Annotated in this window: 60 protein-coding genes and 1 tRNA gene (2 of these 61 only partly in view); 33 read left to right on the top strand and 28 right to left on the bottom strand. The window is 63.2% G+C overall.

Annotated features, from left to right (window positions below; genetic code table 11):
- Positions 1-192, top strand: partial view of a sensor histidine kinase gene (locus tag NKI85_RS16600; RefSeq protein WP_352525734.1) — the 3' end only. The gene continues 888 nt to the left of window position 1, outside the view; only the last 192 of its 1080 coding nucleotides appear in the window; its start codon lies off the left edge, out of view; its stop codon occupies positions 190-192.
- 48 nt (positions 193-240) lie between these two features.
- Here NKI85_RS16600 and NKI85_RS16595 read toward each other — a convergent pair whose 3' ends face one another.
- Positions 241-1461 (bottom strand): acetate/propionate family kinase, encoded by a 1221-nt coding sequence (locus NKI85_RS16595; protein ID WP_352525735.1) that lies wholly within the window; start codon positions 1459-1461, stop codon positions 241-243.
- A complete protein-coding gene (locus NKI85_RS16590) occupies positions 1419-3830 on the bottom strand; it encodes a phosphoketolase family protein (protein WP_352525737.1) in 2412 nt (803 codons plus the stop codon). The genes NKI85_RS16595 and NKI85_RS16590 overlap by 43 nt, the downstream gene beginning before the upstream one ends.
- A 302-nt stretch (positions 3831-4132) precedes the next feature.
- Between NKI85_RS16590 and NKI85_RS16585 the strand changes: the two genes are divergently transcribed.
- Both NKI85_RS16585 and NKI85_RS16580 read left to right on the top strand, forming a co-directional pair.
- On the top strand, positions 4133-6133 hold the full coding sequence (locus tag NKI85_RS16585) for a protein-L-isoaspartate(D-aspartate) O-methyltransferase (protein ID WP_352525739.1): 2001 nt from the start codon (positions 4133-4135) through the stop codon (positions 6131-6133).
- Positions 6134-6179: 46 nt separating this feature from the next.
- Positions 6180-6425 (top strand): hypothetical protein, encoded by a 246-nt coding sequence (locus NKI85_RS16580; RefSeq protein WP_352525741.1) that lies wholly within the window; start codon positions 6180-6182, stop codon positions 6423-6425.
- A 138-nt stretch (positions 6426-6563) separates the two neighbouring features.
- Here NKI85_RS16580 and NKI85_RS16575 read toward each other — a convergent pair whose 3' ends face one another.
- The 4 genes from NKI85_RS16575 to NKI85_RS16560 form a co-directional block, all read right to left on the bottom strand.
- Positions 6564-7043, bottom strand: coding sequence for a DUF1772 domain-containing protein (locus NKI85_RS16575; protein WP_352525742.1), 480 nt, complete (start codon positions 7041-7043; stop codon positions 6564-6566).
- Positions 7044-7119: 76 nt separating this feature from the next.
- Positions 7120-8658, bottom strand: a complete 1539-nt coding sequence (locus tag NKI85_RS16570; RefSeq protein ID WP_352525743.1) for a SpoVR family protein — start codon at positions 8656-8658, stop codon at positions 7120-7122.
- Positions 8658-9980, bottom strand: coding sequence for a YeaH/YhbH family protein (locus tag NKI85_RS16565; RefSeq protein ID WP_352525744.1), 1323 nt, complete (start codon positions 9978-9980; stop codon positions 8658-8660). Before NKI85_RS16565 ends, NKI85_RS16570 begins: the two co-directional genes overlap by 1 nt.
- Before the next feature lie 19 nt (positions 9981-9999).
- Positions 10000-11949, bottom strand: a complete 1950-nt coding sequence (locus NKI85_RS16560; RefSeq protein ID WP_352525746.1) for a PrkA family serine protein kinase — start codon at positions 11947-11949, stop codon at positions 10000-10002.
- Between the two features lie 272 nt (positions 11950-12221).
- On the opposite strand from NKI85_RS16560, the gene NKI85_RS16555 reads away from it, so the two are divergent.
- A complete protein-coding gene (locus tag NKI85_RS16555) occupies positions 12222-12383 on the top strand; it encodes a hypothetical protein (RefSeq protein ID WP_352525747.1) in 162 nt (53 codons plus the stop codon).
- 15 nt (positions 12384-12398) lie between these two features.
- Here the strand turns inward: NKI85_RS16555 and ocd are convergent, their stop codons facing one another.
- Complete coding sequence (gene ocd, locus NKI85_RS16550) at positions 12399-13466, bottom strand: ornithine cyclodeaminase (RefSeq protein ID WP_352525748.1); 1068 nt, start codon at positions 13464-13466, stop codon at positions 12399-12401.
- 3 nt (positions 13467-13469) lie between these two features.
- On the bottom strand, positions 13470-14390 hold the full coding sequence (gene rocF / locus NKI85_RS16545; protein WP_352525749.1) for an arginase: 921 nt from the start codon (positions 14388-14390) through the stop codon (positions 13470-13472).
- A gap of 129 nt (positions 14391-14519) precedes the next feature.
- Between rocF and NKI85_RS16540 the strand changes: the two genes are divergently transcribed.
- Entirely contained in the window at positions 14520-14957 is a 438-nt protein-coding gene (locus NKI85_RS16540) for an Lrp/AsnC family transcriptional regulator (RefSeq protein ID WP_352525750.1), read from the top strand.
- 109 nt (positions 14958-15066) lie between these two features.
- Complete coding sequence (locus NKI85_RS16535) at positions 15067-15390, top strand: hypothetical protein (RefSeq protein WP_352525751.1); 324 nt, start codon at positions 15067-15069, stop codon at positions 15388-15390.
- A gap of 40 nt (positions 15391-15430) precedes the next feature.
- Here the strand turns inward: NKI85_RS16535 and NKI85_RS16530 are convergent, their stop codons facing one another.
- The 3 genes from NKI85_RS16530 to NKI85_RS16520 form a co-directional block, all read right to left on the bottom strand.
- On the bottom strand, positions 15431-15646 hold the full coding sequence (locus NKI85_RS16530) for a hypothetical protein (protein ID WP_352525753.1): 216 nt from the start codon (positions 15644-15646) through the stop codon (positions 15431-15433).
- 18 nt (positions 15647-15664) lie between these two features.
- The gene (locus NKI85_RS16525; RefSeq protein WP_352525754.1) at positions 15665-16036 is read right to left on the bottom strand and encodes a SpoIIAA family protein; all 372 of its coding nucleotides are present in this window, start codon (positions 16034-16036) and stop codon (positions 15665-15667) included.
- Between the two features lie 81 nt (positions 16037-16117).
- A complete protein-coding gene (locus NKI85_RS16520) occupies positions 16118-17317 on the bottom strand; it encodes a DUF3182 family protein (RefSeq protein WP_352525755.1) in 1200 nt (399 codons plus the stop codon).
- Positions 17318-17489: 172 nt separating this feature from the next.
- On the opposite strand from NKI85_RS16520, the gene NKI85_RS16515 reads away from it, so the two are divergent.
- Positions 17490-17951 carry a YbhB/YbcL family Raf kinase inhibitor-like protein gene (locus NKI85_RS16515; protein WP_352525756.1) on the top strand — a complete coding sequence of 154 codons (462 nt, stop codon included), beginning with the start codon at positions 17490-17492 and terminating at the stop codon, positions 17949-17951.
- A gap of 101 nt (positions 17952-18052) precedes the next feature.
- Here the strand turns inward: NKI85_RS16515 and cyoD are convergent, their stop codons facing one another.
- The 4 genes from cyoD to cyoA are packed head-to-tail and all read right to left on the bottom strand — an operon-like array spanning position 18053 to position 22060.
- On the bottom strand, positions 18053-18481 hold the full coding sequence (gene cyoD / locus NKI85_RS16510) for a cytochrome o ubiquinol oxidase subunit IV (RefSeq protein WP_352525758.1): 429 nt from the start codon (positions 18479-18481) through the stop codon (positions 18053-18055).
- Entirely contained in the window at positions 18478-19131 is a 654-nt protein-coding gene (cyoC, locus tag NKI85_RS16505; protein WP_352525760.1) for a cytochrome o ubiquinol oxidase subunit III, read from the bottom strand. Before cyoC ends, cyoD begins: the two co-directional genes overlap by 4 nt.
- Positions 19128-21134 (bottom strand): cytochrome o ubiquinol oxidase subunit I, encoded by a 2007-nt coding sequence (gene cyoB, locus NKI85_RS16500; protein ID WP_352525762.1) that lies wholly within the window; start codon positions 21132-21134, stop codon positions 19128-19130. Before cyoB ends, cyoC begins: the two co-directional genes overlap by 4 nt.
- A 2-nt stretch (positions 21135-21136) precedes the next feature.
- A complete protein-coding gene (gene cyoA / locus NKI85_RS16495) occupies positions 21137-22060 on the bottom strand; it encodes a ubiquinol oxidase subunit II (protein ID WP_352525764.1) in 924 nt (307 codons plus the stop codon).
- Positions 22061-22652: 592 nt separating this feature from the next.
- On the opposite strand from cyoA, the gene NKI85_RS16490 reads away from it, so the two are divergent.
- The 11 genes from NKI85_RS16490 (at position 22653) to NKI85_RS16440 (ending at position 34838) form a co-directional block, all read left to right on the top strand.
- Positions 22653-23795: an ABC transporter substrate-binding protein gene (locus tag NKI85_RS16490; protein ID WP_352525765.1), complete on the top strand. Its 1143-nt coding sequence runs from the start codon at positions 22653-22655 to the stop codon at positions 23793-23795.
- Positions 23795-24646 (top strand): IclR family transcriptional regulator, encoded by an 852-nt coding sequence (locus NKI85_RS16485; protein WP_352525766.1) that lies wholly within the window; start codon positions 23795-23797, stop codon positions 24644-24646. The genes NKI85_RS16490 and NKI85_RS16485 overlap by 1 nt, the downstream gene beginning before the upstream one ends.
- Positions 24647-24669: 23 nt before the next feature.
- Positions 24670-25701, top strand: a complete 1032-nt coding sequence (locus NKI85_RS16480) for a sugar ABC transporter substrate-binding protein (protein WP_352525768.1) — start codon at positions 24670-24672, stop codon at positions 25699-25701.
- A gap of 137 nt (positions 25702-25838) precedes the next feature.
- Positions 25839-26822, top strand: coding sequence for an ABC transporter permease (locus NKI85_RS16475; protein ID WP_352525769.1), 984 nt, complete (start codon positions 25839-25841; stop codon positions 26820-26822).
- A complete protein-coding gene (locus tag NKI85_RS16470; protein ID WP_352525770.1) occupies positions 26812-28344 on the top strand; it encodes a sugar ABC transporter ATP-binding protein in 1533 nt (510 codons plus the stop codon). The genes NKI85_RS16475 and NKI85_RS16470 overlap by 11 nt, the downstream gene beginning before the upstream one ends.
- 63 nt (positions 28345-28407) lie before the next feature.
- Complete coding sequence (locus tag NKI85_RS16465; RefSeq protein ID WP_352525771.1) at positions 28408-29403, top strand: ABC transporter permease; 996 nt, start codon at positions 28408-28410, stop codon at positions 29401-29403.
- A 1-nt stretch (position 29404) separates the two neighbouring features.
- Positions 29405-30190, top strand: coding sequence for an SDR family NAD(P)-dependent oxidoreductase (locus tag NKI85_RS16460; RefSeq protein ID WP_352525773.1), 786 nt, complete (start codon positions 29405-29407; stop codon positions 30188-30190).
- A gap of 34 nt (positions 30191-30224) precedes the next feature.
- Positions 30225-31430: a CaiB/BaiF CoA transferase family protein gene (locus tag NKI85_RS16455; RefSeq protein ID WP_352525775.1), complete on the top strand. Its 1206-nt coding sequence runs from the start codon at positions 30225-30227 to the stop codon at positions 31428-31430.
- A 2-nt stretch (positions 31431-31432) separates the two neighbouring features.
- On the top strand, positions 31433-32218 hold the full coding sequence (locus tag NKI85_RS16450) for an enoyl-CoA hydratase/isomerase family protein (RefSeq protein ID WP_352525776.1): 786 nt from the start codon (positions 31433-31435) through the stop codon (positions 32216-32218).
- Entirely contained in the window at positions 32215-33990 is a 1776-nt protein-coding gene (locus NKI85_RS16445) for a CoA-transferase (protein WP_352776976.1), read from the top strand. Before NKI85_RS16450 ends, NKI85_RS16445 begins: the two co-directional genes overlap by 4 nt.
- Before the next feature lie 14 nt (positions 33991-34004).
- Positions 34005-34838, top strand: a complete 834-nt coding sequence (locus NKI85_RS16440) for an SMP-30/gluconolactonase/LRE family protein (RefSeq protein ID WP_352525780.1) — start codon at positions 34005-34007, stop codon at positions 34836-34838.
- A 13-nt stretch (positions 34839-34851) separates the two neighbouring features.
- Here the strand turns inward: NKI85_RS16440 and NKI85_RS16435 are convergent, their stop codons facing one another.
- Both NKI85_RS16435 and NKI85_RS16430 read right to left on the bottom strand, forming a co-directional pair.
- On the bottom strand, positions 34852-35193 hold the full coding sequence (locus NKI85_RS16435) for an antibiotic biosynthesis monooxygenase family protein (protein ID WP_352525781.1): 342 nt from the start codon (positions 35191-35193) through the stop codon (positions 34852-34854).
- 180 nt (positions 35194-35373) lie between these two features.
- Positions 35374-35847, bottom strand: coding sequence for an EF-hand domain-containing protein (locus NKI85_RS16430; protein ID WP_352776973.1), 474 nt, complete (start codon positions 35845-35847; stop codon positions 35374-35376).
- Positions 35848-36067: 220 nt separating this feature from the next.
- On the opposite strand from NKI85_RS16430, the gene NKI85_RS16425 reads away from it, so the two are divergent.
- Positions 36068-36334 carry a DUF3606 domain-containing protein gene (locus NKI85_RS16425; protein ID WP_352525785.1) on the top strand — a complete coding sequence of 89 codons (267 nt, stop codon included), beginning with the start codon at positions 36068-36070 and terminating at the stop codon, positions 36332-36334.
- Between the two features lie 33 nt (positions 36335-36367).
- Here NKI85_RS16425 and NKI85_RS16420 read toward each other — a convergent pair whose 3' ends face one another.
- Complete coding sequence (locus NKI85_RS16420) at positions 36368-36916, bottom strand: DNA-3-methyladenine glycosylase (RefSeq protein WP_352525787.1); 549 nt, start codon at positions 36914-36916, stop codon at positions 36368-36370.
- A 102-nt stretch (positions 36917-37018) separates the two neighbouring features.
- Positions 37019-37351: a hypothetical protein gene (locus NKI85_RS16415; RefSeq protein WP_502896034.1), complete on the bottom strand. Its 333-nt coding sequence runs from the start codon at positions 37349-37351 to the stop codon at positions 37019-37021.
- Positions 37352-37557: 206 nt separating this feature from the next.
- Between NKI85_RS16415 and NKI85_RS16410 the strand changes: the two genes are divergently transcribed.
- Together NKI85_RS16410 and NKI85_RS16405 are read left to right on the top strand one after the other, a co-directional pair.
- Positions 37558-38076, top strand: a complete 519-nt coding sequence (locus NKI85_RS16410; RefSeq protein ID WP_352525789.1) for a metallophosphoesterase — start codon at positions 37558-37560, stop codon at positions 38074-38076.
- A gap of 73 nt (positions 38077-38149) precedes the next feature.
- Positions 38150-38458, top strand: a complete 309-nt coding sequence (locus NKI85_RS16405; RefSeq protein ID WP_352525978.1) for a hypothetical protein — start codon at positions 38150-38152, stop codon at positions 38456-38458.
- Positions 38459-38515: 57 nt separating this feature from the next.
- Here NKI85_RS16405 and NKI85_RS16400 read toward each other — a convergent pair whose 3' ends face one another.
- From NKI85_RS16400 to NKI85_RS16390, 3 genes are all read right to left on the bottom strand, one after another.
- Positions 38516-38749 carry a hypothetical protein gene (locus NKI85_RS16400; RefSeq protein ID WP_352525791.1) on the bottom strand — a complete coding sequence of 78 codons (234 nt, stop codon included), beginning with the start codon at positions 38747-38749 and terminating at the stop codon, positions 38516-38518.
- 242 nt (positions 38750-38991) lie between these two features.
- Positions 38992-39068: transfer RNA gene (locus tag NKI85_RS16395), tRNA-Arg, on the bottom strand.
- 160 nt (positions 39069-39228) lie between these two features.
- Entirely contained in the window at positions 39229-40149 is a 921-nt protein-coding gene (locus NKI85_RS16390) for a zinc-binding dehydrogenase (RefSeq protein ID WP_352525793.1), read from the bottom strand.
- Positions 40150-40486: 337 nt separating this feature from the next.
- On the opposite strand from NKI85_RS16390, the gene NKI85_RS16385 reads away from it, so the two are divergent.
- Positions 40487-41296: an AraC family transcriptional regulator gene (locus NKI85_RS16385; RefSeq protein ID WP_352525795.1), complete on the top strand. Its 810-nt coding sequence runs from the start codon at positions 40487-40489 to the stop codon at positions 41294-41296.
- Positions 41297-41402: 106 nt separating this feature from the next.
- On the opposite strand, the gene NKI85_RS16380 is transcribed toward NKI85_RS16385, so the two are convergent.
- Positions 41403-42293: a D-alanyl-D-alanine carboxypeptidase family protein gene (locus NKI85_RS16380; protein ID WP_352525796.1), complete on the bottom strand. Its 891-nt coding sequence runs from the start codon at positions 42291-42293 to the stop codon at positions 41403-41405.
- Positions 42294-42547: 254 nt separating this feature from the next.
- Between NKI85_RS16380 and NKI85_RS16375 the strand changes: the two genes are divergently transcribed.
- The 3 genes from NKI85_RS16375 to NKI85_RS16365 all read left to right on the top strand — a co-directional run bounded on the left by NKI85_RS16375 (position 42548) and on the right by NKI85_RS16365 (position 44821).
- Positions 42548-43654, top strand: a complete 1107-nt coding sequence (locus tag NKI85_RS16375; protein WP_352525798.1) for a hypothetical protein — start codon at positions 42548-42550, stop codon at positions 43652-43654.
- Between the two features lie 76 nt (positions 43655-43730).
- Complete coding sequence (locus tag NKI85_RS16370) at positions 43731-44351, top strand: nucleoside triphosphate hydrolase (RefSeq protein ID WP_352525800.1); 621 nt, start codon at positions 43731-43733, stop codon at positions 44349-44351.
- A gap of 86 nt (positions 44352-44437) precedes the next feature.
- The gene (locus NKI85_RS16365) at positions 44438-44821 is read left to right on the top strand and encodes a hypothetical protein (protein WP_352525801.1); all 384 of its coding nucleotides are present in this window, start codon (positions 44438-44440) and stop codon (positions 44819-44821) included.
- A 15-nt stretch (positions 44822-44836) separates the two neighbouring features.
- Here NKI85_RS16365 and NKI85_RS16360 read toward each other — a convergent pair whose 3' ends face one another.
- The 3 genes from NKI85_RS16360 to NKI85_RS16350 form a co-directional block, all read right to left on the bottom strand.
- Positions 44837-45541 (bottom strand): glutathione S-transferase family protein, encoded by a 705-nt coding sequence (locus NKI85_RS16360; protein WP_352525802.1) that lies wholly within the window; start codon positions 45539-45541, stop codon positions 44837-44839.
- A gap of 127 nt (positions 45542-45668) precedes the next feature.
- On the bottom strand, positions 45669-46877 hold the full coding sequence (locus NKI85_RS16355; RefSeq protein WP_352776969.1) for a beta-ketoacyl-[acyl-carrier-protein] synthase family protein: 1209 nt from the start codon (positions 46875-46877) through the stop codon (positions 45669-45671).
- A 4-nt stretch (positions 46878-46881) separates the two neighbouring features.
- Entirely contained in the window at positions 46882-47136 is a 255-nt protein-coding gene (locus tag NKI85_RS16350) for an acyl carrier protein (RefSeq protein ID WP_006325998.1), read from the bottom strand.
- A gap of 222 nt (positions 47137-47358) precedes the next feature.
- Here NKI85_RS16350 and NKI85_RS16345 point away from each other — a divergent pair, with 222 nt between their 5' ends.
- Genes NKI85_RS16345 through NKI85_RS16325 form a run of 5 tightly spaced genes read left to right on the top strand, consistent with a single transcriptional unit; the run spans position 47359 to position 49727 of the window.
- Positions 47359-48180 (top strand): urease accessory protein UreD, encoded by an 822-nt coding sequence (locus NKI85_RS16345; RefSeq protein ID WP_502896035.1) that lies wholly within the window; start codon positions 47359-47361, stop codon positions 48178-48180.
- Between the two features lie 28 nt (positions 48181-48208).
- Positions 48209-48511 (top strand): urease subunit gamma, encoded by a 303-nt coding sequence (locus NKI85_RS16340; protein ID WP_023677011.1) that lies wholly within the window; start codon positions 48209-48211, stop codon positions 48509-48511.
- A gap of 19 nt (positions 48512-48530) precedes the next feature.
- A complete protein-coding gene (locus tag NKI85_RS16335) occupies positions 48531-48788 on the top strand; it encodes a DUF1272 domain-containing protein (RefSeq protein WP_352525809.1) in 258 nt (85 codons plus the stop codon).
- Positions 48789-48823: 35 nt separating this feature from the next.
- Positions 48824-49414: a HupE/UreJ family protein gene (locus tag NKI85_RS16330; protein WP_352525961.1), complete on the top strand. Its 591-nt coding sequence runs from the start codon at positions 48824-48826 to the stop codon at positions 49412-49414.
- A 7-nt stretch (positions 49415-49421) separates the two neighbouring features.
- Complete coding sequence (locus NKI85_RS16325; protein ID WP_352476983.1) at positions 49422-49727, top strand: urease subunit beta; 306 nt, start codon at positions 49422-49424, stop codon at positions 49725-49727.
- A gap of 50 nt (positions 49728-49777) precedes the next feature.
- Here the strand turns inward: NKI85_RS16325 and NKI85_RS16320 are convergent, their stop codons facing one another.
- Both NKI85_RS16320 and NKI85_RS16315 read right to left on the bottom strand, forming a co-directional pair.
- Positions 49778-50272 (bottom strand): hypothetical protein, encoded by a 495-nt coding sequence (locus NKI85_RS16320; protein ID WP_352474746.1) that lies wholly within the window; start codon positions 50270-50272, stop codon positions 49778-49780.
- A gap of 126 nt (positions 50273-50398) precedes the next feature.
- Positions 50399-50782: a hypothetical protein gene (locus NKI85_RS16315; RefSeq protein ID WP_352525811.1), complete on the bottom strand. Its 384-nt coding sequence runs from the start codon at positions 50780-50782 to the stop codon at positions 50399-50401.
- Positions 50783-50949: 167 nt separating this feature from the next.
- Here NKI85_RS16315 and ureC point away from each other — a divergent pair, with 167 nt between their 5' ends.
- The 3 genes in view from ureC to NKI85_RS16300 are tightly spaced (at most 56 nt apart) and all read left to right on the top strand, a layout consistent with a single transcriptional unit that may run on beyond the window.
- On the top strand, positions 50950-52662 hold the full coding sequence (gene ureC / locus NKI85_RS16310; RefSeq protein ID WP_502896036.1) for an urease subunit alpha: 1713 nt from the start codon (positions 50950-50952) through the stop codon (positions 52660-52662).
- 47 nt (positions 52663-52709) lie between these two features.
- Positions 52710-53303 carry a hypothetical protein gene (locus tag NKI85_RS16305; protein WP_352776966.1) on the top strand — a complete coding sequence of 198 codons (594 nt, stop codon included), beginning with the start codon at positions 52710-52712 and terminating at the stop codon, positions 53301-53303.
- Positions 53304-53359: 56 nt separating this feature from the next.
- A protein-coding gene (locus NKI85_RS16300; protein WP_352525814.1) for an urease accessory protein UreE crosses the window boundary here: on the top strand, positions 53360-53850 show its 5' portion. Its footprint extends 94 nt past the window's final position; the window shows 491 of its 585 coding nt (coding positions 1-491); its start codon is at positions 53360-53362; the stop codon falls past the right edge of the window.

The raw sequence follows: 53850 nt of genomic DNA, 5'->3' as shown, positions 1-53850 counted from the left end.
CGCATCGTTGTGGCCGATGACGGCATCGGCCTGCCCGAAGGCGAGACCTGGCCGAAACCCGGCAAGCTTGGAGCGTTGATCGCGCAGTCGCTGACCGAGAATGCCAAAGCCCGGTTCGAGGTGGACTCGACCCCGGGCAAAGGAACGCGGGTCACCATCGTCTTCAACAGATCGGCCGCGCTCGCGACGTAGCCGGTCGGACAGCGCCGCCGCAAACGGGATCGTTCCAGACAATGCGCATCAGCTGGGCTCCTCCATCAGCTTGCGCGTGTGAGCGGCGATCATCCCTTCTTCGTCGGTCGCCACGACGCGGACTTCGACCTTGCTGCCCGCCTGGCTTATGAGCGCGGCATGGGAACTATTGGCGACCTCGTCGACCGCCACGCCAAGCCAGCCAAGCCTGTCGCAGATTGCCTTGCGGGCCGGAGCAGAGTGCTCACCGATGCCGGCTGTGAATACCAGGCATTCGAGGCCGCCCAGCGTGTTGGCGAGGGCCGCCATCTCCCTGGCGGCGCGGAAGGCGAAAAGCTCCACCGCTTCGCGGGCCTGGCGGTCATCGCTGGCTTCCAGCGTGCGCATGTCGCCGGAAATGCCGGACACGCCCAGCAGCCCGGATTCCTCGTAGAGCATGTGCTGAAGTGCGTCGCCTCCGACGCCTTTCTCCAGCAGGAGGTACAAAAGCACGCCGGGATCGATGGCGCCGCAGCGCGTGCCCATGACCAGGCCGTCAAGCGCCGAAAAGCCCATCGTCGTATCGACGCTTCGCCCGTCGCGCATGGCACATAGGCTCGCGCCGTTGCCGAGATGGGCGACGATGGTTCTTTTCGCCGCCAGATCGGGTGACATCTGCTTGAGCCGGTCGGCGACATATTCATAGGAGAGTCCGTGAAACCCGTAGCGGTGGATGCCGTCTGCCTCATAGTGGCGCGGCAGCGCGAAACGGCTGACCATCGGCTCGATTGTCCGATGGAAGGCCGTGTCGAAGCATCCGACCTGCGGCAGGTCCGGCCGCAACGCGGCAAGCGCCCGGATCGGCGCTAGGCTGCGCGGCTGGTGCAGTGGCGCAAGCGGCGTCAGCCTATCGAGAGCCTGGATAACTGTCGACGTCAGGCGGACAGGTTCGACGAAGTCGCGTCCGCCATGGACGATGCGGTGGCCGGCGGCGATCAGTTTCCTTCCGCCAAGTTCGTTCTCGATCCATTGCAGCATCTGGCCGATGCCCATGTCGCGCGATGAGTGTGCGGCAAGTGGCCGATCGCACTGCACCGCCCCATCGCCGGCTTTCGCAGTCAGCCTTGGCGCATCGCCCAAATCCAGCGAACCGCGCGAGGCAAGATCCAGTTCGGCGGACGCTTCAAGATCGTAAAGCCCGAACTTGATGCTGGACGAGCCGGCATTCAGCGCGAGGATCGAGCGCATCAATCGCCAGCCCTCGTTGCCGTGTCTTGCGGCCAGCTCCATTTCTGGATCTCGGGCATATCCTCGCCATGCTGGCGGACATAGGCCGTGTGCTCAGCCAATTTCCCATGCAGCTCGGTGGCAAGATCCTTCGCCCGTTCGGCCAGCCCGGGCACGCGCGCGATCGCGGCAAGCGCCAGATGATAGCGGTCGAGCTGGTTGAGCACCACCATGTCGAACGGCGTCGTCGTCGTGCCTTCCTCGCGAAAGCCGTGCACATGCATGTTGTCGTGGTTGACGCGCCGGTAGGTCAGGCGGTGAATGAGATAGGGGTAGCCGTGATAGGCGAAGATGACCGGCTTGGCCCTGGTGAACAGCGCGTCGAACTTGTCGTCGGCAAAGCCATGCGGATGCTCGGAATTCGACTGCAAAATCATCAGGTCGACGACATTGACGACGCGGATCTTCAGGTCGGGAATCCGCGATCGCAGGATGTCGGCGGCAGCGAGCGTCTCCAGCGTCGGAACGTCGCCGGCGCAGGCCAGGACCACATCCGGATCCTCGTCCCTGGCAACTGTCCCGGCCCATTCCCAGATGCCCGCGCCGGCCTTGCAGTGTGCTTCCGCGGCGTCGGCGGATAGCCATTGCGGCGCCGGCTGCTTGCCGGCGACGATGACGTTGATGCGGTTGTAGGTTTTCAGGCAATGGTCGGTGATCCAGAGCAACGTGTTGGCGTCCGGCGGGAAATAGAGCCTGACCGTATCCGCCTTCTTGTTGGCCACGAAATCGGCAAAGCCCGGGTCCTGGTGGCTGAAGCCGTTGTGATCCTGCCGCCAGACATGCGAGGTCAGCAGGTAGTTGAGCGAGGCGATCGGCTTGCGCCAGGCGAGCTCGCCGGAGGTCTTCAGCCATTTGGCGTGCTGGTTGACCATGGAATCGACGATGTGGACGAACGCCTCGTAGCACGAGAACAGGCCATGGCGGCCGGTCAGCAGATAGCCCTCCAGCCAACCTTGGCAAAGATGCTCGCTGAGCACTTCCATGACGCGGCCGTCACGGGAAAGATGGACGTCGTAAGGCTCGATCCGCTCCATCCAGACACGGTCCGTAACCTCGAACACGTCGTCGAGGCGGTTGGAGGACGTCTCGTCCGGTCCCATCAGCCGGAAATTCCTGGCATCGGCGGCCAAGCGGATCACGTCGCGAAGATAGCTTCCGGCTGTCCGCGTCGCCTCTCCGACGGTGCCACCCGGACGCGGTACGTCCAGCGCCAGGCCTTTCCAATCGGGAAGCACCAGGTCTTGTTTCAGCAGGCCGCCATTGGCGTAAGGGATAGCGCCCATGCGTCGTGACCCTGTTGGCGCAAGCGCCGCGAGCTCCGGCAGGAGATGGCCGCCTTCGTCGAACAGCGTCTCCGGTTCGTAGCTGCGCATCCAGTCTTCGAGGATCTGGCGGTGCGCCCCGTCGCCACGTGCGTTCGACACCGGCACCTGGTGCGAGCGCCAGAAATCCTCCACCTTCTTGCCGTCGACCTCTTTCGGTCCGGTCCAGCCCTTTGGGCTGCGCAGCACGATCATCGGCCACAACGGGCGCTCTCCCTTCCAGCCCGCGGCTCGGGCAGGCTCCTGGATCGAGCGGATCCGGTCGAGCACGGCATCGAGCGTGCGGGCCATCTCGCGGTGCATCGTGGCAGGCTCATGGCCTTCGACAAAAAAGGTCTCGTAGCCATAGCCGAGGAACAGGCTCCGCAACGCCTCGTCTTCCATGCGGCCGAGGATCGTCGGGTTGGCGATCTTGTAGCCGTTGAGATGCAGGATCGGCAGGACGGCACCGTCGGATGCCGGGTTCAGGAACTTGTTGGAATGCCAGGCCGCGGCGAGCGGGCCGGTCTCTGCTTCGCCGTCGCCGACGACGCAGGCAACCACAAGATCGGGGTTGTCGAAGGCGGCGCCGAAGGCATGGACCAGCGCATAGCCGAGCTCTCCGCCCTCGTGGATGGAGCCGGGCGTCTCCGGAGCCGCGTGGCTCGGCACTCCGCCGGGAAACGAGAACTGTCGGAACAGCTTTCGCAAACCGTCTTCACCCCTGCCAATCTCGGGATAGATTTCGCTGTAGGTGCCCTCGAGCCAGGTGTTGGCGACCATTGCCGGGCCGCCGTGACCCGGACCGCAGATGAACAGGACATCGAGACCACGTTCACGGATGATCCGGTTCAGATGCACATAGATGAAATTGAGGCCGGGTGTCGTGCCCCAATGGCCGAGCAGCCGCGGCTTGATGTGCTCGGGCCGCAAGGGCTCGCGCAAGAGCGGATTGTCGAGCAGATAGATCTGGCCAACCGAAACGTAGTTCGCGGCGCGCCAGTAGCGGTTCATCAGATCTCCCTGGTCAAGGCCGGTTGTTTGCGCGGGAGTGCGGGCCTCGTCGTTCATGGCAATGCCTCCGGAATACCCTCGTCCGTCGTTATCTGGAGTGGCGTCGCGTCGGAGAAAGGATTTGCCTCGAAATAAGTTTGGGCGGCGCGGCCAGCGCCCGCTTGCCGATCCTACAACCTGCCTCGCAGACAAAAAGCGGGTCGGGCTTTTGGGGAACCTCGGGGCTTGCCAACGGTTAGGAAGATGCACCGCATTGCATGAATCCAAGTGGACTGCCGAGGCCCCGGGATATGGACCGGCCAAAGTGCCGTTGAGCAGCTTGGGCGATTGTGGCGGAGGCCCGTAAGAGGAGCAAAAAAATGCTCGATCTCTCCGATGCCCGCAACCAAATGGTCGACATCCACTTAAGCCGCCGTGGCATTCGCGACCGCAATGTCCTTCAGGCGATGCGCGAGGTCCCGCGCGAGGCTTTCGTCGATCCTGGTTTTGAGGAATTCGCCTATGAGGATGGGCCGCTGCCGATCGCCGAAGGTCAGACGATATCGCAGCCCTATATCGTTGCGCTCATGATCGAAATGGCGGAGATCGGAGCCGGTGACCATGTCCTCGAGGTCGGCACCGGCTCGGGCTATGCGGCTGCCGTGATGAGCCGGATCGTCGAACGCGTCTACACGATCGAGCGCCACGCCGCGTTGGCTGAAACGGCATGGCAACGGTTCAAAAAGCTTGGCTACGACAATATCGAAGTCCGCACCGGCGACGGCACCAAGGGCTGGCCCGAGGCGGCACCCTTCGATGCGATCCTGGTTGCGGCCGCCGGACCCGGCGCACCGCTCGCTCTGCAAGAACAGCTCGACGTCGCTGGCCGGCTTGTCATCCCGGTCGGCGATGAATTCGACTCGCAGCGCCTGCTCAAGGTCACCCGTACCGGCGCCGCAACCTACACCGAGGAGGATTTCGGCGGCGTGCGGTTTGTTCCGCTGATCGGCGAGCAAGGCTGGGGCGAGCCAGGCAGCGACAGCCAAATAGCGGCCGATCTTCCGCACCGGCATCAGCGCAGAAGCAGCCTGCCGCAGATGATAGCGACCGCCGCTGAACCGCTTCCGGATTTCGACGATCCGGCCTTCGGTGCGCTGTTCGACCGGTTTGCCGACCGGCGCGTCGTCTTGCTCGGCGAAGCCAGCCACGGCACGTCGGAGTTCTACCGGGCGCGCGCGGCGATCACTCGCAGGCTGATCGAAAAGCATGGCTTCACCATCATCGCGGTCGAGGCCGACTGGCCCGATGCCGCGGCGATCGACCGCTATGTCCGCCACAGGCCGCCGCGGCCCGGCGCCGATCCGCCGTTCCAGCGGTTTCCCACCTGGATGTGGCGAAACACCGACGTCGCGGTGTTCGTCGACTGGATGCGAGAGCATAATGAGCGGATCAGGATATCCTCCCGGCGGGCCGGGTTCTATGGCCTCGACATCTACAATATGGGTGGATCGATCGCGGCGGTCCTGCAATATCTCGATCGGGTCGACCCACAGGCCGCAAGGATCGCACGCGAACGCTACGGCTGCTTGACGCCGTGGCAGAACGACCCGGCCACCTATGGCCGTGTCGCACTCACCTCCGGCTACCAGAAATGCGAGAAGGCCGTGCTCGAGCAATGTCGCGAACTCCTTTCCAGAGAGCTCGACTATGCGCAGCAGGACGGCATCGACTTCCTCGACGCCACCCAGAATGCCCGTCTGGTCGCCTCCGCCGAGCGCTATTATCGCACCATGTATTATGGCGGCGCGCAATCCTGGAACCTGCGCGACACCCATATGTTCGAAACGCTGGAGCACCTACTGCAGGCCCGCAGCCCGAACGCCAAGGCGGTGGTATGGGCACATAATTCCCATATCGGTGATGCCCGCTACACCGAGATGGGGGTCATCAGAGACGAAGTGAACATCGGCCAGCTCTGCCGCCAGCGTTTTGGCGACGAGGTTGCCTTGATCGGGTTCGGCACGCATTCCGGGACGGTGGCCGCGGCCACGGACTGGGACGGTGACATGGAGGTGAAACCGGTTCGGCCTTCCCACAACGACAGCTATGAGCGGCTTTGCCATGACAGCGGCGTCTCGCCTTTCCTGCTCGATTTCGAGCGCGACGACACGCTGCGCCAACGGCTTCTGGAGCGCCGGCTGGAGCGCTTTATCGGCGTCATCTACCGGCCCGAGACCGAGCTGCACAGCCACTATGCGGATGCCTCGCTTGCCCGGCAGTTCGATGCTTTCGTCTGGTTCGATGAAACCAGTGCCGTGACGCCGCTTGGGCCGGAGCATGTTGGGACAGGCGTTCCCGAGACCTATCCTTTCGGGCTCTAGCGGATTGGACCTGGGGAAGCGGAACATAGAAAGAAGGAGGTCACCGATGGTCGGAAAAAAGACTCATGAGCAGCAATTGCGCATTATCGAAGAGCGCGAGAACACGAAAAACGCCGGCAAGGATTTCGACGCGGAAGCGGATTTGAAAAAGACCAGGCAAGAGCGCGAGGCGTTCCGGCGCGGTGCCGAGCTCAGGTCGGACCCAAAGGACATTGCCGATCCCGACGATCGCAACATCATCCGCGGCGAGCACCAGGAAAGCGCCCATAACAAGCATCGCGCCGGCCGCTGAACGACCGGATTGCTCAACGTTAAGACAGTACGGCGCCGCGTCTCGTTCCCTGATCTGAGGATGGAACGTTCGCGGCCGGAAAATTGGCGGACGAGGGCGCCGTCGCGATCCCTCGGCCCTATTCAGGATCCCTCGGCCCTATTCAGCAAAAAATGTCGCGGCGACAGCAATTGAGATGAGGCTCAGCATCGCCAAACCTGCCCTGGCGACATGCGAGGTCTCCCAGACGTTGCGCAACTCTCTCCAGTCGCCGACCTGCTTTCGAGAGAACATTGAAAAAAACGTCGCGGCTGATTTCGGCGTAGCAACGTCTTGCACCCAGAAATTGTTGACGGGATGCGTGATCAACCAATAAGTCGCATGTTCCGCCAGCAAGAAGACAAGGGCTGCCAAGGTCCACCAGAATCGGGCGCTTGGATAAGGCGTCAGGTAGAGCAGGATGGCGAGTGCGATGATGCCGCCGATCTCGGCGAACCCGCCGACCGTGAAGCCGGGATAGTAGATCGCCTGCACAGATTTGTAGGTGGCCTCCTCGAGGCGCAACTTGCCGGGCAATTCCAATGCGTGCGCAAGTGAGAGCGCCATCGTGATAGCGACCAGAAGAAGGGTGGCGATCATGAATACGCGCATGTTCTTACTCCCAGCACCCCTCGTCGTGCGCGCGTACATAGGACGATCAGTGATGCGGTAAAGGTCATTCCCCGATCTGGCTGGTCGACCGCTCGTGGAGTGCGGCGCCAGTCTGTGCGTCGACCGCGGCCATGCTGACCTCGTAGCCCCAGAGCTTGCGGATATGGCGCAGCGTGGCGTCGCGGCTGCCGCCTTCCAGCACGATGCCGTCTTTGACCTTGTGCTGCAGGCGCAGATGCCGGTCGCCGAGCAGGTCCACGTCCACCACCTGGATGTCCGGCCGGCTGGCGCCGATGTCGTAGCTATGGGCGAGCGCGGCGCGGATGCTCTCGTAGCCGCGCTCATTGTGTATCGACGCAACTTCGTAATGTGGATCGTTGGCAGCATCGGCGAGGACAAAAAACCGCCATTTCCGTATCAGGGCCGGGCTCAGATATTGGCGGATAAAGGACTCGTCGCGATGGTTGGCCCAAGCGTCCAGCAAGGTTTGGCGCCAGTCGCCATTGCCGGCGATATCGGGAAACCAGTCGCGGTCCTCGGCGGTCGGCGCGGTCGAGATGCGCTGGATGTCCTGCATCATGTCGAGGCCCAGCGCATAAGGATTGATGCCGGAAAAGCGCGGATCGTCGAAGCCCGGCTGGAAGATCACGTTCGAATGGTTGCGCAGCACTTCCAGCATCGCACCTTCGCCGATCAGGCCGCGGTCGAACAGCAGGTTCATCAGCGTGTAGTGCACGAAGGTCGCACAGCCCTCGTTCATCACCTGCGTTTGCCGCTGCGGATAGAAATATTGCGCGATGACGCGGACGATTCGGATGACCTCACGCTGCCAGGGTTCCAGAATCAGGCTGTTCTTCTCCAGGAAGTAAAGCAGGTTTTCCTCGGGCAGCTTGAGCGATTTCTTGCGCTCCGTCATGGTATCCGTCTCGCGGGCCTTGTTGCCGTCCTTCGACGGCGGCAGCGTGCGCCACAGGTCATTGTAGGAACGCGCTTCATATTCCAGGCGCTCGCGAACGCCCTCGCGCTGCCTTTCCGACGACAGCCTCGGCGGCCGGTGGTATCTGAACACGCCCTGTTCCATCAGCGCATGCGCGGCGTCGAGGATCTCTTCCACCGCATTGACGCCATGCCGCTCCTCGCAGCGGGCAATGTAGCCCTTGGCGAAGTCCAGATAGCTCAGGATGGCGCTGGCGTCCGTCCACTGCTGGAACAGATAGTTGTTCTTGAAGAAATGATTGTGGCCGAGTGCCGCGTGCGCTGTCACCAGGGCCTGGAGGGCCATGGTGTTTTCTTCCATCAGATAGACGATGCAGGGATTGGAATTGATGACGAGTTCATAAGCGAGCCCCCTTCCGCCTTTGCGATAGAGCAATTCCTGGTAGAGGTAGTGCTTGCCGAAGGACCAGTGCCGGTACATTAGCGGCATGCCGACCGAGGAATAGGCGTCGAGCATCTGCTCGGACGAGATGATCTCCATCTGCACCGGATAGACGTCGAGGTGAAGCTCTTCGGTGGCGACCGCCTCGATGGTCTCGTAGGCGCGCGACAGCGTCCTGAAATCCCAGTCGGAACCGGAAAACAGCAACCCGGATTTGCTCGCCATCAGCCCCCTCTTTCACCGCTCTTTTGATAACCCGGCTGTCTGGCGAAGAGCTGGCGGAAAACCGGGTAGATGTCGGCCGCCGTGGCGATGCGGCTCATCTGGAAATTCGACCATCTCAGCTTGACTGCACTGTAGGCACGCCACAGCGACGTGCCGTTGTCGGTGGCGCCGAAGATGTGGCTCTCGCGTTCGTCGAGGATTTCGACATAAGCGAAATACTGGCAAAGCCGCATGATCTGTTCGTCGAGAAGGGCGATGCAGCGCTCGGAATCGGTGACGAAATTGTCGCCGTCCGAAGCCTGGGCGACATAGATGTTCCATTCGCGGCTGGGATAGCGCTGCTCGACGATGCGGTGCATCTCCTCGAGTGCCGTGGAAACCACCGTGCCGCCGCTTTGGGTGTTGTAGAAGAAGGTTTCCTCGTCCACCTCCTGCGCCTCGTGCGTGTGGCGGATGAAGACCACCTCGGTCCGGTCATAGCGCCGTTTCAGGAACAGGTGCAGCAGCACGAAAAAGCGCTTGGCCAGATCCTTCTCGCGTTCGCCCATCGAACCGGACACGTCCATCAGGCAGAACATAACCGCATTGGCGTTCGGCACCGGCTGGGCGTCGAAGCGGTTGAAGCGGATATCGACCGGGTCGACATAGGCGATCCGCTTGCGGCGGCGCTCCAGCCGCTCAAATTCTTCCTGCAGCGCCACGATGCGCTGGCGCATCTCGGCGTTTTGCGGCTTCGCCTCCAGCGACGCGATCTCCTGCGCGATTGCGTCGAGCTCCACCTGTTTGGGGCGCCTGAGCGCTATGCGGCGGCCATGGCTGTTACGCATCGTGCGCCCGACATTGATGTTGGTCGGCGAGCCGGTCGCGGCGAAACCGGCCCGGCGCGGCTTGAAGGCGAGGATCTCCTTGAGGTTGAGCTTGACCATGTCGGGCAGTTCGAGGTCTTCGAAAAAGAGGTCGAGCACCTCTTCGCGCGACAGCACGAAACGGAAATCGTCCTCCGATTCGGTTCTGCCTGGGGCTGACCCCATGCCGCCGCCCTGGCCGGGCTTGGGGAGCCGGTCGCCCGGGGTAAAACGCTTGTTTCCAGGCAGGACATGCTGACGGCTGCCGCTGTTCCTGGCATCATTGAACGTGGGCTCGCCGGTGCCCCGCGCCGGCATCGAAACGGCATGCTCGGCGTCCACGTCGGCGATCTTGCCGGTGCGGATCTGATCGCGGATGGTGCGCTTCAACTCTTCGCGCGCCCGCCGCAGGAAACGCTGCCGATTGCCGAGGCTTTTGTCCTTCGGGTTCAGTCGGCGATCGATGAAGATCGGCATATGTTACCCCGGGCTGGCTTCAACCCGCCTTGTTCACCCGCATATACCAGTCCACCAGCCGGCGGACCTGGCGTTCGGTGTAGCCGCGCTGGACCATCCGTTGCACGAATTCGGTATGCCTCTTCTCCGTCACGCTGTCCTGCTTGGAGCCGAAACTGATCACCGGCAGCAGGTCCTCGACCTGCCCGAACATCCGCTTCTCGATGACTTCGCGCAGCTTTTCGTAGCTTGTCCATGACGGGTTGCGGCCATGGTTTCTGGCCCGTGCGCGCAGCGTGAACTTCACCACCTCGTTGCGGAAGTCCTTGGGATTGGCGATGCCGGCCGGCTTTTCGACCTGCGACAGTTCGTTGTCCAAAACCTCCCGATTGAGGATCTGGCCGGTATCGGTATCCTTGTAGTCCTGATCCTCGATCCAGGCATCGGCATAGGCGATGTAGCGGTCGAACAGATTCTGGCCGTATTCGCTGTAGGATTCCAGATAGGCCTTCTGGATCTCGTGGCCGATGAACTCGGCATAACGGGTGGCCAGCTCCGATTTTATGAAATCGAGATAAGCCGCCTCGGTTTCCTTCGGGAACTGCTCGCGCTTGATCGCCTCTTCCAGGATGTACATCAGGTGCACCGGATCGGCGGCCACCTCTTCGGTGTCGTAGTTGAAGGTCTGCGACAGGATCTTGAAGGCGAAGCGGGTGCTGACGCCGGTCATGCCTTCATCGACGCCGGCGGCGTTTCGGTACTCCTGGACCGATTTCGCCTTGGGGTCGGTTTCCTTGAGATTCTCGCCGTCATAAACGCGCATCTTGGTGTAGAGCGGCGAATTGTCGTGTTCGGCCAGGCGGGTCGAAACGGTGAACCGGCTGAGAATGTCGAGCACTTCCGGCGCGCAGGGACTGGAGGCCAGCTCGCTTTCGCGCAGCAGCTTGTCGTAGATCTGCCGCTCTTCGGTGACCCGCAGGCAATACGGCACCTTGACCACCAGGATGCGGTCGAGGAACGCCTCGTTGTTCTTGTTGTTCTTGAACTGCAGCCATTCCGATTCATTGGAATGGGCAACGATGATGCCTTGATAGGGAAAGGCGCCGAAATTCTCGGTGCCGTTGTAGCTGCCTTCCTGGGTGGCGGTCAGCAGCGGATGCAGCACCTTGATCGGCGCCTTGAACATCTCGACGAATTCGAGCAGGCCTTGCGTCGTCCGGTTCAGCCCGCCGCTGTAGGAGTAGGCGTCCGGATCAGATTGGCTGAAGTGCTCGAGTTGCCTGATGTCGACCTTGCCGACCAGCGCCGAAACGTCCTGATTGTTCTCATCGCCCGGCTCGGTCTTGGCGATGCCGATCTGGCGAAGCCTGGACGGCATCAGCTTGACGACGCTGAATTTGGAGATGTCGCCGGACAGCTCGTCGAGGCGCTTGGCCGCCCATGGCGAGATCAGGCCGTTCAGCCGGCGCCGCGCGATGCCGTATTTGTCCTCCAGCAGGTCGCCCATGCGATCGGGGTCGAACAGCCCGAGCGGCGATTCGAACACCGGGCTGATCTGGCCGCCGACCTTCAGCGTATAGATCGGACGCTGCTCCATCAGCCTCTTCAGCCGTTCGGCCAATGAGGACTTGCCGCCGCCGACGGGGCCAAGCAGATAAAGGATCTGCTTGCGTTCCTCCAGCCCTTGCGAGGCATAGCGGAAATAGCCGGCGATCCGCTCGATCGTATCCTCCATGCCGTAAAAGTCGGCGAAGGTAGGATAGATCTTGATCGTCCTGTTCGCGAAAATGCGGCCGAGTCGCTCGTCCTTGCTGGTGTCGACATAGGTCGGCTCGCCGATCGCCTCGACCATCCGTTCGGGCGCCGACGCATACATCGACTTGTCCTCGCGGCAGGCAAGCAGATATTGCTGGAGGCTTCTCTCCTCCTGCGCCGCATTCTTGTAAACCTCGGAAAACAGATCGAAGACGTCGGATTGGTTCTCACGCATGATATCCTAGCCCCTGAGCCGGTTTGGCTGCATGTTTGTCTCTTGAACAATCAAATGTCGGAAAGCCGTTGTGGTTCCCTTCACTTCAAAGAGAGTGGATGCGACCCAATGCTAGGAGTCTAGATAGGGCGCCATGATGGCCCGCAAAAGACGTAAAACGTCCTGCTCGGGACATAAAATCCTGATTTCGCACCACGCCGTGCGGGCAACCTCCATCAAGCCGGAGGAACGGTTCTGCTCCTTCCCGGTTGTGAGGGAAAGGAGACGGTTCGATGTTTGAGAATAGTATGTGGTTGCTCGTTGTTGCAGGCGGCCCGCTGCTGCTGGCCATCGTGTTCGCCTACGCCCTCCTCACGCAGCGCCGTCGCGGCCCGGCGGAGCGCAGGGAAGCCGACCGCGCGACCGAGCGCCTGTATCAGGACAAGAAGCACTGACGGACGGAGCGCTGCTCAGCTGCCGGCGACCGCAAGTTCGGCGGCTTTTTTGGCGCGCAGCAGCATGCCGAACAGGTCACGCGGTTCATCAGGATCGGCCAGAAGGTCTAGTTCATCATAAAGGCCGGTTCGCTGAAGCTGATCGCGGACGTAGCGCAATGCGGAAAAATCCTCGATTGCAAAGCCGACGGAATCGAACAGCGTAATCTGGCTGGTGCTTGTGCGCCCTGCTGCCTTTCCTGTCATCACCTGCCACAATTCGGTGAGCGGATGATCGGCATCGAGCTGCTGGCTCTCGCCTTCGATGCGCGTCTGCGGCGCATATTCGACGAAAATATCCGAGCGGAGCAGAATGTCGCGATGCAGCTCGGTCTTGCCCGGGCAATCGCCGCCTACCGCATTGATGTGCACGCCGGATCCCACCATGTTGTCGGTCAGGATTGTTGCCGATCGTTTGTCGGCGGTAACCGTGGTGATGATCTCTGCACCTTCAACGGCCTCCTGCGCCGACGCGCAGAGCTTGATGTCGAAACCCAGGCCGGCAAGGTTCTTCATGCATTTCGTCGAGGCCGCCGGGTCGATATCGTAGAGGCGCAGCCTGTCGACGCCAAGCAGCGCCTTGAACGCGATCGCCTGAAACTCCGATTGCGCGCCATTGCCGATGATCGCCATGCACCTGGCGGCCTCGGGAGCGAGATATTTCGCCGCGACGGCCGAGCTCGCCGCCGTCCTGAGCGCGGTCAGGATGGTCATTTCCGAAAGCAGCATCGGATAGCCGTTGCCGACATCGGCAAGCACGCCGAAAGCGGTCACGGTCTGTCGGCCGTCACGCGTGTTCTTCGGATGCCCGTTGACGTATTTGAAGCCGTAAAGCTGTCCGTCGCTGGTCGGCATCAGCTCGATGACGCCGTCAATGCTGTGCGAAGCGACACGCGGCGTCTTGTCGAACAGCTCCCAGCGCCTGAAATCCTCTTCGATATAGGCGGCAAGCTCGACCAGAAAGCGCTCGACGCCGATGGCAAGCACCAGTTTCATCATGCGGTCGACGCTGACGAAAGGAACGATGTTCAAATTCACGGTCATGCCTCAGAACCCCCTTGTCGGGCGATCCATGATCCGCCGGCCCATCAGGCTTGCGGTCAGGTCGACCAAAAGCGTGGCGGTGCGGCCGCGCTCGTCGAGAAAAGGATTGAGCTCGACCAGGTCGAGACTGGTGACGAGGCCGCTGTCATGCAGCATTTCCATCGCCAGATGCGCCTCGCGGAAGGTGGCGCCGCCGGGAACGGTGGTGCCCACCGCCGGGGCGATCGACGGGTCGAGAAAATCGACGTCGAGGCTGACGTGGAGCATGCCGTTGGCGGCGCTCACCCGTTCGAGAAAGGCGCGAAGCAGTTGCGCGATGCCGTGCTCGTCGATGGAACGCATGTCGTGGACCGTCACGCCGGCTCTGCGCAACGCTTCCCGTTCCGCCAGGTCCACGCTGCGGATCCCCAGCGTGCAGATGCGAGCCGGGTCGACCTGCGCTGCGAGGCGGGGGAAATAGCCCTCGAAGCCGGGCTGCCCGCTGGCATAGGCCAGGGGCACACCATGCAGATTGCCGCTGGTCGTCGTGTCGAGCGTATGAAAATCGGGGTGGGCGTCGAGCCACAGCACGAAGAGCGGCCGGCCGGCATTCGCCGCCCGGCGGGCAATGCCGGCGAGCGTGCCGGCCGAAATGCTGTGGTCGCCGCCAAGAAAGATCGGCATTGCGTCGGCGCTCGCGGCATAGGCGGTTTCGCTGATCGCTGCCGTCCAGGCGGCGATTTCCGGCAGCGCCTTCACCGCCGCATTGCCATGTACGACAGGGCGCATGTCAGCAGGAACGATCGTCCCGAGGTCGGTCAGCGTATGGCCGAGGTCGGTCAGTGCGCCGGCCAGGCCGGCCGTGCGCAGCGCGCTTGGCCCCATCTCGCAGCCCATCCTGCCCGAGCCGGCCTGGATCGGTGCGCCCACGATCGTGCAATGCATTCTCATACCCCACCAAATTACGATGCCTTTATTGAAGCCCGCATCGCTGGCAGAATGAACATGTCAAATTGGCAAATTTGTCGAAGTGCCTTACCATAGTGGCATCATCTACTTCCGTTATGAGTAATCATGGACCAGCTCGACGAGCAGATCATCACATCTTTGCGGCACGACGCCAGACGCAGCATTTCGGACCTTGCCATCAGCCTGGGTGTCTCCCGGGCGACGGTGAGGTCTCGAATGGAGCGACTTGAAAGAGACGGCGTCATCGTCGGCTACACCGTTATTTTGCGCGCCGACGCGGTCGATCAGCGCGTGCGTGGCATCATGATGATCGAGATCGAAGGCCACGCCGCCGATCGCGTCATCCGGGCGCTGGGCGGCTTCTCCGAGGTCTCGACGATCCACACCACCAATGGTCGCTGGGATCTGGTGATAGAACTCGGAACCCAGACCCTGAGCGAGTTTGATGCGGTGCTGAGACGTATCCGACTGATTCCCGGAATTACCGGCAGCGAAACAAGCCTGCTCTTGGCAACGCCGCGCACCACCAAGGCGCGGCTGTGATCTTCGAGGAACCGCCTTGACCTGTAGCGGTAACGAAATCCGAAGCCACGGAACCTTCAATTGCCGCCGCGGTTAGGCTCGGACAGGCCTTCTTCGAGGGAGAACAATCATGGCTCACGCCCACCAGGAACTGGTCGACTTCGTTATCAGCAAAGCGTTCAATCCGGTCATGCGGGCCAAACCAGACGGAAAATCCGATGCCGAACGCAAGACTCTCGAGCACGTCCAGCAGGCCACGAAGACCGAGATCGAGCGCTATCGCCATTACGGCTCAGCCGAGGAGGTCGCGACCAATTTCAAGCGCGACCTGAGCTCCGATGCCGCCAAAAAGTTGCACTCCCAGCTGCGGCGCCTGCACCTGCCGACAATCGAGGATATTCGCGACGACTTTGAGGACAAAGCCCGCAAGCTCGGGGTCAAGGCCTCGTCGTAGATCCGCGACGGGTCCTCGGGCACGTCCGTCAGGGCTGTCATCACAAACCGTCTTTGGTAGGAGGCCACCCTGACCGAACCGTCTCGGGGATGTTGTCCGACGTCAGCTCGCCCTCATTGAGCTTTTCAATCGCTTCATCGGCTTCGCTTTCGTCGAGCCCGGAAAGCGGCAATCCGTCGACCACGACGGCTTCGTCGCTCTCGCTGTCATAGACCTCCCAGAGGCCTTCCGAATCCTGTCGCTTGTCGTAGGGCATGGCCACTCCCCAATGCCGCTATTGTACGCCCGCCACCCATACCAGGGCCTGGGCTTTTTCGTTCTCCGGGAACACCCGCGCCTCGACTTGCGGAAACAGCGCGTCCGTCATTTCCGTGGCTGCCTTGATCCACTGCTTGTCGGAGATCACTGCAGCACGTTTGAAGCGGTGGAGCTCGCCAAGTTTGGTCAGCCCATACTGCAGGTCGCGACGCAAAGCGCCAGCCGTCATGTCCTCGAAATCAGTGAGATCAGTCAGGACGCCGATGTCCTTGTGATCGCTCAGTTTCGCTTCGATTGCCGGGATGACTTTGTCGTAGTCGTCCGCCGTCACGGTACCCGCGACACGAAAGGCGGCTACGTTTCGGGGAGCGGAAATGATCTCGATCATTTTTTCCTCCGTTTTCTGACTTCGCTGGCTGCCCGAAACAAACTCGGGCCACTCACGGATGTTCCCTGCCGGGGACGTGTTTCACTTCGACCTGACATAGCTAAAAGACGATCGGCCGGCGTCCCCGACGGGCCCTCGGATAGCCTGGGTGACGATAGTATAGCGCGTGACCTGGCCCTCCTCGGGATCCTCTCCGTGGAAATGGACTTCTGCGTTCAGCGGCTGCCGCGCAGTGTTGCCGAACTGCTTGACAGCGGAGACATGCACAATCTGCACGTCGGGGTCACGCTTCATAGCGTCCATTGCCGCAAGCTCGGCGGTGCTGCTGCCGCCGATCCGCCAGCTGGCTTCCAGAACGCCCGATCGCCAGACGCCCGAGGAATCGACACCTTGGCCGATGTCGTAATTGCGCCGCGAGGCGAAGAATCCGGGATAGCCATCCATCGCCGCGTCGTAAGTCCTCGCCTGCGCCACAGCCAAACTTCGCGCCGGAGAAAGCTGCAGCCCGTCGAGCGCCTCCCATCCGCCGCGCACGACGACCAGATCGGATCCGCCGTAAACGGGCTGTCCGGCATTGTCGGTCGTCGTCCGCTGCACGCCGTAATAGCTGACCAATGTTCCGTCGATCGCCGTTCTGCCAATGCTCAGCGTGACGATGTCGCGAAGCTCCGTTTCGAGAACAAGGCCGTATTCCCTTAGGTCGGAGGATGGATATCGCTCCAGCAGCCTTTCGATGTCGGCGACCGTCGCGGCGATATGCTGGTCCCGGCCCCGCGAAGCGCGCGGTGGCTTGTACCGGACCAGCCCGAACTCCAGCAGACGTTCCGCTGCGCGCAGCGCATCATAGCGTGAAAATGCGGTGTAGCCGGGCAGCACGGCCGCGCCGACGGCTCTGCCGAAGCCGACTGGCCATTCTTTTGGCCGTGCCACCGACCCGTCCACCAACTCGTGGGTTATGGCCTTGGTGGTTGCGAGGCGCCAAGGCACCACACCGCCGAAGAGGTCGTCGGGCCCGTTGATGCCGAGCCGGACCGCATCGGCAGCAAGCAGGCTGTCGTCCGGCACGAAATACAGCCCGCCGCTGTCACCGCCGCCGTCACTCAGGCCCTCGCGGAAGGCAAAGCCCTTCGACGCCGCAATCGTGCGCGCGACGGCAGCGACGGTTTCCCGCTCGTGGGCATAGATGGTCTCGCCGCCCGGTACGGAGAATGCGACCACAACACCTTTTGCCCCGCTTGATTGCATACCGCTTAGCCCGGTCATGTCGCGCTCTTCGTCCATTGCCGAGCCCCATTGCCGTTATTCCGCGGCGATGCGTCCGAACCGAAAAACCCGCTTCCTCGGCGAATGTTCCGGGCAACGGCGAGCTATCCAGCTTGACCGAGGCGCGGCGACCGGAACATCGGCGGCTCGTGGTTGTTATGCGGAAACCTCAGACAGGGAGATGGAAACCATGGCTTTCACGCTCAAAAGCGCTGCCTTTGCAGAAGGCAAAAAAATACCGCCGCGCTATTCCCGCGACGGCGGCAACGTCTCGCCGCCATTGGAGTGGACGGACGCGCCGCAAGGAACCAAAAGCTTCGTCTTGGCCGTCGAGGACCCCGATGCCCCTTCGGGCACGTTCCGTCATTGGGCGGTCTACGACATCGACGCACAGCGCAATTTTCTTCCCGAAGGAACGACCGCCGGCGCCAAGACCGAGAGGCTCGGTGTCAACGATTTCGGCAATCCTCACTATGACGGTCCCCAGCCGCCGCCTGGGCATGGGCTCCACCACTACCATTTCCGGCTTCTTGCGGTCGACGTCGAGACGCTGCGTCTCGGCGAGAAGGCTGCCGTCGACGACGTGCTGAAAGAGGCCGAGCCGCACGTCGTGGGAGAGGCCGAGCTCGTCGGCACATTCGAACGGGTTTGAGGATGCCGGCTGATAGCGGCTCGCCATCCTACGATGCGCCCAAAGCACGGGCGCGGGCAACGTCGGGCGAGGCCCGGGGTTGCGCTGTCGCGATATGATCGCTAACGACCCATGGTCATCGTCTCATGCACCGGCATCAAATTGTGGTCGAGATTGGCCATGATCCAGATCGAGCCGCCGATCACCAGGATCACGATCAGCACGCCGAAGGCAAGCGCCAGGGCATTGTTCGTGTTGTCCGGTCCCGTCGTGATATGCAGGAAGAAGACGAGATGCACGCCCATCTGGGCGATCGCCAGCACGATCAGTGCCACCGGAATGCCGGGTGCCCAAATCAGGTTCGTTCCCAGAAACCAGAACGAGGCGATGGTCAGCAGCGTTGCCAGCCCGAGACCGATCACATAGCTGCGCAAGCCGGATGCGACATCGGCATCGCCGAGATATTCGTCGCCCGGCGCCGTATCGATGTCGTAGCGTTCCAGACTATCGGTGTCGCGCTGTTGCGCATGGCGATCCCCAGCATTGCTCATCGGCTTGCTCCCAGGAGATAGACCACGGTGAACAGGGCGACCCAGATGATGTCGAGGGCGTGCCAGAACAGGCTGAAGCACATGAAACGCCGAAGGATGTCGTCGCGAAATCCCTTGGCGAAGATCTGCGCCATCATCGTGAGCAGCCACAGCAGCCCCGCCGTGACGTGAAGGCCGTGGCATCCCACCAGCGTGAAGAACGCCGACAGGAAGGCGCTGCGCGTCGGTCCGGCATCGCGGGCAACCATATTCGCGAATTCGCGCAGCTCGAGCAGGATGAAGGCGGCGCCGAGCGCGAAGGTGACGGCCATCGCGACGTAGAACCAGGAGCTTCGCCGCGCTGCCACGGCGAGGCTGGCGAGACCGCAGGTAAAGCTCGACAACAGCAGGGCCGCCGTCTCGATCGCGACGTTGCGCAGGTTGAACAGCTCGGCTCCGCTCGGCCCGCCCGCCGTCTTGCCCGCCAGCACGGCATAGGCCGCGAAGAAGGCCGAGAACATCACGATGTCGCTCAAAAGGAAGATCCAGAAGCCGTAGCCCACGACGATCCTGATCGGCGCCGGGCCGCCCTCGCCATGGCCGGATGCAGGACCGTGCACGCGATGGCCGAGTCGGTAGGGATCGCGGTCTCGAACGTCGATCGCGGTCATGGCCTTGGCCCCGTATACGTGGCCAGCGCCTCGCGGCGGGCGCCTCGGTTGGCGCGGTCGATTTGAGCGACTTCGGCGGCCGGAATGACGTATTCGGGTATGTCGCGCCACGCGAATACGACGAAGGTGGCGAAAGCACCGAGCGCGCCGAGCGCCACCATCCACCAGATGTGCCAGATGAGGGCGAAGCCCATCACGGTGGCAAAGAAGGCGCAGACGAATCCGGTGGGGCTGTTGCGCGGCATCTCGATCGGCTCGTAGTCCGGCTCGTCGCGCAGGCGGTTCTGCTCGCGCGCCCGCTGCTTGATGTTCCAGTAGGGCTCTTCACCCTCGACATGCGGAAGCGCGGCGAAGTTGAAGACCGGCGGCGGCGAGGGCGTGGCCCATTCCAGCGAGCGGCCGTCCCAGGGGTCTCCGGTGACATCGCGAAGCGCCTCACGCTGCCGGACGCTGACGACGAGCTGTATGATTTGCGCGATCACGCCGGCGGTGGTGATGATCATGCCGGCGCCGGCAACCAGCACCCAGGGATACCAGGCCGGCACGTCGAAATGCTGCATGCGGCGGGTCATGCCGAGCAGGCCAACAGTGTAGAGCGGCACGAAGGTGGCGTAGAACCCGATCAGCGTCAGCCAGAAGGCCAGTTTGCCCCAACCCTCGTGCAGCCGGAACCCGAATGCCTTGGGAAACCAATAGGTATATCCCGCGAAGGCGCCGAACAGCACACCGCCGATGATGACGTTGTGGAAATGCGCCACCAGGAACAGGCTGTTGTGAAGCAGGAAATCGGCCGGCGGCACGGCCAGCAAAACGCCCGTCATGCCGCCGATGACGAACGTCACCATAAAGCCTAGCGACCACAGCATTGGCGTCGCAAAGCGGATGCGGCCGCCATACATGGTGAACATCCAGTTGTAGATCTTCACGCCGGTACCGACAGCGATGATGCTGGTGGCGATGCCGAACGCGGCGTTGACGTCGGCGCCGGCGCCCATGGTGAAGAAGTGGTGCAGCCACACCATGAAGGAAACGATGCAGATGAAGAGCGTCGCGGCCACCATCGACCGGTAGCCGAACAGCGGCTTGCTGGAGAAGGTGGAGATAACTTCCGAGAAGATGCCGAACGCCGGCAAGACGAGGATGTAGACCTCGGGATGGCCCCAGGCCCAGATCAGGTTCACGAACATCAGCATGTTGCCGCCGGCTTCGTTGGTGAAGAAATGAAAGCCGAAATAGCGGTCGAGCGTCAGCATCGCGAGCGTGGCGGTGAGGATCGGGAAGGCGGCGACGATGAGCAGGCTGGCGGCGAGTGAAGTCCAGCAGAACATCGACATGCGCAGGTAGTTCATGCCGGGCGTCCGCATCTTCAGGATCGTAGTGACGAAATTGATGCCGGTGAGCAGCGTTCCGACGCCGGATATCTGCACCGCCCACAGATAATAATCGACGCCGACGCCCGGCGAGTAGGCGGTCTCGCTGAGCGGCGGATAGGGCAGCCATCCGGTACGCGCGAACTCGCCTATGACAAGCGAGATGTTGACCAGCAGCGCGCCGGTGGCGGTGAGCCAGAAACTCACCGAGTTGAGCGTCGGAAAGGCAACGTCGCGGACGCCGAGCTGCAGCGGTACGACCAGGTTCATCAGGCCGATGACAAACGGCATCGCCCCGAAAAAGATCATGATGGTGCCGTGGGCGGAAAAGACCTGGTTGAAGTGATCGGGCGGCAGATAGCCGGGCGCCTGGAAGGCGAGAGCCTGCTGGGACCGCATCATGACGGCGTCGCTGAAGCCGCGCAGCAGCATCAGCAGCGCCAGCAGCGTGTACATTACGCCAATCCGCTTGTGATCGACGCTAGTGATCCATTCGCGCCACAGATAGGGGAAATGGCCGGCCAGAAAGACCCAGGCCAGCACGCCGAGGATTGCCAGGGCGACGATCGCCGAGGCGATCATTGGCAGAGGCTGATCGAACGGAATGACGTCCCAGCTCAATTTTCCGAGCATTGTCAGCCTCCTGCCTTGGGCGATGCGCTCGGCTCGGGGCGTCCGGCCTGGGGGCCGGGCGCGGGCGGAACGCCCTGCGTTGCGATTTCATGGAAAAGGTCTGGCTCCACCGAGCCATAGGTCGAAGACGGCACGTCCATGCTCTGTCTGGCCAGTTCCTGGTAGCTGGTCTTGTCGAGTGCCTGTCCCTGGCTTCGCGCCGAATTGACGAACGCGTCGAAGGCATCCGCTGCGACTGCATGCAGCACGAATTGCATGCCTGGAAAACCGTCGCCGCTGAAATGGGCCGACCGCCCATAAAATTTGCCCTGCTGATCCGCCTGCAGGTGAAGCTGCGTCGTCATCCCGTTCATCGTGTAGATCATGCCGCCAAGCTGAGGCACGAAGAACGCGTTCATGACGCTTGCCGAGGTAAGCGAGAAATGCACCGGCCTGCCCGCCGGCACCACGAGCTGGTTGATGCTCGCGACATTCTGCTCCGGGTAGATGAACAGCCATTTCCAGTCGAGCGAGACGACCTGCACCTCAAGCGGCTTTTGCTGGGAATCCAGCGGCTTCATTGGATCGAGGTCATGCGACCCGATCCAGATGATGCCGCTCAGAAACAGGATGACGAGGATGGGGATCGACCAGACCACCAGTTCGATCCGTCCGGAATAGGCCCAGTCCGGCAGAAACCGCGCTCTTGTATTGGTTTCCCGGAACCACCAGGCAAAACCGAGCGTCGCCACGATGGTCGGGATGACGATGGCCAGCATGATGGCAACCGAATTGAGCAGGATCGTCCGCTGCGCCGCGCCGACTGGCCCTTGCGGGTCCAGCACGCCGCCCTGGCAGCCGGCAAGCAGCCCGGCAAGAAATATCGTCGCGCCGATGCAACAAAGACGGATGGCGGCACAATTTCGAACGATCGCCCTCGGTAACATGAGATCTCGCCGTTTCCTGAAAACCGATTGGAATGCGTTGCAGGCAGCATGGGTGCCAACCCCGAATGTGCGCGCCGACGTGCTCCTGGCGACAGTTTCTTCACGCACGCGGCTCCGGCTGGCAGAACGACACGCCTTGGACGTCGTTGTTAAGCGGTCAACCTGTCGAGAACCCCTCCAAATCCTAAGAAACCAGAGCCAAATCCTAAGAAACCAGCGACAGGACCCAGATTGAAGTTATCGCCAGAAACGTGGCGAATGCCAAGGCGGTAAACCGGTTCATGGCCGCGCCCACAGTTGGTCCATTTAGTCCGCTCCCTGCGACGCGGCGCTGATTCCGGTGACGCTGCTCTGAATGGCTGCGCCAACCGAACGAATGTTCGTCGCGAAAGTTCCAAAAAAGGCAGATCCATTGCAGCCTTTGGTTGCAGGCCGGCGGCAACGTGATGCGCACCACGGGCCGTTGGTGGCTTCCGTGCCAAACGGAAGCCGAGGCCGGCTTTGCGTATGTAAAAATTACTTGTCTAGGTGAAAATAATTGCTACTAATCGGCTGACCCGGCGCATGGACGGTTCAGGGAGGAATTTCGGGCATGACAAGACTGCGCGGTCTCGCGTGGGATCACCGACGCTGCTGGGGTCCGCTCGACGCCAGCATCGGGCCGTATTGCGCCGCCAATCCCGGTCTTGAGATCGAATGGGACCGCCGCGGCCTCTACGAGTTCGGCGAGGGCGCACTTGGTCCGGTGCTCGGCGCCTATGACCTTGTCGTGTTCGACCACCCGTTCATTGGCGATATTGCTGAAGGTGAGCTGATGGTGCCGTTCGATTTGCCGGGTGAGCAGCGCCGCGGCTTCGAACAGGATTCGGTCGGCGCATCCTGGCGATCCTACACAAGGGACGGGCGCCAATGGGCACTGCCGATCGATGCCGCCTGCCAGATCGCTTCATATCGCCCAGATCTCCTGGAGCGCTACGCAGCAGTGCCCACTACTCATGAAGAGGTGCTGGAGCTTGGCCGGCGCGCGCGCAAGGACGGCAAGTGGCTTGGCCTGCCGTTCGTGCCGACGGACGCCATGTGCCTGCTCCTGACGCTCGGCCATCCGCAGGAAAACGGTGAGGAGTTCATTGCAAGGGAGAAGGTCGAGCAGGCTGCCGCGCAGTTGCGCCAGCTTGCCGAGCTGTCGCATCCGAATTCGCCGAAATGGAACCCGATCCGCTGCTACGATCACATGATCGCGCATGACGATGTGGTCTATGTGCCGTTCGCCTTCGGCTATGTGAACTATGCTTCCAAGGCCGACAGGCCGTATCTGCGCTTCGCCGACGTGCCCACGCCGCGATCCGCCGGCGCCTTGCTGGGCGGCGCCGGCATCGGCGTCAGCGCCCAATCGAAACACAAGCAAGCCGCTGTCGACTACGCGCTTTTTCTGTGCTCGCCCGGCTACCAGCGCAGCGACTATGTGAAATCCGGCGGGCAGCCGGGATCGCTGGCGGCGTGGCAGGATGCCGAGGTCAACGCTCTTTCGGGCGACTTCTTCGCTTCGACGCTGGCGACCATCGAGGCGTCCTATCTGCGCCCGACCCATCCGGGCTTCATCAGCTTCTTCCGCCAATGCGCCCCCCATGCCGCTGCGGCGATCGCCGGCGAATTGCCGGCGGCGGAGCTCGCGGATCGGCTGGGCCGGCTCTATCGCGAGACCAAGCAGGGCCAGCCGCAAAGGAGCGTCGCGTAATGGCCGCCGGTATTGCCCAGATCGCCGACGAAGGCGAAAGCGGCCGCAACGGCTATCGCGTGCCCGCGGTGGAGAAGGCGCTCGACGTCCTGGAATTCATGGCTGCGAGCGGCGAGCCGCTGACCCAGACCGAGATCGCCACCGGAATGGGGCGCTCCATTCACGAGATCTATCGCATCCTGCTGCTGCTGGAGAAGCGCGGTTACATTTTCCGGACCCAATCGGACCGCTTCCGCCTGTCGCTGAAGCTGTTCGAGCTGGCACATATGCATCCGCCGGTAAACCGCCTGGTCGAATGCGCGCTGCCGGTGATGCGCGGCCTCGCCGCCAATGCCGATCAGAGCTGCCATCTGGTCGTTCGCGAAGGCGAGAGCGCACTAGTCGTGCTGCAGATCGATTCGCCTTTGCCGATGCGCTATTCGGTTGCCCTCGGCTCGCATTTCCCGATCCTCGAAACGAGCTCCGGCGCGGTGCTGCTCGCCCATTCGAGCCGCGCCGAGCGCGACCGCATCGTCGAGCGGATCGTCGCTGCCGGCGAAGGGCAAGGCAGCCGGACGGAAATCGAAGCGCGACTGAACGAAGTCGCAAGGCTCGGCCATGAAATGCGTGCCTCGCTGGCAGTCGAGGCCTGCACCAACATCTCGATGCCGGTGCGCGACCATACCGGCGCGGTCATTGCGGCGCTTACCGTCCCGTTTCTGCCGCAAAAGGCCGCGCGCTTCGATCGCAAAACCGTTTTCGAGCGGACCCAGGCGGCGGCCGAAAAGATATCGGCGGCGCTGGGCGCGGGCGAAGCTGCCAATTCTTCACGTGCCGACCCGGAACGGGGGGACTATCCGTTCAGCAACTGACAAGAAATACAGGGAGAAGAAACATGAACTGGTCCAAATCAATGCTGTTTGCCTCGGCGGCCGCGCTGGCTCTGAGCGCCGCTGCCGCACAGGCTGAAAACATGCCGAAGCGCATCGGCTACGTCACCAATTACGCCACCCATGAGTGGTATCAGAACGTCATCAAGGGCATGCAGGCCCGCGCCAAGGAACTCGGTATCGAGCTCGAGGTACAGGACGCCAACCTCGACGTTGCCAAGGAGGTTTCCGCCGCCGAAGACTTCATGGCCAAGGGCGTCGACGTTCTGATCATTACACCTGTCAACGAGGAAGGCGTCGTGCCGCTGCTGCGCCAGGCGAAATCCAACAACGTTCCGGTCGTGCTCGAAGGCAATCCGGTCAAGGGAATGACGACAATGGTCGCGATCTGCGACTATGATACCGGCTACACCGCTGGCGTCGAAGCCGGTAAATTCGCCAAGGAAAAGCTCGACGGCAAAGCCAAGGTGATGAATGTCGGCCTTCCGCTCCTGTCCGCCACGGTCCTGCGTTCGCAGGGTTTTATGGACGGCCTGAAGACCATCGTGCCTGACGCGGTCATGGTCCACGACCTCGACGGCGGCGGCAATCCGGACCGCGCGCTCGAAGTCTCTTCGGCAGCACTTGCCAAGAACGCCGACATCAACATCATCTATGGCATCAACGATTCCTCGTCGCTCGGCGGACTTCAGGCCTGGAAAGCGGCCGGCAAGTCGCAGGACGGCCTGTTGACGGTCGGCACTGGCGGCGAAGGCCTTGCCTTCATCAATGCGATGCAGAACGAGCCGTCCTATCGCATCGAGGCCGCGATGTTCCCGGAAAAGGAAGGCTACACCGCCATCGATGCAGCAGTTAAGCTCTTCAACGGCGAAGAGGTGCCGGAGCACATCGTCAGCCCGACCGCGCCGATGAACGGCGACGAGTGGAAGAAATTCTACGACTACGATGGCACCACACGCACGATCAAATGGGACGCCGTCAATGCGCTTCAGCCGCCGGAAAAATGCATGAAAACCTCCGCTGACCTGAAGAAGTAAGGATCCCGGATAGCCCTTCCCGCGCGGCGGGAAGGCACCGGATCGGATGCCGACGACAAAACAGGTCAACCGTCCGGTTTTAGGCCGGCAGGTTCCAAATGGCGACGGCACCGATACGGCCCGGAAATGGAATGGAAATGAGCGAGCTTACGCAATCCTCCGCGCCAAGGCGTTTCATCGGCGGCCAGCTGCTGGGCAGCAGCCACCTGGTGCTCGGCGTGATCCTGGCCGTGCTCTGCATCGCCATCTCGATAGCGGCGCCGCAATTCTATTCCGAGGCCAACATCATCGCCATCCTGCGCCAATGCGCGCTGGTACTGATCGTCGCCTCGGGCATGACGATGCTGATCATCACTGCTGAAGTCGATCTGTCGGTCGGTGCATCGCTCGCCTTTGTCGGCTGCATCGGCATGGCCGTCCTCAATTCAACGCACAGCCTGACGCTCGGCCTGCTGGCGGCGCTAGCCTTTTCCGGCGCGGTCGGCCTGTTCAACGGGCTGGTTGTCACCAGGCTCAAGGTGAACTCGCTGATCGCCACCATCGGCACGATGATGATGCTGCAGGGCGGCGTCTATCTGTTCACCCGCGAGGCGGTGCAGAACCACCACCGGCTTGCAAGCTTCACCGATCTCGGCGCCGGTTATATCGGCGCGATCCCGCTGCCCGTGGTCATTGCCGCGGTGATTTTCGCGCTGGCCGCGGCAACGCTGCGCTTCACCACGCTCGGCCGCTATCTCTACGCGGTCGGCGCCAATGAGCGCGCGGTTCGCCTCTCCGGCGTGCGCTCCGAACGCCTGAAACTGTTCGCCTTCGTCGCCACCGGCCTTTGCGTCGGCATCGCCGGCATGATCCTGTCGTCGCTGATGAATGCCGGCCAGCCGACCGCCGGCCGCGGCTTCGAGCTGACGGTGATTGCCGCCGTCATCCTCGGCGGCACCAGCCTGCTTGGCGGCCGCGGCTCGCTGCTCGGCACGTTGCTTGGCGTGCTGGTGCTGAAGGTCATCGACAACGGCATCATTATCCTCGGCTGGAACCAGGACCTGCAGATGGTGGTGCCGGGCATCGTCATCATCCTCGCGACCTATCTCGACATCGTCCGGAACAGAGCCAATGTCGGTTGATTTCCTTCACTCCGGCGAAGCCGCGGCCGTCGACAAAAGCGTGCCGGCGCTCGAAATGCATGGCATCGGCAAGCGCTTTCCCGGCGTGGTGGCGCTGGACAATGTCGACCTGACCCTGGAACCCGGCAAGATCCACGCTCTGATGGGCGAGAACGGCGCCGGCAAGTCGACACTGATCAAGATCATGGCCGGGGTCTACGGCAAGGATACCGGCAGCATCCGCCTGCGCGGCCGCGAGGCCGACATCAAGTCGCCGCGCGACAGCCTGAAAGAGGGCATCAAGGTGGTATTCCAAGAGATCGCGCTGATCTCCGAATTCAGCGTCGCCGAGAACATCTTCCTCGAGGGCTATCCGACCGGCAAAAGCGGCTCGATCGACTGGAGGAAGATTCGTGCCGACGCTGCCGCCTTGTTCAAGCGCATTGGCTTCAACGTCGATCCGGCGGCGCGCACAGGATCGCTGCCGGTCAGCCAGCAGCAGATGGTCGAGATCGCCCGCGCGCTCGCCCATGAAGCCCGCGTCGTGGTGATGGACGAGCCGACCTCCTCGCTGACGCCGAACGAGGTCTCGCTGCTGTTCACCGTCATTCGCCGGCTGGCCGCGCTCGGCATCGCCGTGCTCTATGTCAGCCACAAGCTCGACGAGGTCTTCGAGATCGCCGACACCGTGACCGTGCTGCGCGACGGCCGCCACGTCTCGACCAGGCCGATCGGCCAACACACCAACGACACGCTGATCCAGGACATGATTGGCCGACGCATCGAAAACCTGTTTCCCCGCAAGCGCGGCGCGCCGGGCAGCAAGGTCGCGCTTTCCGTTGAAGGGCTCAGCACCGCGAAGAAGCTGAAGGATGTGTCGTTCGAGGCGCATGCCGGCGAGGTCCTCGGCTTCTTCGGCCTGATGGGGGCCGGCCGGACCGAACTCGCCAAGGCGGTTGTCGGCTACGACCCGATCACTTCCGGCACGATTGCCGTCGATGGCAGCCGGCTGATGCCGCACGACACGCACACCGGCGTCCGTCTCGGCATCGGCCTGCTCACCGAGGACCGCAAGAGCGAAGGGCTGATGGGTGAGTTGCCGGTCTATCAGAATGCCAGCCTCGCCTCGCTCGGCGCTTTCGCCAAAATGGGCATTGTCGACAAGGCCAGGGAACGCAAGGCGGTGCAGGACTATGTCGACCGTTTCCGCATCCGGACGCCCAGCCTGTTCCAGCAGGTCAAGAACCTGTCCGGCGGCAATCAGCAGAAGGTGCTGATCTCGCGCTGGCTGATGCGAGGCCTGAAGGTGATCGTCGTCGACGAGCCGACCCGCGGCATCGACGTCGGCGCCAAATCGGAGATTTTCGCGCTCATTGACCGGCTCGCCGGCGAAGGCCTGGCGGTCGTCATGATGACGTCTGAAATGCCTGAACTGCTGGGGCTTGCCGACCGCATCGCAGTGATGTGCGAAGGTCGCCTCACCGCGATCATGTCCCGCGACGACGCCACGCAGGAGAAAATCCTCAATGCAGCGATCGGATAAGGCGATGACACTTTGCGGCAGCATTCCCTGTCATTCGGCCCAGGCCTTCGAAGGGAGCAAGCGATGAGCCTTGCAAGCACCGAGTCCATCAAAGCCGGGCCGTCCATGCTGGCGCGGCTCTTCGCGCGGCAGGAACTGGCGCTGCTCCTTTGCCTCATCCTGGTGATCGCCTTCTTTTCCCTGACGGCGGAGAACTTCTTCTCGGTGCGCAACATCACCAATGTGCTCGGTCAGGCGTCGCTTGCGCTCACCGCCGGCATCGGCTGCGCCATCGTTTTCATGTCCGGCGAGGTCGATATTTCGATCGGGTCGCTGCTGGCGACCATCGCCCTGCCGCTGATCATCATTATGAACGACACGAACTCGCTTGCGCTCGGCATCGGCGGCGCGCTGCTGTTCGGGCTGATCATCGGTGTGGTGAATGGCTATCTGACATCCTATGCCGGCATCAACTCGCTGATCGTGACCCTGGGCACGATGTTCATTATGCGCGGCGGCGTCTATCTCTACACCGGCCAGCGCGCCATCCCAGACGATGCCGCGCTCGACAGCTTCATCGCGCTGTCGGACGGCCGCCTGTTCAACGTCGTTCCCTATTCGGCTGTCATCGCCATCGTCCTGCTCGCCGTCTTCGCCTACATGATGCAGCATCGGCCGTTCGGACGGCAGATCTATGCCGTCGGCGGCAATCCCGAAGTGGCAAGGCTGGCGGGCTACGACGTGCGCCGCGTCAAGTTCATCTGCTTCATCATCAGCGCGCTGCTGGCGACGGTTGCCGGCATCATCCTGGCCGCCCGCGTCGGTTCGGCCCAACACACGGCCGGACTGAATTTCGAATTCCAGGTCGTTGCCGCCACCGTGCTCGGCGGGGTGAGCCTTGCCGGCGGCATCGGCAGCCTGACCGGCATGGCGCTCGGCGTGCTGATCCTGCAGTTCCTGTCCAACGGGCTGCGCGGGCTCGGCCTGCCGACCGAGTGGCAATTGGTCATCACCGGCATGATCATCATAGCCGCCGTCGCTTTCGACGAAGCGAAGCGCCGGCGCATCATTGGAGGCTGACATGGATCGTCTCAAAGGGAAAACCGCAATCATCACCGGCGCCGCCGACGGCATCGGCCATGCGATCAGCGAGGCGATGGCGCGCGAGGGCGCGCACGTCTTCCTCAGCGACATCGCCGACGAGAAGGGTCAAAGATTCGCGGCCGAGTTGCGAGCCGCCGGCCACCGCGCCGACTACGTCCATTGCGACGTGGCGGAGGAGGCCGACATCGCCGCCTTGGTGGACGGCGCCGTCGGCAAGACCGGCCATCTCGACGTTCTCGTCAACAATGCCGCCATCGCCATCGGCGGCATGCCGGTCCATGAGATGACCGACGAGCAATGGCACCGGCTGATCGCGGTCAACCTGACCAGCGTCTTCCGCGGCTGCAAATATGCGCTGCCGCACATGATCGCGCAGAAATCCGGGTCGATCATCAACATGGCCTCGGCGCAAGGGCATATCGGGCTCGACGGCTGGACCGCCTATGCCGGTGCCAAGGGCGCGGTAATGGCGATGACGCGCCAGATGGCGGTCGAGTTCGGCCCGCTCAACATCCGCGTCAACTCGATCTCGCCCGGCACCATCAACACGCCGATGAACGACAAGCTGGTCAGGGAGATCGGCGGCAATCTCGCCAAGGCCTGGGTGAAAATGCATCCGCTCGGCCGCATCGGCAAACCGTCCGAAGTGGCCGAAGCCGCCGTCTATCTGGCCTCCGATGCCGCCGGCTTCACCACCGGTACCGACCTGCGCGTCGACGGCGGCCTCACCGCAGCACCCCGCTACGTACCCGACCTGCTTTGACCCCCGATCTGCGTTGACAACAAACGAGACAAAAATGAACAAGGCCCTTGACGGCATCCGCATTCTCGATTTCAGCCACCTGCTGCAAGGGCCGTTCGCTACGCAGCTGCTTGGCGACATGGGCGCCGACGTGATCAAGATCGAGCGTGCCGGTGCCGGCGACATGTTCCGCGGCATGACCTTCTTCGCCAAATGGGTCGGCGGCTCCGAAAGCCCGAATTTCCTCGCCTGGAACCGCAACAAGCGTTCCATCGCGCTCAATCTGAAGAGCCGCAAGGTGCATGCGATCATCATGGACATGGCGAAGAAGGCCGATGTGGTGGTGCAGAATTTCCGCCCCGGCGTGCTCGCCAGGCTTGGCTATGGCTACGAAGACTTCAAGGCGATCAATCCCGGCATCATCTATTGCTCGGGTTCCGGCTATGGCGAGGAAGGCCCCTATGTCGAGCGTCCCGGCCAGGACATGCTGATCCAGGGGCTGTCCGGGCTGATCTCCAACACCGGCCGCGGCGACCAGGCGCCTGTTCCGGCCGGCGCCGGCCTCGCCGACCAGATCGGTGCGATGAACATGGTCTACGGCATATTGTCGGCGCTCTACTATCGCGAGAAGACCGGCAAGGGCCAGAAGATCGAGGTCAATCTGCTCGCCGGCATGCTGGCGCATCTCAACCAGGAATATGTCGCCGTGCTCAATCTCGGCGAGGATTTCGTGCGCCCGAATTCCGGCATCGGCCATCCCGGCATGCAGGCGCCGTTCGGCATCTACGAAGCGAGCGACGGCGGCTACGTGTCGATCGCCATGAGCCCGTTCAAGACACTGTACGAGGTGCTGGAAGCGCCGCAGCTCGCCGTCTACGATGATCTGAAGACCCTGTTCGACAAACGCGACGAGGTGTTCGACAAGGTCAATGCCGAGACCAGGAAGTTTGCGACGCAAGATCTGCTGGCGCGGCTGCTGGCAGCCGATATCTGGTGCGCCGAGGTGAAGGACATTCGGCGCGCGGCCGAGGATCCACAGGTCAAGCACATGGGCATGATCACCAGCTACGATCATCCGCGCGGCGGCAAGGTCAGGGTGGTCGCGCCGGCGGTCAAGATGAGCGAGACGCCGGCAACCATCGAGCGGCCGGCGCCGCTGGTCGGCCAGCATGGCCGCGAGATACTGGCCGAGTTCGGCCTCTCCAGGGACGAGATCGCCGCACTGGAAGCTTCCGGCGACATGACCGTGGACGCTGCCTGACGATGAGCGTTTACCGGACACTCACTCTGGAAATGTCCGGCCGCGTCGCGGTCGTCACCTTCCGGCGCGCCGATCAGCTCAACGCCATGAACCGACTGATGCAAAGCGAGATCACCGATGTTTTCGAGGCGCTGTCAAGGGATGACGGTGTCGGCGCGATCGTGGTGACCGGCGAGGGGCGCGGCTTCATGGCCGGCGCCGACATCAAGGAATACGCGGGCAAGACAGCTGTCGAGTTCGACGCCTTCCAGGCGGCGGGCACACGCATGTATGCGGCCATCGAGCAGAACCGCAAACCGGTCATCGCCGCGGTCAATGGTTTTGCGCTCGGCGGCGGCATGGAGCTGGTGCTGTGCTGCGACATTGTCATCGCCAACCAGTTCGCGAAGCTCGGCCTGCCCGAGATCAAGCTCGGGCTGGTCCCCGGCGGTGGCGGCACCCAGCGCAGCGTCCAAAAACTCGGCCGCAACCGCGCCAACCTCCTGCTGATGACCGGCGCCATCGTGCCGGCTTCCGAGTTCGTCGGCGCCGGGCTGGTCAATGAGATCGTCGATGCCGAAAGGCTGATGCCGCGTGCGCTGGAACTCGCCGGCATGATCGCCGCCGAACCGGCCGCCGCGATCGAGGCACTGAAGGCGCTGACCGCGCATGCTGTGTCGGGCGAGCTGGTCGACGGCCTTGCCATGGAGCGCGACGTCCTGGGTAGCCTTTACCGCAGCGAGATCGGCCAGCGCCGCGTCAAGGAGTTCGCTGAGAAGAGCGCGGCGCGGGCCAAGGCCGCGCCATGATATCCCTGGTCAAGCCGAACCGGCCGCGCTTCACCGATGTCGAAGGCTTGACCGCGATGGTCGGCGGCGGCGACGCCTTCGGTGTCGGCGGGCATCATTTTGCCCGGCTGCCGATCGCCCTGTTGCGCGCCATCGCCCGCTCGGGCGTCAAGGGCCTGCGCTATGTCTGCTGGGCCGGCGGCCTGCCGCTCGAACTGCTTCTCGAAGCGGATGCCGTGGCGGAGATCGATATCTGCTTTTCCAGCCTCGATATTTTTGGCTTGCCGCCCCGCTTCCGCGCGGCTGCCGAGATGAATGCCGTGCCGGTCCGCGACTGGACGGCGCTCGCCATGATCCAGGCGTTGCGGGCGGCGCAGCAGAACCTGCCGTCGATGCCGTTTCAGCTTCCGCAGGGTTCGGACATGCTGGCGCGCGTGCCGGGCGCTGTCGCCGTGCCCGATCCGGTCGAGGGAATCACGACCGGCATAATCCTGGCCTTGCGGCTCGATACGTTCGTCGTCCATGCCCAGCGCGCCGACGAAAGCGGCAATGTCGAGATCATCGGGCCGCGGGCGCTGGACTTCGCCATGGCCGGCGCGGCGCGCCAGGTGCTGGTCACGGTCGAGGAAATCGTCCCGGTCGGTGCGCTGCGGCACGACGGCCGGCAGAGCATTTTGACCCGCAATCAGGTGTCGGCGATCGCGCTGGCGCCAGGCGGCGCCTATCCCGCCTCCTGCCTGCCTTTCTACGTCACCGATTATCAGGCTTTGGCGAACGCCTTTGCCGTCAGAGAAGCGTCCTTGGCGGACAATCTGCGTCTGCCTTCCGAAGGCGTGCCGGAACTAGTCCGAGACGCCACGAAAGTCCGCGCTGAAACGGCCCTCGCAATGCCTGGCCTCGTGCACAGCGAAAAAAAGGCGTCCATCGACGAGATCATCGCTGCCCGCATCGCCGCCGAGCTCAACAATGAGAGCTTTGCCAGCGCCGGCGCGGTGTCGCCGCTGGCCAACGTCGCCTACCGGCTGGCAAAGGCGACGCACGCGCCGGACATGATCATCGCGACGATGAGTTGCGGCCATCTCGACATAGCGCCAAGCCCGATGATCCTGTCGCTGATCGAAAGCCTCGACTGCGAGACGGCGGTGGCGCATGTCGGCGGCGACGACACCTATTCGACCTATTACCAGGCCGGCGCGGTGACGCATGAGATCGTCGGTGCCGCGCAGGTCGACCGACGCGGCCGCGTCAACACCATTGCGCTGCGCAAGCGCGACGGCAGCCTCATCCGGCTGCCCGGGCAAGGCGGCATGGCCGATGTCGCCAACATGCATCGCGATTATCTGCTCTACGTCCCGCGCCATTCCGTGCAGTCGCTGGTCGACAGGGTCGAGATCGCCAGTTCGGCGCGCGGACTGCTGACAGAGGCCGAACGCAAGCCGATGGGTTACCGGACCGGTGCTGCACTGGTGTTCACCGACCTTTGCGTCTTCCGGCTCGACCGGGAGAACAGGGAATTGGTCGTCGTCGAGACCATGCCGGGCGTGACGCGCCAGCAGATCCAGGATGCCACCGGTTTTGCCCTGACATTCGATGCCGATTGCCGCGAAGTTCCGCTGCCCGCGAACGAGACGCTCGATGTCCTGCGAAACCGGATCGACCCGCTTGGTCTGCGCCGCCTCGAATTCGTCAGCGCCAAGGAGCGCGGCGCGCTTATCGCCGAAATCCTTGCTGCCGACCGGCTGATGGTCGAGCTCTGCATCGCCGCGCAGCGGTCGCATGCCGCGGCAGGCTGAAGAGGGGGCGGCGCATGGCAAAGCCGTTGCTCGAACTATCGGCCGCGAGGGTCTTCTTCGACGGCATCTTCACCAGCCCGCGCGTTGCGCATCCGGAAGGCGTGGCCATCCATCGCGACGGCTCCATCTGGTGCGGCACCGAAACCGGCGACCTGCTGCGCCTGGCCGCCGATGGCGGCTCGGTCGAACGCATGGGCGGCACGGAGGGCTTTCTGCTCGGCATCGCCTTCGACAGCGCAGGCAACTGCTTCGCTTGCGATCTCAGACATGCGGCGGTCTTTCGCTGGGATGCCGCGACGGCTGGTATGCAGCGCTTCGCTTCGGCCGGCATCCGCGTGCCGAACTATCCCGTTATCGACGAGGCGCGCGGCTGGCTCTACGTGTCGGACAGCGTAGGCGAAGACAACCGCTCCGGCATCTTCCGCTATGATTTGAAGAGTGGCAAAGGCGGCCTGTGGTGCCGCGAGGCCATGGCCTTCGCCAACGGCATGGCGATGGCGCCGGGTGGGAACGGACTTTACGTCGTGGAAAGCCATGCAGCCTGCGTCAGCTATGTGCCAATCCTTGCCGACGGCACGGCAGGGCCTCGCCAGCTCGTCGTGGAGGGCGTGAACAACGTTCCCGATGGTGTGGCCTTCGCGCCGGACGGTTCGCTGTTCATCTCATGCTACGAGCCGAGCCGGATCTATCGTTGGCGAAAGGATAGCGGGCTCGAGGTGCTGATCGAGGATCCGGCGGCAACGACGCTCGCCCATCCCACCAACATCGCCTTCAAGGGCGACAAGCTCTACACCGCAAATCTCGGCCGCTGGCACATTACCGAGATCGACCTGACGGCGATTTTATAGATCAGGATCAAAGCTATCCCAGCCGGCCGTGACTGGAGCGGATGCGCAGCACCTGCACGCTCGACGGCAGCTCGATCAGGAACTCTTCGTCCCGCTCGAGATGGTGGATTTTTGTCGGATCGCCGCCGGTGAGCGCCGCCATCGCCTCGATAGTCTCCCAATAGGAGATCGTCACGAATTCCGAATGGGTCGGCGTGTCCTCGCGAAAGGTTTGCACGCCCAGCGCCTTCTCGATCAGCGGCTTGATGCCGGCCTCGTAATTGTAGCTCTCATAGGCATCTGCCTTTTCAGGCAGGGTTCTGCCGCGCCAGATACGAACGATGGTCGGGGTTTTCTGTGTGGCTTTCTCCGTCATGGCCAAATTCCTGCTGTCTCGATTGGTTCCGACCCGGCATTCAGCGCCGCAAGGCCAGCCAAGCAACGCATCTTCCCTGCTGGCAACCCGGTATCCGGTTGCCAGCGGCGGTTTTCATCCTCCCCGGTCGACGTAGGTGGCGCTGCCCAGATAGGGCTTCCTTGCCGACCGCTAGGAGACTTACTCCTGATCCTCGGCGCCTCCTCCATGGAAGAAGGATCGGATTTCCTGCATGTCGACGCTGCCGTCACCGTTCTCGTCGACTGCGTTGAATATCCGCCCGACGAAATCCTGGACTTCGGCCTGAGAAAGCGCGCCGTCGCCGTCGGCATCCACTATGGCGAACATCATTCGCATCCTCGCGCCATGCATCCCGCGTCCAATGCCACCGCCGCCTCCCGTCTCCCAACCTCGGTCAGGCGGGCCCATCCTGTAGTCGCGATGCCAGTGGTCGCGACCTCGCCATTCTGCTCGGGGCCTGCGATCTTCTTGCATTCTCTCCTCCAGCATCTCAGTCATCATCTGGCGCATCATTTCGCGCATGGCATCTTGGCTCTGCCCGTTCATTCCGGGCGACTGTTCGGCGCCACGATCCGGTGCCGGCGCGGCGGGCGCAGGTGGGCTCGTCTGGCCGAATGCCGGCGCGGCCAACATAGCCAGCGCCGCGGCAATTACAGTGGTTTTGCTTGCGAACGTCATCGTAGTCTCCATCGGTATGAATTGGTGGCTGAACGTGTCTGCATCCAGCCAAACCGGTTGCTCGCCTCATGGTTCCTGGGCAGTCGGCACGGCGGCGGAAAAGTCCGCCCGATCGCGGCAACAAAAGCGGCTTACCCACGTTGCCGTTGATGCAAAGCTCCACCAGGAGGAAAAAATGGCCGACGATAAGAGCAAGCGAGATTTCCGCGAGCGCGACCGCGTTTCTGCGGAAGACGACCGTGAAGTCGAGTATTTTGCCCAACAGAACGGCATCACCGCCGACCAGGTCCGCCAGCTGATCAAGAGCTTCGGCAATGATCGCGGGCGCCTGACCGTAGCTGCGAAGGCATTGCGAGGGATTTCACCTGCCGGAGCCGACGAGGTGACCAGAGAAGCCCGCCAGCAGGCGACACCCATGCATCTCGGTAAACCCGACGAGTGATGCCAGGCAACTGCTCTGCCGCTGCGGCGGGCATCAGAACTTGCGGCTCAAATAATCCGAGTCGCGCAGTCCGAACCGCCACTCGGCATCGACAGCCTTGGAAATGCCGATCCTGCGGCCTGTCAAAATGGCGCTGGCTTCGCTCGGCGGCCTGAATTCGAATGGCGGCTCGTCCAGCGGCAGCCCGTCATGGGATTTACCGATCGCCAGTGCCTGGCAAAGACGACCCGGCCCCGAACAAAGCAGTCGGGCATCGTCAAGGCCGCGATTGGCCCGCATCACGTCCAGCCCTGATCGCGGCTCGATTGCGCGGATAAGCACGGCACTGCCGGGAAGGCACACGGCATTGAGGCACCAGTGCAGGCCATAGGAGCGATAGACATACGCGCTGCCCGGGGCGCCGAACATTGCGCCGTTGCGCACCGTCCTGCCACCGAAAGCGTGCGAAGCCGGATCATCGGGGCGATAGGCTTCGGTTTCGACGATGATGCCGCCAACGCCGTGCAAGAGCAGCGTCGCGCCAATCATGTCGCGCGCGACGATGGCGGCGTCTCGGGCAAAGAATTGGTGGTTCGTGGTCAATTTGCATCAGATCTCGGTCGCGCCTGAACCTGGCGTGGCAACAAATTCTCGGACCGGAAGCAAAATGTCCATCCACTGCGTCGCGGTCTGGATCGGCTGTATTCAGCGCAGCATGGCCGCGCCGATGAAAACTGCAGCGGCCAGCACGACGATGGCGGCAATCACCAGGACCGGCCCATATCTGCGCGGCTGGACGTCGCGCTCCCCCCTGAGCGGGCGCATCGCATCGGCATAGCTCGCCTCGTTGGTGAACTTCGGCGTTTTACGGGGCGGAGGCGCGTCGCTCGCCGGAACGTCGCCGGCGGATTCCGCGTCAGTTTCCACGGGAGCGGCAGCCGGGTCGATACCCGGCGTCTTATCCCCTTCGCGCCCGGCATCGATATCGCCCCGCGCCTGTGACGGGTTTCGCCCAAAGGGTGCTGCGTCGGCCATCATCGAGGGCTCCTTCAGAACATCGGCGTCACGCGTCCTAACCTGCGTCTCATTTCAAAGTTCCGGCGAGCGGAAAACCCCCAGAGCATCCTTCCAGGAACAACCGGCGATCGGGCGGGTTGGGGCAGGCATCACGGAGATCAAGATGGACTTGGCGAGTCACGCGCCTACCTGCGCGGCTGTTCGACAGCAGGCTCCAACGAACGCACATGATCTACTTCACCGCCGACACGCATTTCAGCGACCCGCGCATTCTGCGCATCGATCGCCGCCCGTTCGGCTCGTTGGCGGAACATGATCGGGCCCTCATTGCGTTCTGGAACGAGACTGTCGGGCCGGACGACGAAGTCTGGCATCTCGGCGATTTTGCCAAGCGGTCGGCCACATTCGTGTCTTCGCTTCTGTCGTCCCTCCATGGCAGCAAGCATCTGATCATCGGCAACAACGATGGCGCAGCCACCATCGACGCCACGGGTTGGGCGAGCACCCAACATTACAAGGAACTGACCCTCGACGGTAGCCTGCTGATCCTTTGCCATTATCCTTTTCGCACCTGGAACCAGATCGGCAGGAAATCGATCGACCTGCATGGCCATTCCCACGGCAGGTTGTCCCCCGTCACGCGCCAGTACGATGTTGGCGTCGACAACTGGGATTTTCGTCCGGTCACACTTGCCGCCATTCTTGGCAGCCGAGGCAGAAGGGCGGCCCGGCGAAAGCCCGGCTGAAGGCTGCTGGTCGCAACCGGAACCTCTGCGGAGCTGAGGCGTTCGAAAATTGCAAGGCGTAAAGGCAGCTGCAATGGCTCAGAAGATCACGACAGGCGCGAACGACCGGCCGCGCAATGAAACCATCGGCCAATCCGGCGAAGGCCTGCCGGACGACAGCAGCAAGCCGCTTGAGGTCGACGAAGGCTTGGTCGCCCGGTTGAGAAACAAGCTGCAGGGCCGGCAGGCCGGCCAAACCAACACGGACGAGGTTCCGGCAGGTATTCCCGGCGCTGGCGAGAATATTTGTCGCCGCTGCTCAGGCACCGGCATGGTCGACGGCCGGACCTGCCCCGAATGCGGCGGAACCGGCAAGGTGATGACGCCCATTGGTGGCGGCTGAGGGGATTCGACAGGCTTGGCGACCCGTTTCAGTCAAGCTTCGGCTGTCGAGCGCGGATCAGATCGCCGGCACCCACTTCCAGAACACGCCTTCCTTGCGTTCGGGGTAGTGCTTGAACTCACATTCGAAGCGCCATCCGTAGTTCTTCGCGGCGGCAAGCGCCTCCTTGCTGACCGGGTTCATGCCCGTTCCCGGCGCGAACCAATCCTCCAGCAAGTCGTCGGGTATGTAGGCGCCGATCCTCAAAGGAAGCTTTTCGAGAACGATATCCATTTCGGGCGGTGCGGGCACGGGGGCGCTCCTTCGAATTTATCTCACGAACAAATCATTCGAGGCCGATTGAGTTCCAGGCGATCGCCGGGATCGAAGCTGATCGTCATGGGCGGGCAGGGCTGGATTCGAGGTTCGGTCTACGAGATATGGCTGAACCAGGAGGATCAGCAGATCGTGCCCTTCCCGAGAGATGGGTGCAGTCCACCATGTCTCCGGTATAAATCGTAACCTATGTGTCCGGAATGGACCCCCTAGTATGTTGGCGCACCCGACAGGATTCGAACCTGTGACCTCTGCCTTCGGAGGGCAGCGCTCTATCCAGCTGAGCTACGGGTGCCTTCAGGATCGGCGATCCCAAAAACGAACCAGCCGGGTAACCGGCCAGCCACGGCTTCTTAGCGGAAGCAGGCGCCGGCTTCAACGGGCAATCGCGGGCGGGCCTAAGTTGCCGTAGCAGCCTTGGGAACAGAACACTGTCCCCTGCGGCCACCGCCTGCTCATTCGGTCATGGTGAGGACTGCCTTGCCGCTGATGCTGCGCTGCCGCAGCGCGTCCAGGGCCTGAGCGACGTCCCGCCACCGCACGGTCAGCGCCACGCGCGTTTCGAGCCGGCCGGTTGCGATTAGCGCGAGCAGCGAGGCGATGTCGGCGCCTACCTCCGGACCGGAAGTGTAGTAGGCGAAGGTCTGCAGCCGCGCGCCTTCGTGACCCGGAACGAACTGGCGGAAGCCGATGGGCGTGAGTTCGCCGCTGCTCGAGCCGAACATGACGACGGTCCCGCCAGGCGCCACCCGTTCGATCGCATGGGCGAGGCTGTTGCCGCCGACCGACTCGGTAATCAGCGAGAACAGTCCTTCGGCCAGCTCGATCGTTTCGACGACCCGCTCGGCTCCGAGGCTGCGGAGATCCGCGGCATGCCGGGCGGCGGCGACCGCCACCACCGACGCGCCCTGCTGGCGGGCGATCTGGATCTGGAAACGACCGACCGCGCCGCTTGCGCCCGTAATCAGGACTCGCTGGCCGGCCAAGTCTCCGCCGAGGCGCAGGGTCCGCAGCGCGGTCGTGCCTGCGACCGGAACAGTGGCGGCGGAGACGAAGCTGACGTCGTCCGGCAGGATGGCGAGGTGGTCGGTTGGAACGGCGACACGTTCGGCCCACCCGGCCTGGTCGACCAAAGCCGCAACCCGGGCGCCGACGGCTGGCCCAGAGCCATCGGCCGCGGCGCGCTCGACAATTCCGGCGACGTCCTGGCCAGGTATCCAGCCGTTCGGGCGGATGTTGAGCAGGCGCAGTTCGCCGCGGTTCACGGAGACGGCGCGGACCGAGACCAGCGCCTCGTGCGGGGCGGGCTCGGGCTCGCCAAGCTCGGCGAGCCGCAACCCGGTGGCGCTGTCGAGAGAGGTGACTAAGGCGAGCATGGGGTCATGCCTCCTTGCTGCGGGGTGGACGCGTGGCCTGCTATGCCTCGGACTTGTTCGGCTTGGCGGCACAGGCGGGGCGCTGATGATCTCAGAGCCCGGCCGCACGCCGGATGTTGGGTAGCGTGCCAAATAGGCCAAGCTCTTCCCGTCGCTGCCTCAGATGGCCGCTGACGATGGGATCCACGGCCCGGTCTTTCAGCACGGCCGCTAGGCGTCTGAACAATCTTTCTCATCGTCTTTGCAGGCTCCTGACTCATTCGCAAGTCGGAGCCTATCGACTTTCCCGATGGAATAATTTAGATATCATGGCACTTGATCGCTAAAATAAGTCAATATGAGACAGCCGCTCCGCTACCCTTGGCCGAATTTCGATCCGGATGACATCCTCGTACCGGCAATTGCCGTGCGCGTTGAGGTTACCGAGACCAAGGCGGAGGTACCGGACCATCGCCACCGCAAAGGGCAACTCGTCTTCGCGCTCGGCGGTGGCGTCACATGTCGCGTCCCCAGCGGGCTGTGGATGGTGCCGCCTCATTGCGCGGTGTGGATTCCGGGTGGCATGGAGCACAGCAACGTCGCGACCGCCAATGCCCGGATTTTTTTCGTGTATATCGAGCCGGGAGCTGCCGACCTGCCGGACCGGTGCTGCACGCTTTCGATCTCGCCGTTGCTGCGCGAGCTCATTATCGAGCTGGCGGATCGCGACGAGGACGATGACGCGAGGGGCGAGCTCCTGACCAGGGTTCTGCTCACCGAACTGCCGCGCATGCCTGTTCAGCAGCTACACCTGCCGATCTCGTCCGAGCCGCGCTTGAGGCGGATCGCGGCGGCGCTGGCGGAAGATGCCGCCGACCGTAGCACCCTGGCGGAATGGGCCAATCGCGTTGCGCTCAGCGAGAGCAGTCTCGCACGTCTCGTGGTAAAGGAGACAGGGCTGACCTTCGGGCGCTGGCGCCAGCAATTGCACCTGATCGTCGCAATGCGGGAGCTGGCCTCCGGCGCGAGCGTGCAGCAGGTTTCGGCCGATCTCGGTTACGAATCGGTCACGGCCTTCATCACCATGTTCAAGAAAGCGCTTGGGAAGCCACCGGCAAAGTATCTCAGTAGTGTCGCGCAAAACGGCGGTTCTGCGTTTGTCGCCTGACAAACCCCGCATGCGGCCGACTGAAGGTGTCCATCCCAGTGAATGAACGCCGATCCCAACTTGTGGCGGCAACGCCCCGGTCCGCCGCCCGCTCTGAGGTCAACGGTCACTGCTCCTCGGCATACAGCAGCCGCGTCTTTGCCTCCGAGGTCGGCAACAGGCTGCGCTGGATCAGCGCCTCGACGTGGTCGTTGCGCTGGCGCGCGCTGTCGGCGCCCATCACCACGATAATCAGCCTGTGCCCGTCTGCATTATAGGAGGTAACGATGTTGAAACCCGAAGCTCTGATGTAGCCGGTCTTGATGCCGTCGACGCCGCGCACCCGGCCGAGCATGTCGTTGTGGCCGCGCACCAGCCTGCCGCGGAACATGAAGTCGCTTTCGGAGAAATAGTGGAAATGCTGCGGGAAGCGGGCGTGCAGCGCCATGCCGAGCACCGCCATGTCGCGCGCGCTCGTGTGTTGGTCGCCATCCGGCAGGCCCGAGGCGTTGCGGAATACGGTGCTGCTCATGCCGATCTGGCGCGCCTTGGCGGTCATCATGCCGGCGAAGGCCGCTTCGCTGCCGCCGAGATATTCGGCGACGGTGACCGCCACGTCATTGGCCGATTTGACGACGATGGCGCGAATCGCCGAATCGACGTCGATCGTCTCGCCGCGCCTGAACCGCAGCTTGGTCGGCGGCTGCCGGGCGGCGTTGTCCGACACCGGAATTTGTGTCTCCTTGCTGATGCGGCCAGAATCCAGCGCCTCGAACAGAAGGTAGAGCGTCATCATCTTGGTCAACGACGCCGGATAACGCGGCGCCGTCGAATTGACCTCGAACAGCGTCTTGCCGGTGCCGGCATCGATGACCATCGCGGCATATTTCTGCGGCGGCGCCGGCACGGCCAGCACGCTGTCGGGAGGCGTCACCGTCGTGCAGCCGGCGGCAAACAGCAGCAGCGCAAGCACCGCGACACATTTGTGGATGAGCGGAAGTAAGCGCAAGGCGGACAAGTCGGTTCCGAAGGCAGGCTGTTTCTGAGACGACGCGAAGCTATCTTAACGCAAGGGCGCAGTCCATTTGGTTAATATCGCTCGGGCCCTGGATGGGTGTCTGTCCACAGGCCCACGTGGCGGCTGCGTCGATACAGCCGCCGTCTGATGTGAATTGCCGGCCGCCGCGCTTGCGCAACCGGCGGCGAGTGGGCTTTGCTGGCGCCGGCAGAATCGGGCCGGCAGAATCGGGTCGGCAGAATCGGTAGGTGCACATGGATACGGTCACGATCACGGCAAAGGGCATCTCGGTATCGATCGATCTTGCCGTCGGCCATCTTGCCGACATGGCGGTCGATATCGATGGCCATCGGCTGAAGCCGCTGCATCGCGCACCCTGGGTCGGCGAGCCGCGCGAGACGCTGCCGAAAGACCTGCCTGAAGGTACGGTCCACCTGTCCGGCGATTTCCTCTGCGCGCCGTTCTCGATTAGCGACGTCGAAGAGGCACCTTTGCACGGCTGGCCGGCCAATAGTCGCTGGGAGGTCGTTGACAGCGCGGCAACGGCCGATGGCTGGCGCGCCGTCTTCCGGCTGCAGCGCCCGGTCATGGGCGCGACCGTCGACAAGATCCTGACCTTGCGCGACGATCATCCCTTTCTCTATCAGGAGCACGTCTTTTCCGGCGGCTCCGGCGCCATTCCCGTCGCCCACCATCCGATGACGGTGATGAAGACCGGCGGCAGGCTGGCGTTCTCGCCGAAGCGCCTTGCCGCGACGCCGAACGAGCCGCCGGAGCCCGATCCGGCGCGCGGCCGCTCTTTGCTCGTCTACCCGGCGCGTACCGCCGACCTGACGCGCTTTCCCGCCGCTGACGGCGGCACGATCGACCTGACCGGCTATCGCATGGACCAGCTGCGTGAGGACTTCGTCACGCTGGTCGAGGCCGATCATGGCGGGCCGGGCTGGACCGCACTGGCGCGCCAGGCGGAAGCCGATCTCGTGCTGGTGCTGAAGAATCCGGCTGAACTGCCGGTCACCATGCTGTGGGTCAGCAATGGCGGGCGCGATTATGCGCCATGGAGCGGCCGCCACCGCGGCGTGCTCGGCATCGAGGACGGCCGCACGGCCGTCGGCCATGCCGCATCGCTCGGCGACAACTGGCTGAAGCATGAAAGCGTGGCGACCGCCTTTGCCCTTTCTGAAGGTCGCAGTTTTTCGTTCCGCCATGTCACCGGCGCGCTGCCGTGGCCATCCGGCGAGCCGCCGCGCGACGTCACGACCTCGCCGTGCCGCATGCGCATCCTGGCCGCCGACGGTGCCGTGCGCGACATCGCCTTCGACAGCGATTTCCTGCGGATCGGCCAATCCAGGCCCGATTGAAGGCTTGGCACAATCCGGCGTTTGAAATTTTCGAAAACTGCCGCCAAAATGCGCCAGAACCACCGTAAGGGGGCCAATGTCAGAAATCGCCCATATCGCTGCTGCCATTTTCAAGCGCGCCGGCAAGGCGCCGCGCTTCATCGTTGCCATTGCCGGTCCGCCCGGCGCCGGCAAGTCGACATTGTCGGCAGGCTTGCACGACCTGCTGCCGGAAGGCACGGCGGAAGTCGTTCCGATGGATGGCTTCCATTACGATGACGTCGTGCTCGAGCGGCGCGGACTTCGCGCGCGAAAAGGTGCCCCGGAAACCTTTGATTTTGCCGGCTTCGAAGCGCTGCTGAAGCGCATCCGCGCCGGCGAGCCGGATATCGCCATCCCGGTCTTCGACCGCAGCATGGAGCTGTCGCGCGCCGCTGCTGCGATTGTCGCCGCCGAGACCAAATTCATCCTGGTCGAAGGCAATTATCTCCTGCTCGACGAGGAACCCTGGACGCGGCTGGCGCCGCTGTTCGACTTCTCGATCTTCGTCGATGTGCCGCGCGCCGAGCTCGAGCGCCGACTGCTGGAGCGATGGCACGAGCACGGCCGCTCCGACGAGGACGCGCGCGCCTGGATCGCCTCTAACGACATGCCGAACATCGACCGCGTGGTTGCCCGTCGGCGGCCCGCCGACCTGGTGGTCGGCGACCTGGCCTGACTTGCAAGGAACCGCCCGGCCGGAACCTTAGCAGTTTCAGGCCGTTATCCCGGACACGGCAATTGTGCCCATGAGGGAACCGTTCGATGGAAACCATGGCAAGAAAGCCTGCGCCCGCCAAGGGCAGGGCAACACGATCAAAAGCAACTCGAGCGAAATCCAGCGCCGGCCCGGCAGTGGCAGCCCGCGCCAAGGATGCGGCAAAGCCTAGCTTTGGCAAGGCAGCGCCGAAGAAGGTGATGCCTGCCGCGGCCAAAGCCGCTGCACCCAAGGCAGCGGCCCCCAAAGCCGCCGGACCCAAAAAGCCGGCAAGCAGCAGAGGATCGATCGCGGGCAGCGCAATGCGCACCGTCAGAGCGACGGCCAACGTTGCCGCTGGTGCGGTGCTGGCGACCGCCAAAGGTGCGGCGTCGCTTGCCGCTTCCGTAGTCGGCAAGAGCGGCTCAAAACCGCGGACCAAGGCAAAGTAGCCGGGCCAGTCACGATCAGGCTCTGGCCGGAATGGTGAGGCCCTTCTGCACCGCCGGGCGGGCGAGGCCGCGCTCCAGCCATGCGGCCACGCGGGGGAAATCATCGAAACCGACGAGTTCCCGCGCCTCATAGAAGCCGATCAGATTGCGCACCCAGCCCAGCAGCGAGATGTCGGCGATGGTGTAATCGTCGCCCATGATCCAGCTGCGGCCTTTGAGCCTCGTTTCGAGGACGCCGATCAGCCGCCGCGACTCGTCGCGGTAGCGCTCCAGCGGGCGCTTGTCGGCGATTTCGCGTCCGGCGAATTTGTGGAAGAAACCGACTTGGCCGAACATCGGCCCGATCGAAGCCATCTGGAAGAATACCCACTGGATCGTCTCATAACGCAGCGTTGTGTCTGCCGGGACCAGCTTGCCGGTCTTGTCGCTGAGATAAAGCAGGATGGCGCCGGACTCGAACAGGCCGATCGGCTTGCCGCCCGGGCCGTTCGGATCGATCATCGCCGGTATCTTGCCGTTCGGGTTCAAGGACAGGAATTCCGGCGTCCAGCTTTCGTTCTTGCCGATGTCGACGGCATGCGGCTCGTAGGGCAGGCCAAGTTCCTCCAGCGCGATCGACACTTTCACCCCGTTCGGCGTCGGAAACGAATAAAGCTGGATGCGGTCGGGATGGTTTGCCGGCCACCGCGTGGCAATCGGAAACGCGGACAGATCGGTCATTGAAACTCCTGGTCGGGGAGCGCGCCGAACGGCACGGTCATGGCGGGTTGCAGAGAGTTAGGAGCAGCACCCGGTACGATCAATGTCACCGGCGAAAAGTTTTACTGCTCGGGCACGGGATTGGCCGTCAGACCGCCTTGACCGCCAGCACCGCATTGGTGCCGCCGAAGGCGAAGCTGTTGCTGATCGCGGTGCGCACCGCGCGCTCGCGCGCCACGTTCGGCGTGATGTCGAGATCGCAGTCGGCGTCGGCTTCCCGATAATTGGCGGTCGGCGGCACGATGCCTTCGCGGATCGCCATGACGCAGGCGATCATTTCCAGCGCGCCGGACGCGCCGAGGCAGTGGGCATGCATCGATTTGGTCGAGGAGATAGAAAGCTTGTAGGCATGGTCGCCGAAGACCCGCTTGATCGCTGCCGTTTCGATCTGGTCGTTGGCCTTGGTGCCGGTGCCATGCGCGTTGAGATAGTCGACGTCCTCCGGATTGAGGCCGGCATCGACGAGGCAGAAGCGCATCGCCGCCTCCGGCCCTTCGATGGTCGGCGCAACGATGTCGGAGGCGTCGGCGGAAAGGCCGACGCCGCCGATTTCGGCAAGGATGGCGGCGCCGCGCGCCATGGCATGCTCATACGTTTCCAGCACCACCATGCCGGCGCCTTCGCCGAGCACAAGCCCTTGGCGATCGGCCGAAAACGGCCGGCAGGTGTCCGGCGACAATACCCGCAGGGCCTCCCAGCCCTTCAGGATGCCCCAGACCAGCGGGGCATCGGTGCCGCCGGCGACCATGACGTCGGCACGACCGAGCCTGATCTGGTCGACGGCCGAGGCAATGGCGTGATTGGATGACGAGCAGGCAGAGGTGATGCCGAAGACCGGCCCGCGAAGACCAAGGTTCATGCTGACGTGGCCGGCCGCAGCGCCCGGCATTACTTTCGGCACGGTGAAGATGCCGGCGCGGTTCTTGCCTTCGAGCAGGATGGCGCGATAGCTCTCTTCGATCGCCTCCCAGCCGCAGACGCCGACGCCGACGATGGTGCCCATCCTGTAGGTGTTGGCCGCGTGCGCGTTCAATCCCGCCTGCTGTGCCGCCTCCCGCGCGGCGATCGTCGCCAAAAGGCTGAAGCGATCCATCGACACGACCTGCTTGCGGTCGATGCCGTGATCGGGAAGCGCCTTGATTTCGCAGCCGACCCTGACCTTCAGGTCATGCAGCTCGGAATTGACGATCGCGCCGATTGCCGAACGGCCGGCGCGCATCTCGTTCCAGATTGCTGGTGCATTGGTGCCGAGCCCGCATAACCCGCCGATGCCCGTGATGACGATGCGCTTGTGCATTCAGTCAGGCTTTTTTCGCGATCAGCGCGCGAACCGCCTCGACCATGTCGCCGACATTCTTCAGATTGCTCCAGGCATCGACCGTGTTCATCTCGATTTCGATGCCGTACTCTTCCTCGAGATCGAAGATGATTTCCGTTAGTTCTAGCGAATGGATGCCAAGGGCGGTCAGTTCAGTATTGGTGGTGATTTCCTCGCCGCCCGGCTCGGCATGAGCCTTGATCTTGGCGATGATATCGGTTGCCAGCTGGTCAGCCATTCGGTTTCTTCCCCAACCTATTGTTTCCCGACGCCAACTGATCAGCGCCCTTTTTTGTCCTCGATTACGTCGTCACCGTCGCCTTTTACCCCGCCAGGCGCCGATAATCGTATCAAGGTGGCTCCCTCTATAGAAACCGAAACGCTGTCAAGCAACAAGCTATATATCGACAAAGCCGCCGCAGTGCTTAACGTTGGTGTCGTGGATACGATCGCATATAGCTTGACCTCAGTGCCGCCGGCCCAGCGCGTTGCCGGCGTCGCGCGGCTTGCCTGCGACTGGAACGGTGGCCGCACGCGTCTTCGGCGCCTGTACCAGGACGGCTCTGCCAAGATCCGCATGCCGGCGGTCTCAGCCGATCCGCTCGAAGCCGTCCTGATCAACACTGCCGGTGGGCTGACCGGCGGCGACCGTCTCGCCTGGGAGGTCGATGTCAGTGCCGGCGCCTCCGCAACCATAACAACGCAGGCCTGCGAGAAAATCTACCGAGCCGCATCCGACCGCGCCGAAGTGCGGGTGAAGCTGACCGTCGGCGAAGACGGCCACATTGCCTGGCTGCCGCAGGAAACCATCGTCTTCGACCGCTCGGCCTTTGCCCGCACGCTCGACGTGGAGCTTGCCACCGGAGCCGAGGCGCTAATCCTGGAGGCCACCGTCTTCGGCCGCCTGGCCATGGGTGAACGGGCAGCGCAAGGCCATTTCCACGACCGCTGGCGCGTCGGCCAGGACGGAGCGCTGATTCACGCCGAGGAGTTCCGCGTCGGGCCGGACATTGCGGCCACCTTGAACCGTACTGCGGTTGCCGGCGGCGGCATCGCTGTGGCGACGCTGCTGATGGTCTCGTCGCGGGCAGAGGCTTTGCTCGAGCCGGCGCGGGGCATAGTCGGCGGCCAGGGCGGCGTCAGTTTCTGGAGCGTGCGGAAATCTGGCAAGCTTCTTGCGAGGCTGTTCGCCGAGGACGGCTACCAGCTCCGCAAGCGGCTGGTGCCGCTTGTCGAATTGCTCAACGGGCGGGCGGGCCTGCCCAAATTATGGTCACTCTGATTTCGATTACGCCACCGCAGGAAAAAGCATGAATCTGACGCCGAGGGAGAAAGACAAGCTGCTGATCGCCATGGCGGCGATCGTGGCCCGCAAGCGGCTCGAACGCGGCGTCAAGCTCAACCATCCGGAAGCGATCGCGCTGATCACCGATTTCGTCGTCGAGGGTGCCCGCGACGGCCGCGCGGTCGCCGAGCTGATGGAGGCCGGCGCCCATGTCGTCACCAGGGCCCAGGTGATGGAAGGCATTGCCGAAATGATCCACGATGTGCAGGTCGAGGCGACGTTTCCCGACGGCACCAAGCTGGTGACCGTGCACGAGCCGATCAGATAACACCGCCAAGGAGAGGAAAATGCTTGAGCTGCGTCCCAACTGCGAATGCTGCGACAAGGATCTGCCGCCCGATGCGACGGATGCGGTGATCTGCACCTTCGAATGCACTTTCTGCGCCGACTGCGCACAAAACGTGCTCGGCGGCGTCTGTCCGAATTGCGGCGGCAACTTCTCGCCGCGCCCGATCCGTCCGGCAGCGATGCTGAAGAAATATCCGGCCTCGACCAAGCGTATTCTCAAGGCAGAGGGCTGCGGCCCGGCCCGCAAGGCGGCGTGAGAGGCATGATGATCTCGAAGATGGAAGGTACGCCGATGATCCCCGCTACGATGAAACGCGCAGCCCTCTCGGCGGCCCTGCTGCTGGCAGCAGCAATGCCTGCCTATGCCCATGTCGGCGTCGGCACGGCTTCCTCTTTCGCCACCGGCTTCATCCACCCGCTCTCCGGCCTCGATCATATGACGGTGATGATCGCCGTCGGCCTGTGGGCGGCGCTCAAGGGTGGCAAAGCGATCTGGGCATGGCCGCTGGCCTTCGTAGCCGTCATGCTGGCCGGCGGCGCGCTCGGCATGCTGCATGTGCCGATGCCCTTCGTCGAGCCGGCCATACTGGCGTCCGCCGTGGCGCTGGGGCTGCTGGTTGCGCTCGCGGTCGATCTTCCCGTCTCGGCCGGCGTCGCCGTCATCGGCCTGTTCGCGCTGTTCCACGGCTACGCCCACGGCACCGAGGTGCCTGAAAATACCGGCGGGCTCGGCTATATGGCGGGCTTTGCCTTTGCCACCGCGCTGCTCCACGCCGTCGGCATCACTGCCGGTCTCAACCTCGGCTGGCGTTTCCGCGGGCTTGCCCGCGCCGCTGGGGTCGCCTGTGCCGCGATTGGCGCCGGCCTCGCCTTCGTCCTGTGAGGCCGCGATGATCCCCGGCGAAATCATCACGGCAAGCGGCGAGATCGAACTGAACAAGGGACTGCCGACGGTCACCATGAAGGTGGCCAACAGCGGCGACCGGCCGATCCAGGTCGGCAGCCACTATCATTTCTTCGAGACCAATGAAGGGCTGAGATTCGATCGCGACAAGGCGCGGGGCATGCGCCTCGACATCGCCGCCGGCACCGCGATGCGCTTCGAGCCCGGCCAGGAGCGCGACGTTACGCTAGTGCCGTTCGGCGGCAAGCGCGAGGTCTACGGATTTCAGCAGAAGATCATGGGCAAGCTGTGAGATCGACCGCATCGGCTGCAGATGCTCACCAGAGCTTAGCCAGGGGAAGCTTAACCGGGCGGCTTGGCCGCCGCATAGATGACGACCTTTCCCGGATCATCGAATTCAACCGCCAGAACGTCCTCGGTCTGCACACGCCGCGAGTCGATCGCGTTGAACAGCAATGCGTTCGCCTCGATCTCCTTGCGCAACTCCGCAATGTCGTCCCGATGTTGCCTGACCTTGTTCTCGATCGCCGGCGGCGGGCCGCCTTCGGTGCGCGCGGCGTCGGTAAGAAACACGATATCGACCTTGTCGAGCTTGGATGTCTTGCGCACGGCAGCGATGTTTTCACGCGTGCGATCGATCGCCGAGCTGACCTTGCCAGCTTCCGCATTTGTCTTGGTCTCTTCCTGCCCGACCTCCGAGCCGACGATCCGGTTGACGGTCTCGGCGCTGTCGAGGCTCTGCGCGTTCAGCGCGGCGTGCGGAATGCTGGCTGCCAAAAACGCGGTCGCAGCAATCCCATGCAGCCATCTGGTGTCGGAGAAGGTGGTGATCGCCATCGCTCGTTCTCAGGGTCCTTTTCGAGGCTGGTGTCAGGGCGACAGGACCGAAACGTAACTTCCCCTGTGAAGGTTCCCTTTGCGAGGCGGCGGGCTGATCTTGTGCCGGCCCGCCGCCTCGTCTCGTCAGCTCGCTTTCTTGGTGATCAGCGTCAGCGCGCCATTGGTGCTCATGCTGGCGGCGATCACCTGCGCCGAGGTGAGCCCTTTGGCTTCGAGCGCGGACTTGACCTCCGGCGTCGCGTCGATCGAGCCGCGCAGTTTCTGCAGGTCGGCGTCGCTGCGCTTGGCGATCACCTGGTTGACCTTGGCCTGAGTGTCCGCCGGCAGATCCTTGATATCGACGACATTGATCGCCTGGATGGTGGGCGCCTGCGGCTGCGCCCCGGGCGCGGCTGGAGCAGGCGCGGCCGGCGCCGGACTGGGCTGCTGCGCAGGCTGTTGCTGGGCGCTGGCGGCGGTTGCGAGCACCAGCGTGGCGGCGGCTGCCAGAAGGATTGTTTTGCGCATGGATGTTCCTTTCCATCGATTGGCAAGTGGTCGTTTTGGGGTGGCCCGGCCACCTCAAACGCTAAATGGGATCGGAAAGTGTCGCTCAGCGGGTCATTGCGTGACCATAGGATGGCGGCAATGTGGGACCCGGCTTCGACCAGACTGTATTTCGGGAGCAATTGCTGATGGCTAGAATCACCCGCGCCGCCTATGCCCAGATGTACGGCCCGACCGTCGGCGACAAGGTCCGGCTCGCCGACACCGAGCTGTTCATCGAGGTCGAAAAGGATTTCACCCTTCACGGCGAGGAGGTGAAATTCGGCGGCGGCAAGGTCATCCGCGACGGCATGGGCCAGAGCCAGGTTTCGCGGGCGCAAGGCGCTGTCGACACCGTCATCACCAATGCGCTGGTCGTCGATGCCGTCGCCGGTATCGTCAAGGCCGACATCGGCATCAAGGACGGCCGCATCGCCGCGATCGGCAAGGCCGGCAACCCGGATACGCAGGACGGCGTCGGCATCATCATCGGCCCGGGCACCGAGATCATCGCCGGCGAAGGCAAGATCCTGACCGCCGGCGGCTTCGACGCGCATATCCACTTCATCTGCCCGCAGCAGATCGAGGAAGCGCTGATGTCGGGCATCACCACCATGCTCGGCGGGGGCACCGGTCCGGCGCATGGCACGCTGGCCACCACCTGCACGCCTGGGCCGTGGCATTTGGCACGCATGATCCAGTCCTTTGATGCTTTCCCGATGAATATCGGCCTGTCAGGCAAGGGCAACGCGTCGCTGCCTGCCGCGCTCGAGGAGATGGTGCTCGCGGGTGCCTGCTCGCTGAAACTGCATGAGGACTGGGGCACGACGCCGGCTGCAATCGACTGCTGCCTGTCGGTCGCCGACGATTACGACGTGCAGGTGATGATCCACACCGACACGCTGAACGAGTCCGGCTTCGTCGAAAACACGGTCGCGGCGATCAAAGGCCGCACCATACATGCCTTCCACACCGAAGGCGCCGGCGGCGGCCACGCGCCTGATATCATCAAGGTGTGCGGCTTGCCCAACGTCATTCCGTCTTCGACCAATCCAACCCGCCCCTACACGATCAACACACTGGCCGAACACCTCGACATGCTGATGGTCTGCCACCATCTGTCGCCGTCGATCCCCGAAGATATCGCCTTTGCCGAAAGCCGCATTCGCAAGGAAACCATCGCCGCCGAAGACATTCTGCACGACATCGGCGCCTTCTCGATCATCTCGTCGGACAGCCAGGCGATGGGTCGTGTCGGCGAAGTGGCGATCCGCTGCTGGCAGACCGCCGACAAGATGAAGCGCCAGCGCGGTTCGCTGCCGCAGGAGACCGGCAACAACGACAATTTCCGCGTCCGCCGCTACATCGCCAAATACACCATCAATCCAGCCATCGCGCATGGCCTGTCGAAGGACATCGGCTCGGTGGCGGTCGGCAAACGCGCCGACCTTGTGCTGTGGAACCCGGCCTTCTTCGGCGTCAAGCCGGACATGGTGCTGATCGGCGGCATGATCGCCGCCGCTCCCATGGGTGACCCCAACGCCTCGATCCCGACGCCACAGCCGATGCACTACCGGCCGATGTTCGGCGCCTACGGCAAGGCGATGACCAATTCGTCGGTGACCTTCGTTTCGAAGGCCGCCCTCGACGCCGGCCTGCGCGGCAGGCTCGGCGTCGACAAGCAGATGATGGCGGTCGAGAACACCCGCGGCGGCATCGGCAAGCATTCGATGGTCCTCAACGACGCCACGCCGCATGTCGAGGTCGACCCCGAGACCTACGAGGTCCGCGCCGACGGCGAATTGCTCACCTGCGAGCCGGCCACCGTGTTGCCGATGGCGCAGCGCTACTTCCTGTTCTGAACCATAGGCGCTAGAACGCCCGATGTAGAACGTGCCGCGCGAGGCCTATGGACCAGCAACTTCCTTACGCCCACGACATCTTCCCGCATATCCGCATCGTCCTGGGCATGGTGATCGGCCTTGGCGTCACCCGCCTTTTGTCGGGGCTCGCCCGCATCGTCCAGCATCCCGGCCAGTACCGGCTCTATCCCGTGCATCTGGCCTGGGTCGCGTCGGTGCTTTTGATGCTGGTGCATTTCTGGTGGTGGGAGTTCGGTCTGTTCCAGATCGAGAATTGGATCTTCGGCAAGTACCTGTTCATCATTTTCTACGCCGTCACGCTGTTCCTGCTCTGCGCGTTGCTGTTCCCGGACTCGATGCTGGACTACACCAGCTATGAGGATTTCTTCTATTCGCGCCGTGCCTGGTTCTTCGGCCTGCTGGCGGCGACCTATCTGCTGGACGTGGTCGATACGCTGCTGAAAGGGCCGGCGCATTTCGCCCATTTCGGCGTTGAATATTTGATCCGCACGCCGGTTTTCGTCGCGCTTTGCGTCGTTGCGATCCTGCTGCGCGACCGCCGCTTTCACATCGCCTTTGTCGCCGCCGCGCTTGTCTACCAGATATCGTTTATCCTGCGGCTCTTCGACACGATCGTTTGAGCGCCATTGGGGCGGGGAACCGGATAGTCTAGGCTTTTTGCGAAAGGCAGTCTTACATGAAGCTCGATATCCGCACCGACTTCACCAAATTCCCGCGCGCCGTCTCCGTCCTGGCCGCAGGCGAAGCCGGAGCGACGACGCCATATGACAGTGCGGTGCTTGCCCATGACGAGCGGCATCTGCGCCGCCGCGCCATCGAAACGGCCCGTAGCGACAGGGTATTGGTCGACCTGCCCGAACCGGTGGCCTTGAACGATGGCGACCGGCTGGTGCTGGAGGATGGCCGCCAAATCGAGATCATCGCGGCCGAGGAGCCGCTCTGCGATATCCGGGCCAGCGGACCTGTCCATCTGGCCGAGCTCGCCTGGCATATCGGCAACCGCCATCTCGCCGCCGCCATCGAGGCTAACCGCATCCTCATCCTGCGCGACCATGTCATCAAGGCGATGCTGGAAGGGCTGGGTGCGACCGTGAGTGATGTCTCCGAACCGTTCAAGCCGGTGCGCGGCGCTTATTCCGGCCATGGCGGCCATGGCCATGCTCATGC

Origin of the sequence: Mesorhizobium sp. M0571, from assembly GCF_040320985.1 — a bacterium.
In the GTDB taxonomy this organism is placed as follows: domain Bacteria; phylum Pseudomonadota; class Alphaproteobacteria; order Rhizobiales; family Rhizobiaceae; genus Mesorhizobium.
The sequence above is the reverse complement of the archived record's forward strand: the minus strand, read 5'-3'. Positions and strand labels throughout refer to the sequence as shown.

What these genes read in the sequence shown, in the direction of transcription:
- NKI85_RS16445 (WP_352776976.1), top strand. Translation starts at nt 32,215, where the DNA reads ATGATATCCCTGGTCAAGCCGAACCGGCCGCGCTTCACCGATGTCGAA.
- NKI85_RS16480 (WP_352525768.1), top strand. Translation starts at nt 24,670, where the DNA reads ATGAACTGGTCCAAATCAATGCTGTTTGCCTCGGCGGCCGCGCTGGCT.
- NKI85_RS16365 (WP_352525801.1), top strand. Translation starts at nt 44,438, where the DNA reads ATGGAAACCATGGCAAGAAAGCCTGCGCCCGCCAAGGGCAGGGCAACA.
- NKI85_RS16540 (WP_352525750.1), top strand. Translation starts at nt 14,520, where the DNA reads ATGGACCAGCTCGACGAGCAGATCATCACATCTTTGCGGCACGACGCC.
- NKI85_RS16465 (WP_352525771.1), top strand. Translation starts at nt 28,408, where the DNA reads ATGAGCCTTGCAAGCACCGAGTCCATCAAAGCCGGGCCGTCCATGCTG.
- NKI85_RS16485 (WP_352525766.1), top strand. Translation starts at nt 23,795, where the DNA reads ATGGCCGCCGGTATTGCCCAGATCGCCGACGAAGGCGAAAGCGGCCGC.
- rocF (WP_352525749.1), bottom strand. Translation starts at nt 14,390, where the DNA reads ATGCATTGCACGATCGTGGGCGCACCGATCCAGGCCGGCTCGGGCAGG.
- NKI85_RS16435 (WP_352525781.1), bottom strand. Translation starts at nt 35,193, where the DNA reads ATGACGGAGAAAGCCACACAGAAAACCCCGACCATCGTTCGTATCTGG.
- NKI85_RS16325 (WP_352476983.1), top strand. Translation starts at nt 49,422, where the DNA reads ATGATCCCCGGCGAAATCATCACGGCAAGCGGCGAGATCGAACTGAAC.
- NKI85_RS16585 (WP_352525739.1), top strand. Translation starts at nt 4,133, where the DNA reads ATGCTCGATCTCTCCGATGCCCGCAACCAAATGGTCGACATCCACTTA.
- cyoD (WP_352525758.1), bottom strand. Translation starts at nt 18,481, where the DNA reads ATGAGCAATGCTGGGGATCGCCATGCGCAACAGCGCGACACCGATAGT.
- NKI85_RS16305 (WP_352776966.1), top strand. Translation starts at nt 52,710, where the DNA reads ATGGACCAGCAACTTCCTTACGCCCACGACATCTTCCCGCATATCCGC.
- NKI85_RS16405 (WP_352525978.1), top strand. Translation starts at nt 38,150, where the DNA reads ATGGCTCAGAAGATCACGACAGGCGCGAACGACCGGCCGCGCAATGAA.
- NKI85_RS16475 (WP_352525769.1), top strand. Translation starts at nt 25,839, where the DNA reads ATGAGCGAGCTTACGCAATCCTCCGCGCCAAGGCGTTTCATCGGCGGC.
- NKI85_RS16375 (WP_352525798.1), top strand. Translation starts at nt 42,548, where the DNA reads ATGGATACGGTCACGATCACGGCAAAGGGCATCTCGGTATCGATCGAT.
- NKI85_RS16565 (WP_352525744.1), bottom strand. Translation starts at nt 9,980, where the DNA reads ATGCCGATCTTCATCGATCGCCGACTGAACCCGAAGGACAAAAGCCTC.
- ureC (WP_502896036.1), top strand. Translation starts at nt 50,950, where the DNA reads ATGGCTAGAATCACCCGCGCCGCCTATGCCCAGATGTACGGCCCGACC.
- NKI85_RS16430 (WP_352776973.1), bottom strand. Translation starts at nt 35,847, where the DNA reads ATGTTGGCCGCGCCGGCATTCGGCCAGACGAGCCCACCTGCGCCCGCC.
- NKI85_RS16520 (WP_352525755.1), bottom strand. Translation starts at nt 17,317, where the DNA reads ATGGACGAAGAGCGCGACATGACCGGGCTAAGCGGTATGCAATCAAGC.
- NKI85_RS16440 (WP_352525780.1), top strand. Translation starts at nt 34,005, where the DNA reads ATGGCAAAGCCGTTGCTCGAACTATCGGCCGCGAGGGTCTTCTTCGAC.
- NKI85_RS16355 (WP_352776969.1), bottom strand. Translation starts at nt 46,877, where the DNA reads ATGCACAAGCGCATCGTCATCACGGGCATCGGCGGGTTATGCGGGCTC.
- NKI85_RS16580 (WP_352525741.1), top strand. Translation starts at nt 6,180, where the DNA reads ATGGTCGGAAAAAAGACTCATGAGCAGCAATTGCGCATTATCGAAGAG.
- NKI85_RS16595 (WP_352525735.1), bottom strand. Translation starts at nt 1,461, where the DNA reads ATGGAGCTGGCCGCAAGACACGGCAACGAGGGCTGGCGATTGATGCGC.
- cyoC (WP_352525760.1), bottom strand. Translation starts at nt 19,131, where the DNA reads ATGACCGCGATCGACGTTCGAGACCGCGATCCCTACCGACTCGGCCAT.
- NKI85_RS16560 (WP_352525746.1), bottom strand. Translation starts at nt 11,949, where the DNA reads ATGCGTGAGAACCAATCCGACGTCTTCGATCTGTTTTCCGAGGTTTAC.
- NKI85_RS16390 (WP_352525793.1), bottom strand. Translation starts at nt 40,149, where the DNA reads ATGCTCGCCTTAGTCACCTCTCTCGACAGCGCCACCGGGTTGCGGCTC.
- NKI85_RS16590 (WP_352525737.1), bottom strand. Translation starts at nt 3,830, where the DNA reads ATGAACGACGAGGCCCGCACTCCCGCGCAAACAACCGGCCTTGACCAG.
- NKI85_RS16330 (WP_352525961.1), top strand. Translation starts at nt 48,824, where the DNA reads ATGATCCCCGCTACGATGAAACGCGCAGCCCTCTCGGCGGCCCTGCTG.
- NKI85_RS16450 (WP_352525776.1), top strand. Translation starts at nt 31,433, where the DNA reads ATGAGCGTTTACCGGACACTCACTCTGGAAATGTCCGGCCGCGTCGCG.
- NKI85_RS16535 (WP_352525751.1), top strand. Translation starts at nt 15,067, where the DNA reads ATGGCTCACGCCCACCAGGAACTGGTCGACTTCGTTATCAGCAAAGCG.
- NKI85_RS16570 (WP_352525743.1), bottom strand. Translation starts at nt 8,658, where the DNA reads ATGGCGAGCAAATCCGGGTTGCTGTTTTCCGGTTCCGACTGGGATTTC.
- NKI85_RS16525 (WP_352525754.1), bottom strand. Translation starts at nt 16,036, where the DNA reads ATGATCGAGATCATTTCCGCTCCCCGAAACGTAGCCGCCTTTCGTGTC.
- NKI85_RS16320 (WP_352474746.1), bottom strand. Translation starts at nt 50,272, where the DNA reads ATGGCGATCACCACCTTCTCCGACACCAGATGGCTGCATGGGATTGCT.
- NKI85_RS16315 (WP_352525811.1), bottom strand. Translation starts at nt 50,782, where the DNA reads ATGCGCAAAACAATCCTTCTGGCAGCCGCCGCCACGCTGGTGCTCGCA.
- NKI85_RS16470 (WP_352525770.1), top strand. Translation starts at nt 26,812, where the DNA reads ATGTCGGTTGATTTCCTTCACTCCGGCGAAGCCGCGGCCGTCGACAAA.
- NKI85_RS16410 (WP_352525789.1), top strand. Translation starts at nt 37,558, where the DNA reads ATGATCTACTTCACCGCCGACACGCATTTCAGCGACCCGCGCATTCTG.
- NKI85_RS16385 (WP_352525795.1), top strand. Translation starts at nt 40,487, where the DNA reads ATGAGACAGCCGCTCCGCTACCCTTGGCCGAATTTCGATCCGGATGAC.
- cyoA (WP_352525764.1), bottom strand. Translation starts at nt 22,060, where the DNA reads ATGTTACCGAGGGCGATCGTTCGAAATTGTGCCGCCATCCGTCTTTGT.
- NKI85_RS16455 (WP_352525775.1), top strand. Translation starts at nt 30,225, where the DNA reads ATGAACAAGGCCCTTGACGGCATCCGCATTCTCGATTTCAGCCACCTG.
- NKI85_RS16335 (WP_352525809.1), top strand. Translation starts at nt 48,531, where the DNA reads ATGCTTGAGCTGCGTCCCAACTGCGAATGCTGCGACAAGGATCTGCCG.
- NKI85_RS16350 (WP_006325998.1), bottom strand. Translation starts at nt 47,136, where the DNA reads ATGGCTGACCAGCTGGCAACCGATATCATCGCCAAGATCAAGGCTCAT.
- NKI85_RS16515 (WP_352525756.1), top strand. Translation starts at nt 17,490, where the DNA reads ATGGCTTTCACGCTCAAAAGCGCTGCCTTTGCAGAAGGCAAAAAAATA.
- NKI85_RS16360 (WP_352525802.1), bottom strand. Translation starts at nt 45,541, where the DNA reads ATGACCGATCTGTCCGCGTTTCCGATTGCCACGCGGTGGCCGGCAAAC.
- NKI85_RS16425 (WP_352525785.1), top strand. Translation starts at nt 36,068, where the DNA reads ATGGCCGACGATAAGAGCAAGCGAGATTTCCGCGAGCGCGACCGCGTT.
- NKI85_RS16490 (WP_352525765.1), top strand. Translation starts at nt 22,653, where the DNA reads ATGACAAGACTGCGCGGTCTCGCGTGGGATCACCGACGCTGCTGGGGT.
- NKI85_RS16340 (WP_023677011.1), top strand. Translation starts at nt 48,209, where the DNA reads ATGAATCTGACGCCGAGGGAGAAAGACAAGCTGCTGATCGCCATGGCG.
- NKI85_RS16575 (WP_352525742.1), bottom strand. Translation starts at nt 7,043, where the DNA reads ATGATCGCCACCCTTCTTCTGGTCGCTATCACGATGGCGCTCTCACTT.
- NKI85_RS16555 (WP_352525747.1), top strand. Translation starts at nt 12,222, where the DNA reads ATGTTTGAGAATAGTATGTGGTTGCTCGTTGTTGCAGGCGGCCCGCTG.
- NKI85_RS16530 (WP_352525753.1), bottom strand. Translation starts at nt 15,646, where the DNA reads ATGCCCTACGACAAGCGACAGGATTCGGAAGGCCTCTGGGAGGTCTAT.
- NKI85_RS16460 (WP_352525773.1), top strand. Translation starts at nt 29,405, where the DNA reads ATGGATCGTCTCAAAGGGAAAACCGCAATCATCACCGGCGCCGCCGAC.
- cyoB (WP_352525762.1), bottom strand. Translation starts at nt 21,134, where the DNA reads ATGCTCGGAAAATTGAGCTGGGACGTCATTCCGTTCGATCAGCCTCTG.
- ocd (WP_352525748.1), bottom strand. Translation starts at nt 13,466, where the DNA reads ATGACCGTGAATTTGAACATCGTTCCTTTCGTCAGCGTCGACCGCATG.
- NKI85_RS16370 (WP_352525800.1), top strand. Translation starts at nt 43,731, where the DNA reads ATGTCAGAAATCGCCCATATCGCTGCTGCCATTTTCAAGCGCGCCGGC.
- NKI85_RS16415 (WP_502896034.1), bottom strand. Translation starts at nt 37,351, where the DNA reads ATGATGGCCGACGCAGCACCCTTTGGGCGAAACCCGTCACAGGCGCGG.